Here is a 57671-nt window from a genome sequence, read left to right on the forward strand (position 1 = left end):
CAGGGCTATAATAAGGACAAGGCTGAAGGCACGCGCATCGTGACGCCGACCATGACGTTCGAGGATGAATATGATTTCACGATGGGCGACGTGGAATTCAAGGTGCTGCATCTGGGACCGGCGCATGGGCCGGGGGATACACAGGTTTGGATTCCGCAGTGGAATTTCATGATTGCGGGCGACATTGCGTTCCACGAACGGATGCCCCCGATTTTCGGGGATACCTGCACAAGCTGCTGGATCGAAACATGGGAACAGGGGCTGGAACCGCTGAACCCGACCTATGTGATTCCGGGGCATGGCCACCCGACCAATCTGGCGCAGGTGCGCCGCTATACCCGCGATTATCTGGTCGACCTGCGCGAAAAGATCCGCGCCCACATTGATGATGGCGGCGATCTGGCCGGGGCGTATTACGTGGATCAGTCGCGTTGGGCGCATCTGGATACGTTCGAGGAACTGGCCACCAAGAACGCGGGCCGCGTGTACGAGGAAATGGAGTGGGAATAAATCCTGCCCGTTCGGATGAACAGAATGGCTGCGTGATCGGCGCGGCCATTTTCTGATTGTTTTGCCGGACACCCAGCCGTGCCGCATAATATTAATCTTACAATCAGGTTTTATTGAATGGCACCAAGATGCCGCGTGGAAACCGTAAGGTTACGGTGATAGGGTGCTGATCGGATCGGGTGTTCGGCTGGTGCCGGATGTGCCGGTTTCGCCCTGTAAAGACCAAGGGAATTGTGGTGTCGGAATGTTGAAATGGATTGATATTCCTCCGGTGTGGTTGCTGCTGGCCGCTGTATTGGCGTGGGGGCAGGCACCCTATTACCCGCTTGGGCTGTCGTTCGGCGGGATCTGGGCGGATTTCCTTGGGGGGATTTTGGTGGGCGGCGGGGTGCTGCTGATGTTGCTGGCCGTCTATGAGATGCGCCAGAAACGCACCACCTTTGTGCCACACCGCGATGCCTCGACGATGGTGACATCGGGCATTTTTTCGCGGTCGCGTAATCCGATCTATCTGGGGGATGTGTTGGTTCTGGCGGGGCTGATCCTGCGGTTTGATGCTGTTTTGGCGCTGCCGTTGGTGCCGATATTGCTGTGGGTGCTGGAAAAACGTTTCGTCATCCCAGAAGAGAATCGTCTGAGGATCAAGTTTCGTGCTAATTTTGCCCGGTATTGCGAAAAGACGCGCCGTTGGATTTGACAGCACGTTCGGTTCCGTGCATCTGGGGCGGGATCGACGCGAAATAATATTGCGCGCGCAATGAATAACATACTCCGAAAGTGTCGGAGAAAAGGGGTTAACTGTTCTGAAGGGGGACAAAAAAGTTGAAAATCGGAACTCCTAAGGAAGTATTCGAGGGGGAAAATCGCGTTGCGATGACTCCTGACTCGGCTCTGCAATTGCAGAAGCTGGGCTACGAATGCGCCATCGAGTCCGGGGCGGGTGCCGCTGCCGGCTTCTCGGACGACGCCTATGAAAAGGCTGGGGTCGAGATCATCAAAACCGCTGCTCAGTTGTGGAAGGGTGTGGATATTGTCGCCAAGGTGCGCCAACCCAACGAAACCGAACTGAAGCGGATGACCGAAGGTCAAACCCTGATCAGTTTCTTCAACCCGGCAGGCAATGCCGAAGGTTTGGAACTGGCCAAATCCAAGGGTGCCAACGTCATCGCCATGGAAATGGTGCCGCGTATTTCGCGCGCTCAGAAAATGGACGCGCTGTCCTCGATGGCGAATATCGCGGGCTACCGCGCGGTCATCGAAGCCGGGAACAACTTTGGCCGGTTCTTCACCGGGCAGGTGACGGCAGCCGGTAAAGTGCCGCCCGCCAAGGTGCTGGTTGTGGGTGCCGGTGTGGCCGGTCTGGCCGCCATCGGAACGGCGACGTCGCTGGGTGCGATCACCTATGCGTTCGACGTGCGCCCCGAAGTGGCCGAACAGGTCGAATCCATGGGCGCGGAATTCGTGTTCCTGGATTTCGAGGAAGAACAGCAAGACGGTGCCGCCACGGGTGGCTATGCGGCTGTTTCCAGCCCGGAATTCGCGGCGGCCCAGTTGGCCAAGTTCCGCGAACTGGCCCCGGAAATGGACATCGTGATCACCACCGCGCTGATCCCCAACCGCGAAGCCCCCGAGCTGTGGACCAAGGATATGGTCGACGCGATGAAGCCGGGTTCGGTGATCGTTGACCTTGCGGCGGAAAAGGGCGGCAACTGCAAGCTGACCGTCAAAGACGAAAAAATCGTGACCGACAATGGCGTGACCATCATCGGCTACACCGATTTCCCGTCGCGTATGGCAGCACAGGCATCGACCCTGTATTCGACCAACATCCGTCACATGATGACTGACCTGACCCCTGAAAAGGACGGCCAGATCAATCACAACATGGAAGATGACGTGATCCGTGGCGCGACCGTGACCTTTGACAAGGAAATCACATGGCCGCCGCCACCGCCCAAAGTGCAGGCCATCGCCGCGCAGAAACCCAAGGAAAAAGCCAAAGAGCTGACGCCCGAGGAAAAACGTGCGCAGGAAATCGCTGCATTCAAGGCCCAAACCAAGAATCAGGCGATCCTGCTGGGTGTCGGCACCCTGCTGATGCTGATCGTGGGTGCCTTTGCCCCCGAAAGCTTCATGTCGCACTTCATCGTGTTCGCCTTGGCCTGTTTCGTGGGCTTCCAGGTCATCTGGAACGTGTCGCATTCGCTGCACACGCCGCTGATGGCCGTGACGAACGCAATTTCCGGGATCGTGATCCTTGGCGCCCTGCTTCAGGTCGGCTCGGGTGATTGGCTGGTGGTCGTGCTGTCTGCCATCTCGATCCTTATTGCAACGATCAACATCGTCGGTGGCTTCATGGTCACGCGTCGTATGTTGGCGATGTTCCAGAAATCGTAAGGAAGGGAGCGGATAAATGAGCATCGGAATCGTTTCCGCCGCCTATATCGCGGCAGCTGTTCTCTTCATCCTGAGCTTGGGCGGTCTGTCCGGTCAGGAAAGCGCAAAACGTGCTGTATGGTACGGCATTGTGGGCATGGCGCTGGCCATTGTTGCCACCGTGTTCGGCCCCGGCATGGGCAACCTGCTGATCGTGCTGGTCATGGTTATGGCGGGTGCTTTCATCGGTCAGATGGTGGCGCAGAAGGTCGAAATGACCGAAATGCCCCAGCTGGTCGCGGCACTGCACTCGTTCGTGGGGCTGGCGGCTGTGTTCATCGGCTTTAACGCGCAGTTTGAAATGTCGCGTGTTGCCGAAATTCTGGCAGGTGCGCCCACCACGCTGAACGAAACCGGCCTGCTGGCTTGGTTGCATGATCAGGGTGTAGACGGGTTTGCTGGCAAGGTTGCGCATAAAACCGCGGTCGAGCTGAACATCCTGAAGGTCGAGGTGTTCCTTGGCGTCTTCATCGGTGCCGTGACCTTTACCGGGTCGGTCATCGCGTTCGGCAAACTGGCGGGTAAGGTTGACGGCAAGGCCAAGAAACTGCCCGGCGGTCACTTCCTGAATGCGGGTGCGGCGATCCTGTCGCTGATCCTGCTGGTGGTCTATTTCAACACTGGCGCCCTGTGGCCGCTGCTGGTGATGACTCTGCTGGCGTTCTTCATCGGCTATCACCTGATCATGGGCATCGGCGGCGCTGATATGCCGGTGGTTGTGTCTATGCTGAACTCCTATTCCGGGTGGGCTGCATCGGCGATTGGTTTCAGCCTTGGCAACGACCTGCTGATCGTCACCGGCGCGCTGGTGGGGTCGTCGGGTGCGATCCTGTCCTATATCATGTGTAAGGCGATGAACCGTTCGTTCATCAGCGTGATTTTGGGCGGCTTTGGTGGCACCACTGGTCCCGCGATGGAAGTCGAAGGCGAACAAATCGCCATTGACGCCGATGGCGTGGCGCAGGCGCTGGATGACGCGGACAGCGTTATCATCATTCCGGGCTACGGTATGGCCGTGGCACAGGCACAGCAGAACGTGGCCGAACTGACCCGCCGCCTGCGGGCCAAGGGCAAGACCGTGCGTTTCGCCATTCACCCGGTTGCCGGGCGTCTGCCGGGCCACATGAACGTGTTGCTGGCCGAAGCCAAGGTTCCCTATGACATCGTGCTGGAAATGGACGAGATCAACGACGACTTCCCGGAAACGGATGTGGCAATCGTGATCGGTTCGAACGACATCGTGAACCCTGCTGCACAGGAAGATCCGAACAGCCCCATCGCCGGTATGCCGGTTCTGGAATGCTGGAAGGCCAAGCAAGTGTTCGTGTCCAAGCGCGGTCAGGGCACTGGCTATTCGGGCATCGAAAACCCGCTGTTCTACAAGGAAAACACCCGCATGTTCTATGGCGACGCGAAAAAGTCGCTGGATGATCTGCTGACCAAGATCAGCTAAGGGTTTTCCCTCGGAAACGGAAAAGGCGGCTTCCTTGAAGCCGCCTTTTTTTCGTCACATCGCCCCCGTATCCGTATGGTTAACAAATAAATAACCATAAGGGGCAGGCAGAATGAAACCCAAACAGGCGTTTCGTAAATGCGCGTTTCAGGCGCAGGAGACCGGATTTTACCGCCAGATGACCCGGCATTTCGCGGTATTTGTACCGCGTGGGCGCACGTTGGTGGTGACATTTGACAATATGAAAAGCCGCGAAGCCCCCGCGCCCCGCTACCCGTGGGGGTGGGAGCTGATGGAAAAGCTGGGGCATTCCCATCTGGTGATTTGCATGACGCGCCGCAATGATTGGTTCCGTCATGCCGATCTGTTCGATTTCTTTGATGAATTGCGCGACACCGGATTTTTCGACCAGTTCGAGGATGTGGTGTTCTATGGATCGTCTATGGGGGGCTACGGGGCGTTGGCCTATGCGTCGGCGGCACCGGGGGCGCGGGTGGTGGCATATGTCCCGCAAACGTCGTTGAACCCCAGCCATACACTGTTTGAAACCCGGTATCGCGCCGGATTTCGCCGTGGGGACTGGCAGGACACGCGGTATGCCGACGCGCTGGAAGGGGCGCGGACGGCGCGGGATGTGATCGTATTCTATGATCCCTTTCACGAACTGGACCGCCAGCATGTTGATCGCCTGAAGGATGTTGCGCTGACCCGATTGCGGTGTCCTTTTATGGGACATCGGGTGCCGCGTTTCCTGTTGCAGATGGGGATTTTGCGGGGTGTGGTGACGCGGGCCTTGGACGGGACATTGACAGAACAAAGGTTTGTCCGCGCGATAGAGGCACGGAAATCCAACCGGGGCTTTGTGCGCAGTTTGCTGGCACAAGGGTTGGAACGGGGGCATCCCCAGTTGGCCGCTGCGGCGTTGGAACGGTTTGAACGCAGTCATGGTAAGGCCATGCCGAAATACCGCCGGTTGGTTTCCGAAAAACTGGCAGCCTGAGGGCGATACGTCCGATTTGACAATCCGCAGGTCCGCCGCGCTAATCTGTGCAGGAGGAGCAGCAAAGTCTGAGATGCAGCACCTTGGCTGCTCTGTGCTGGCCATCAACCCTTCTGCGATCTCGTCGGGCCGGAACTCACGCGGTTTGAGCCGCAGCATTTGCTAACACGGGTTCGCGCATGGTAGGGCGGTATACCGATGTATTCCGTCAAGCCATTGAAAATACTTTATCTTTTTTCAGTGTTGTGGCATCAAAGGCGCCAAAGCAACCCGGAAGGCCGCCTAGATGATCCTTGACCACCCGCTACGTTATGATCTGGCGAATGAATTACATGCGCGGCCTTTTCCGTCGCTGACTGCGCCCTGCACTGCGGTGTATCTGGCGATCAAACAGCCCGAAGATGCGGCCAGCCGGGACCGGGGGAAGGATCGCGCGCATTTGATTGCCCTGTTGGACCGCTATGGCGCGCCCCACCCACAGCCGGGGGCGACGCATTATTTTGGCACGCTGGGGCGATACTGGCTGAAGTGGGAACAGCACACTGAATTTGTGACCTATACCGCCTTCACCGAAAACCTGAGCGAACGCCCCTTTGACCCGGCGGATTTTTCCGTGTTTCCCGAAGAGTGGCTAAACGAGGCACCGGGCAAACGTGTGACCTCGGCGTTGATCCGGGTGGAGCCGTGGACGGAAATGCAGGTGGCGGCAGATCGGTTTAACGATTGGTTCGTTCCCGAAAGTCTGGCCGCCAGCCGAGTGCTGGATGACGCGGGGGTGATGGCTGGGGATTTTCGGATCGACCAATCCGGCCAGTTGCGATTTGGCGTGTTTGTTGGCCCGAATACCGGAGAGCGCCGGGTGGGGCGGATCGTGCAACGTCTGTGCGAGATTGAAACCTATAAAAGCCTGTCCATGCTGGGTTTTGCCCGCGCTAAGGAAATCGCCCCCCGGATGGCGGAACTGGATGCGCAACTGACAGGGTTGATGGATCAGATGACCTCGGACGCGCATTCAGCCGAAAGCACCTTGGCGGGATTGCTGGCAACCTCGGCTGAATTGGAACGGATGGTGGCGCGGAATTCGTTCCGCTTTGGGGCAACCGCGGCGTATGAGGCGATTGTGCATGACCGGATCAAGGTGATGCGCGAAGAGCGGTTTAATGGCCGCCAGACCTTCAACGAATTTATGATGCGGCGCTATGATCCGGCGATGCGCACGGTGAAATCCACCGAAAGACGGCTAGCCGCGATGGCGGATCGGGCGATCCGGGCGGGGGAATTGTTGCGCACGCGGGTGGATGTGGAACGGTCTGCCCAAAACCAAAAGCTGCTGGAAAGCATGGACCGCCGCGCTGATCTGCAATTGCGCCTGCAAAAAACGGTCGAGGGGCTAAGTGTGGTTGCGATCAGCTATTACGCCGTATCGCTGGCGGGATATGCCGCCTATCCCCTTGCAAAGGCCCTGAGCCTGAGCAAGGGGGATTTAACGGCGGTGCTTACTCTGCCGGTTGTAGGGGCCGTGTGGTGGATGCTGCGCCGGATTCAGCGGAAGATGCACTAAGCACCCGACCAGCCAGCCAGCCGCCAGCGGCGATGCTGGCGATGGCCAGCAGGGCGGCGATGGACAGGGTTGGAATACCTGACAGGCCCGCGCCCACGGTGCAGCCCCCGGCCAGCACACCGCCCACACCCATCAGGGCTGCGCCGGTCAGATAGCGGCCGGTTTGACGGGCGGTGTCAAAGCTTTGCCATTGGAACTGTCCCCGGATCAGCGCGGCGATAAACGCGCCGACTAACACGCCGCCCAGCAGACCCACGCCAAAGTTGGCGGAAATCGAGGTGCTGGCGATGGTCCAGAACAGGGTGTCAGCGGCGGGCGAGGTGAAGCTAAGGCTTTCCAGCGCGATCGGGTCGAAATCGTCATACAGAACGAACCCCGTACCGACCCATGCCAGCGGCACCAATGCGCCAATCAGCGCGGCCCCGATCAGGGTGCCAAAACGGTTGCCCGAGCGCAGCGCGATCCCCAGCGCCACCACCGCGATCAAAGCGGCCCAGATCAACGGATTGCCGGGCAGGGCTGCATTTTCCAGCGGAACGGTGACGCTGCCAAGGGCGGTGCGCACCGGGGCCAGAACGCCCTTTAGCGTGGCGTGGGCGATCACGGCGAACACGACCAACACCAGCGCGGCGCGCAAGTTGCCCGATCCGGTCAGCACGGTCAGGCGGGACACACAGCCGCGCGTCAGCACCATGCCGATGCCGAACAGCAATCCGCCCACAGCGATGGCCAGAACAGGCAGATCGGCGGCCATGAACCGATGATCGGCAAAGGAAATCAGATCGGCGCTGACTGCGGCCTGTGTTCCCAATACGGCCACGGCCAAAGCGGTCAGCCAGACGCCAGCGGCTTGGCGGCGATCCTCGCCCACGATGGCGCGGCGGAAACAGAAACGGGTGATCTGTGCCAGACCCCCAAAGGCAAGGCCGATCACCAGCGCGAAATAAACAGCCGCCTGCGGGGCGGTCAGGGTTTCGAAGCCGAAGGTTTCAAACATGATGTGTCCTCAGCAAGAGTTGGAATTTTTTCCCAAATGCCTTGGTTTGTTTTATGAATCAAGGGTGGTGCATCGTGGTGAATGACGGGATTTATGGAACAAGTTCCCAAAATGTGTGAATTGGCAAAACATATTGATCCATGCGAATGGATTCACATGAAAACGGCCCGCCACTGATGCGGCGGGCCGTGCTTTGATCCTTTTTTCGCCCTCGGGCCTTAGCGGCCCCGAATACGCGGGTCCAGCGCATCGCGCAGACCATCGCCCAGATAGTTCACACTTAGCACCGTCAGCGAAATGGCGACACCGGGCCAGAACACCCGTTCGGGGTATTGTTGCAGGTAATCGGTGGCGTCAAACAACAGACGGCCCCATGTCGGGAAATCCGGCGGGAAACCAAGGCCCAAAAATGACAGCGCGGATTCCGTGATGATCGCATTGGCAATCCCCAACGTGGCGGATACCATGATGGGCGACAGCACGTTCGGCAGAATATGCCGTGTGATCATCTTGGTGTTGGTCGTGCCGATAGACCGGGCCGCCAGAACGAATTCGCGTTCCTTCAGCGCCAGCACATCGCCCCGCACGATCCGGGCCGTGGGCATCCAGCTTGTGACGCCAATGGCAACCACGATCAGGATGAAAATCCCGGTTTCCGGCCCGAATGCGGCGTTCAGCGGATCGCGGAACAACAGCACCATCACCAGCAGCAGCGGCAGCAGGGGCAGGGCCAGAAACAGGTCTGTCATCCGCATCAGCAACCCGTCCAGCCGTTTGAAAAACCCGGCCAGAACCCCGACAAGGCTGCCAAGGAACAGCGCCAGCAACATCGCGGTGATCCCCACGGATACGCTGGTTTGCCCGCCTGCCATCATCCGGGCCAGCGTATCGCGGCCCAACTGATCCGTGCCCAGCGGATGTGCAAAGCTAGGCCCCTGATTACGTGACCGGATGTCGATATAGGTGGCATCATAGGGCCACAGCAGCGGCCCGACAAAAACCAGCAACACGATCAGAAGGAAAATAATCCCGCCCAGCATTGCGCCTTTGTGGTGTTTGAACTGGTCCCAAACGTCGCGCCACTGGCTGCGCGGCGGGGCGACGGGGATCGGATCTGTCAGGGCGCCCGCCGGGGTGGCCCCGCCAGAACCCGGCGCGATTTTTTGTGTCGGCTCAGTCATAGCGAATCCTCGGGTCCAGAACGCCATACAGGACGTCGGCAATCAGGTTGAACAGCACGATCAGCAGGGCAAAGATAAAGGTCAGGGTTTGCACCATTGGCAGATCGTTCGCTTCGATTGCGCCGATCAAAAGCTGGCCCAGCCCGTTCACCTTGAACACTTGTTCGGTGATAATGGCCCCGCCAAACACATGCGGCACCCCCAGCGCGATCACGGTCACAACCGGGATCATCGAGTTGCGCAGCACATGCACCAGCACCACGACCTTTTCGCCCAGCCCTTTGGCGCGGGCGGTACGGACGTAATCCTGATTCAGGTTATCCAGCATCGACGCCCGCATGAACCGGCTGATTTGCGCCGCGTTATACAGCGCCAGCACGAACACGGGCATCGCCATCTGGCGGAATTGGAACACCAGACTGTCCCAATCAGTCACCTTATGCGTGGTGTCATAGATTGATGGGAACCAACCCAGATTGACCGAAAAGATCACGATCAGCAGCACCCCGGTAAAGAAGGTCGGGACGGAAAAGCCGATCATGGAAATAAATGTGCCGACCTGATCGAAGATCGAATACTGTTTGTAGGCGGAATAAATCCCGATAGGCAGGGCGATCAGAACGCCCAGAATATAGGACATGCCCACAACCCACAGCGTCTGGGGCATACGCTGCACCACGATGTCCATAACCGGGCTGCGGGTCTGCCATGACAGCACGCGCAGTTTGCCTTCGGACAGCGAGGTGCCAAACAGGTTGTCGATCAGAACCTGCGGTTCGATCCAGAAGAATTGTATCAGCCATTTCACAAAGCGAATATGGACGGGTTCCCCCAATCCCAGCGCCTCGCGCATACGTTCTTTGACTTCGGGGGGGACAGTCAGTGGAACCTGTGCCATCGGATCGCCGGGGGCCAGTTCCAGTAACAGGAAAATCACAAGACTGATGAACAACAGCGTCGGGATGGCCAGAACCAATCGACGTATCGTGAATGTCAGCATGGTAGCGCCTTTGCGGCTTGTCGTTAGTGAGGAGAGGGCGAAACTACGGACGCCCTGAAATGCAAAAAGCCCCGGCCGGTGATGGCCGGGGCTGTGCATATCGCAGATTATTTAATGCGATACCAGTCAGCAGCGTTCCACAGTTCCGAATCCCAAGTGTTCAGGACGACACCGCCCAGAGTGTTGGAATGTGCGGACACGCGGCCACGGTCGACCAGCGGCACAACGACATAGCTGTCTTTGGTCAGCATTTCGTTCAGCTTTTTCGCGATCTCACCACGCTTGGACAGCTCGCCGGTGCGGCCCAGTTCTGCAACCATCGCGTCATAGGCGGGGTCACAGAAACGGTTGATGTTTTCACCCTGCCACTGTGCTTCCGGCTTGGGGGCCTTTTCACAGGTGTGCTGTGCCAGATATGCCTCGGGGTCGGTGCCGTCGAAGTTGTTGGCGTACATTTCCACGTCAGCATAGAATTTCTGGAAGGTGTCGGGCGAACCCGGATCGCCACCGAAGAACACCGAACCCGAAATGTTGCGCAGTTCGGTCTGAACGCCGATTTCGCTCCACCACTGTTTGATCAGGGCTTGGAAATCCTGACGCACCGCGTTGGTCGAGGTCTGGTACAGCAGCGACAGTTTTACGCCGTCTTTTTCACGGATACCGCCAGCGCCGACTTTCCAGCCTGCTTCGTCCAGCAGCGCCTTGGCGCCTGCGATGTCTTGCTTGAAGCAATCGGTGTTATCCGAGGCATACATGGCCGGTGCAGGCACCAGATTACAGGTCGGGCGACCTGCCTGACCATAGCCGATTTCCACCAGCAATTCGCGGTCAATCGCCATCGACAGCGCCTTGCGGACGCGGACATCCGACAGCATCGGGTGCGGGTGTTTCGCGGTCGAACGCTCGCCTTCGGGCAGGGACGGCGAAGGATCGGTCATGTTCATTTCGATCCGTTCCACCAGCGAACCAAAGCCGACGACGGTTTTACCTTTGCCGCCTTCCAGCATCTTCGCGATGACATCGGGGGCCAGTTGCAGGTTCCACGCGTAATCAAATTCACCGGTTTCCAGAACCGCGCGCCCGGCTGCGGTTGCATCGCCGCCACCCTTGAAGGTCAGCGTGGCAAAGGCCGGTTTCGCCGGATCACGATAGTTGGGGTTGGCGACCATCGAAATCACGTCGTTCGGCTTGAATTCGGTCACGGCGAACGGGCCGGTGCCGATGGGGCCAAAGTTGGCGCTGGTGCATTCCGGCGCACGCGGGCCGGTGCAGTTTTCAAACTGTGCCTTTTGCAGGATCGGGGATTGCGCGCCCATGAACGGGCCATAGGGGTTTGGCTTCGCCTCCGAGAAGTTCACCTTCACGGTCAACTCGTCAATGACATCAATGCTGCTGACGCCCTGAAACTTGGCCAACTGGGCGCAGCCGCCTTCGGGGTGCATACAGTATTCGGCGGTGAACTTCACATCTTCCGAGGTCAGCGCACTGCCATCAGACCATTTCAGGCCCGGCTTCAGTTTCCAGGTGATCGAGGTCAGATCTGCGGATACGCCACCGTTTTCAACGGTCGGGATGGATTCGGCCAGATAGGGAACCAATGCGCCATTCTGATCGTAGCGACCCAGCGGTTCCAGCACCAGCGAGGACGATTCCAAATCTTTGGTGCCGCTGGACAGATAGGGGTTCAGGATCGAAGGGGCCTGCCAATAAATAATATTAACATGGCCATCTGCGCCTCTTTCTGCGAAGGCGGCAGGGGCCAGACCGGCCATCGCTACCGCGCCAAGCATCAGGGACTTGAGTTTCATATCGCTCTCCTTGTTGGACACTTAATTTGTGTCTTGGTTTTTCCCCGTGGTGCGATCAGGGGTGATTCTGTCCACGGACTGATGAAAGGATGCACCAATATACCCTTATGGCACCATAATTTTTCTGATCGGTGCCGCCGCGAATGATCAAACTCCAAACCAAATGATCAAAAATTGCAAGCACCTGTCGGATTGACCTAGGGATAATGATGTTAGCGGTTTGACTCCGGTTGTCTGCTGTCTGTAGCGTCTGTGTCATAATCAGACTACGAACAGGGAAATGGTGATGCTGGATCAGCCTATCGCCTCGATCGAGAATCTTCGCGTCGAATTTCAAACAAAAGATGGCCCCGTGGTGGGGGTCGAAGATGTGTCCTTCAAGGTGAATGCGGGGGAAACTGTCTGCATTGTGGGCGAATCCGGGTCCGGTAAATCGGTATCCAGCCTGTCCTTGATGCGGTTGGTGGAATTCGGGGGCGGTGAAATTGCAGGCGGTCGCCTGATTTTTGATCGCAAGGATGGCAAGGAACTGGATTTGGCAAAGGCCGATCAATCCTTGATGCGGACCATTCGCGGCAATGAAATCGGCATGATTTTTCAGGAACCGATGACGGCGCTGAATCCGGTGTTCACCGTGGGTCGCCAGTTGACCGAAGGTTTGCGCCTGCACAAAGGCATGTCCAAGACGCAGGCCGAAGAACGTGCCTTGGAATTGTTGCGGCAAGTGCGCATTCCCGAACCCGAACGCCGCCTGAAACAATATCCACATGAATTGTCCGGTGGGATGCGTCAGCGCGTGGTGATTGCGATGGCGCTGGCCTGTGAACCGCGTCTGTTGATTGCGGATGAACCGACAACGGCGCTGGACGTGACCATTCAGGCCGAAATTCTGGCGCTGATGAACCGGCTGAAACGGGAAACCGGCACGGCGGTGATGTTCATCACGCATGACATGGCCGTGGTGGCGCAGATGGCGGACCGGGTTGTGGTCATGTTCCGGGGCAACAAGGTCGAAGAAGGTACGGTCGAACAGATTTTTGAAAATCCCCAACACGACTATACCAAGGCGCTACTGGCAGCGGTTCCCAAACTGGGCGAAATGACCGGCAAGGCATTGCCCGAACCGATGAAGCTGCTGGGGCGCGAACAGGGGCGGATTGAACCCATCGCGGGGACGGATAAGCCGCTGTTGACCGTGCAAAATCTGGTCACGCGTTTCCCGGTGAAGGGCGGATTTTTCCGCCAGACCATCGCCAATGTTCACGCGGTCGAAGACGTGTCCTTTACCCTGAACAAGGGGCGCACGCTGTCCTTGGTCGGGGAATCGGGCTGTGGCAAATCCACGGCGGGACGGTCGATTTTGCGGTTGGTGCAACCGCAATCGGGGCATGTGAATCTGGATGGCGTCGACATCATGGCGCTGGATCAAAAGGGGCTGCGCAAGGCCCGGCTGGATATGCAGATGGTGTTTCAGGACCCGTTCGCCAGCCTGAACCCGCAAATGCAACTGGCCGATCAGGTGGCCGAACCGATGCGCAACTATGGCACCCACAAGGGCAGCGAGTTGATGGACCGCGTCGCCATGTTGTTCGACCGGGTGGAATTGCCGCGCAGTTTCATGCGCCGCTTCCCACATGAAATGTCTGGCGGTCAGCGTCAGCGGATCGCTATTGCCCGCGCCTTGGCCCTGAACCCCAAGCTGATCATCGCGGACGAGGCGGTTTCGGCGTTGGATGTGTCCGTACAGGCGCAGGTGTTGAACCTGATGATGGAGCTTCAGGCGGAACTGGGCCTGTCCTTCCTGTTTATCAGTCACGATATGGCGGTGGTGGAACGGGTCAGCCATGACGTTGGCGTTATGTATCTGGGCCGGATCGTGGAACTGGGGCCGCGTCAGGCGGTGTTTGAAAATCCGCAACACCCCTATACGCAGGCATTGATGAAGGCCGTGCCGATTGCCGACCCGCATAACCGGGCGCTGGAGCGGGATTTGAATTTCAAACCCATCCCATCCCCGATTCATCCGGCGGATTATGTGCCAGCCCCCTCGGAATATACCGAGGTCAGCCCCGGCCATTTCATTTTGACAACTGACAGCGGATATTGAGGATAAAATGCCCGCGCGATTATCGCCTTATGAGATCATGGAAAGGCTTGTGGCCTTTCCGACCGTTAGCCGTGACACCAACCTGCCGCTGGTCGATTGGGTCGAGGACTACCTGAACAGCCACGGCATCACAGCCCATCGTTATTATAACGAAGACAACGACAAAGCCGCGATCTTCGCCCATGTCGGGCCAGAGATTGAGGGCGGTGTCGTGTTGTCCGGCCACACCGATGTGGTGCCGGTAGATGGGCAGCCCTGGGCCTCGGACCCGTTTACGGTGGTGGAACGGGACGGCAAATATTACGGGCGCGGCTGCTGCGACATGAAAGGCTTCGATGCGCTGGCGATCTGGGCCTTGGTCGAAGCGCATCACAAGGGCGTCAGCCGCCCGCTGCAACTGGCGCTGAGCTTTGACGAAGAAATCGGCTGCACCGGCGCGCCGCCCCTGATCGAACGGATGCTGGAAACCGTACCAAAGGCCAGCGCGGTGATCGTGGGTGAACCGTCCATGTTGCAGGCCGTGACCGCACACAAAGGTGGGCGGGCGTTCTGGGTACATATGCACGGGTTCGAGGTGCATAGCTCGATCATGCACACCGGCGTGAATGCCATCATGTACGGGGTGAAGCTGATCGACTGGGCCAATCAGGTGAATGCCGAAAACATGGCATGCACGCCTTCGGATGTGGCGGGCCTGTTTGAACCCCCTTGGACAACCGCGCATGTGGGGCAGATCAGCGGCGGCACCGCCCATAATATCACCGCCAAAGATTGCGAATTTGGCGTTGATTTCCGGGTGGTCCCTGATGAAAACCCCGAAGAATGGCGCAATCGCTTTTTGGCAAAAGTGGCCGAGGTCGAAGCCGAAATGCAGGCTGTCGTTCCGCAAACCCGGATCGAGATCGTCGAAAAATTCGGCTTGCCGGGATTGGCCCCCGAACAAAACGGAGAGGCCGAGGCACTGGCGCGGCAACTGACGGGCGACAATGCCAATCACGTTGTCAGCTATGGCACCGAAGCCGGGCATTTCCAGACTGCGGGGTATTCTGCGGTGGTCTGCGGGCCTGGGGACATCGCGCAGGCGCATCAGCCGGATGAATACATTACGGTCGATCAATTCAACAAAGGCCACGCATTCATGCGCCGCCTTCTGGATATTCTGTAAGGAAAGGAACGGCTTATGCCCATCAAAAACAGCTTTGCAGAGATGCACGAAGAAATCACCGCATGGCGGCATGACTTCCACGAAAACCCCGAAATCCTGTTCGAGGTGCATCGCACCGCTGGCATCGTGGCCGAAAAGCTGCGGGAATTCGGCTGTGATGAAGTGGTCGAAGGGATCGGCATCACGGGCGTGGTGGGCGTGATCAAGGCGGGCAATTCGGACAAGGTGATCGGGCTGCGCGCGGATATGGACGCGCTGCCCATGACGGAAATCACCGGGTTGGATTATGCCAGCAAAATCCCCGGCGCGATGCACGCCTGTGGGCATGATGGTCACACGGCGATGTTGCTGGGCGCCGCGAAATATCTGGCGGAAACCCGTAACTTTGACGGCACCGTGGTTTTGTTGTTCCAACCCGCCGAAGAAGGCGGCGGCGGCGGCCTGAAAATGGTCGAAGACGGCGCAATGGATCGCTGGAACGTGCAAGAGGTCTATGGCCTGCACAACATGCCGGGGCTTCCGGTGGGGGAATTTGCCATTCGCCCCGGCCCGATGATGGCCTCGGCTGATGAATTTGAAATCATCGTTACGGGCAAGGGCGGACATGCCGCACAACCCCATGATGCGATTGATACCACGCTGGTTTCCAGCCATATCGTGATTGCGCTGCAATCGGTGGTGTCGCGGAACGTGGACCCGGTGAAACAGGCGGTGCTAACCGTGGCAACGCTGTTGACCGAAAGCGATACCCAGAATGTCATTCCGCAAACGGCCAAGCTGCGCGGCACCGTGCGCTGTTTTGAACCCGAAGTGCGCGATCTGATTCAGGAACGACTGACCGCCTTGGCGACATTGACCGCCGAAGCCTATGGCGCGACGGCGAAGGTGGATTATCACCGCGGCTATCCGCCCACCGTCAACGCCGAAGAACAGACCCAACACGCGATTGATGCCGCGCAGGCGGTGGCAACGCATGTGGAAACCAACACCCCGCCGATCATGCCTGCCGAGGATTTTTCCTACATGCTGGAGGCGCGACCGGGGGCTTATATCTTCATGGGGAATGGCGACACGCCGATGTGTCACCACCCTGCCTATAATTTCGACGATGCGGCAATCCCGCTGGGGTGCAGCTTTTTTGCCGAACTGATCGAACGACGTATGCCGCGCGGATAACTGAAGGATACTATCATGCCCGTTAAAAACCGATTTGCTGAATTGCAGGACGAAATCACCGCTTGGCGGCGCGATTTCCACGAAAACCCCGAAATCCTGTTTGATACCGTGCGCACCGCTGGGATCGTGGCCGAAAAGCTGCGGGAATTTGGCTGCGATGAAGTGGTCGAAGGGATCGGCCGTACCGGCGTTGTCGGTGTGATCAAGGGAGAGCAGACCGGATCGGGCAAGGTGATCGGGTTGCGGGCCGATATGGACGCGCTGCCCATTCTGGAACAGACCGGGTTGGGCTATGCCTCGAAAACGCCGGGGGCAATGCACGCCTGTGGGCATGATGGGCATACCGCAATGCTGATGGGGGCGGCGAAATATCTGGCCGAAACCCGCAATTTTGACGGCACCGTGGTTGTGATTTTCCAACCCGCCGAAGAAGGCGGCGGCGGTGGCAAGGAAATGTGCGATGACGGCATGATGGATCGCTGGGGCATTCAGGAAGTGTACGGGATGCACAATTGGCCGGGGCTGCCGCTGGGGCACTTCGCCATTCGGCCCGGCGCGTTTTTCGCCGCCACTGATATTTTCGAGATCGAGTTCGAGGGGCGCGGCGGTCACGCAGCCAAACCGCACGAGGTGATTGATACAACGGTGATGGCCTCGCAGGCGGTGTTGTCGATCCAGACCATTGCCAGCCGCAACGCCGACCCGGTGGATCAGGTCGTGGTGTCGGTGACGTCGTTTGAAACCTCGTCCAAGGCGTTCAACGTGATCCCGCAGCGCGTAACCCTGCGCGGCACCGTCCGCACGATGAGCGCAGAAATGCGCGATCTGGCGGAAACCCGCATCAATGAAATTTGCAACGGTGTGGCGGCCACCTTCGGTGGTGTGGCGCGGGTGGATTATACCCGCAACTATCCGGTGATGGTGAACACCCCCGACCAGACCGATTTCGCGGCTGATGTGGCTCGGTCGGTCAGCGGCCAATGCGAAGATGCCCCGCTGGTCATGGGCGGCGAAGATTTCGCCTTCATGCTGGAAGAACGCCCGGGCGCCTATATTCTGGTGGGCAATGGCGATACCGCGATGGTTCACCACCCGGAATATAATTTCAACGACGATGCCATTCCCGCTGGCTGTAGCTGGTGGGCCGAGGTGGTTGAACGCCGGATGCCAGCGCAGTAAACGGGCGGTTAATTTGCCTGTTTCCTGAAAGGAGCATCATGCCTGGCATCTTCAAAGCCATGCGTCAGGCGGCTGCCTTGGCCCGCTACCGCGCCGTGGTGAAACGGTTTGACGATGCCACAGCGGCGTTGCCCTGTGCGTTCTGGTGGGAAAAGGCGCCCTTGCGAATGGAATTGCCAGTGACCGCCCTGCGGATGCAGGGCGGCTTCACCTATGGGGCGGACCACCCATTCGTTCGGGCTTTGACGGATGGCAAAGACGCCTTGGCCGCGTTTTATGCAGGGTTCGCGCCTAGCAATCTGTCGGATATGTATGGCTTGGGGGACGATGCTGGCGGGGCGTTGCCGCCTTATGTTTTGCCGTGGCGCATGGTGCTGAAGGATCGTCCGCCGGGGGGCGAGAAGGGATTGCCAGCCAGTCATGGGGTGGCATTTTACGGTCCCTGTTCCGCGCAGAAAATCGCGTTGGAAACACGACGCCTGTCGCGCGTGGCCGAGGCAATTCGCAAATCTGGATTTAACCCGGACAAGCATGGCGATATCGAAGGGCATTTTATCACGGACGGACAGCGCACCTGTTTTTTCGTGATGGGGGGCAAGCATCGTGCGGCGGTGCTGGCCTATTTGGGGGAAACTCATATCCCGGTGCGTTTGCGTCCGGGGCGCATGGCGATCATGGACACGCGCGAAGTCACCCATTGGCCGCTGGTGGCTGATGGCACCATGACGGCCCAGACCGCCCGCGCCATTGCCGAAGTATACCTGACCGGGCGCGGCATGTCGGATGTTGTGGGATAACGCTGCCTAGCTGTTTTGGCGTTGATGATCCTGCGCCATTGCCGCCAATTCATTGAAAAGATGTTCGGAATCAGCCTGTGCCTTTTGACGAAATGCGCGGATTTTTTCCAGTTCCACAGCGGTAAATTCGGTCGTCTGAGGCAGCGAAGATAGCTGATCGGCACCGATGATCCGATGCGTATCCAAGCCCGCATCCCGTAATAATTGTTCGATTTTCGAGGCGTTGGAGGTCAGGGCCAGAAATGGCGTTTCTGTCAGCATGGACAGACACACCGCATGAAACCGCCCGGTAATATGCAACCGCGCTGCGGCGATTTCAGACAAATAACCCTGTTCGGTCAGCGGCATCAGAAACCGTGGCGCACGAAGCACCCAGACAGCATTGTACAGCCTGAACAGCGCACCCCGCAGGATGCCCCCCAAAAGAGGTAATCGCCAGATTTTGCCGCGCAGGGTTTTGGTTGGGATAAAGCGGCAATCCGGTATCCGACTGGCGGCTTGCGCCAGAACACGGCGTTTTTCCAGTCGCACGCTATCACCGACGATGGTGCCGTGGCGGGGGGCATTCGGCACTTCGGAGGGGTCGGAGAGCGACAGATCAGGCAGCCAGCGCACAGGACCGCCGCTATCTTGGGCCATGCGGGCGGCACTGGCGCTGTCGCGGGCCACCAACAAGGTGAAGTGCCGAAGATACGCGCCCCAGTCTGCAGGGTTTTCCTCGTATAGGGCGTTGATCAGCGCCACCGGGGTTTGCCCCCGCGCGGGATGGGTGGCGACGCGCAACAATGCCTCACCGGCGGGTTTGCCGTGGTGGATTGTGCCTTCGCCATTGATGACAATCAGATCGGCACGCCGCATTGCGTCCAGAAAATCCGCGTCATTTTTCCAATCATGGCGGGCCGGGCTGCGGGCGATGATGTCAATTCCCCTGTCCTCCAGCGCTTGAACCAGCAACCGCATCACCCGCGCGCATCCGTGATGGTAGCGGGTCGAGGTATCGTTCATCACAACGGCGGTGGGGGTGGCGGGCATGGGGGCTGGTCCGGTCTGTTGCGTGCGACCCTAGGCGGGTGGCGTCAGCTGGGCAAGAGGTCAGGGCAGGATTGGGCGCAGATGGTTCAGCACGGCGGGGCGTATCCCGGCCATTTCCGCCATCAGGTGTTGGCCGGTGTCCTGCATTTGGGTCAGGGCGGGGCTGTTCGTCAGTGCGATAACGGCTTGGGCCAGTTCGCCTGCTGTGTTCACCTGTTGCGCTGCGCCATTCTTATCCAGTTTGGCGTAATCGTGTTGAAAGTTGCGCACATGCGGGCCGTGCAGGATTGCGGTTCCCAGTTGTGCCGGTTCAAACGGGTTATGCCCCCCCTGCATGGTAAAGGAAGCCCCCATGAAGGTGATCGGAGCCAGCGTGAACAACAGACCCAGTTCGCCCAGCGTATCGGCCAGATAGACTTGGGTTTGGTCTGTGATGGGCTGGCTTTGGGACCGGATCGCATGGGCAATGGTGCGGGCGGTCAGCATGTGGTCCAGTTCTGCCCCCCGTTCAGGATGACGTGGCGCAAGGATCAGCAGCAGGTCGGGCAGGTGGGCCAGCGCCTGTTTGTGGGCATCCAGAACCTGCTCTTCTTCGCCGGGGTGGGTGGAGGCCGCCAACCAGATTGGGCGGGCTTTGATCTGTTGCTTTAGAATTTGCAGGGCTTCGGGGTCGTGTTCAAGTGGGGCAGTGGCGGCTTTCAGATCGCCGGTGGTGGAAATTCGGTCAGCAGGCAAGCCAAGCGCCAAAAGCTGATCGCGGGTCTGATCATCCTGTGCCGTCAGGCGGGTAAAGCAGGACATCAGATAGCCCATTGTTTTTGGCGCTTTTTCCCGGCTAGAGGACGGGCGCGCATTGATCAGCGCCAAGGGGATGCCGCGCGTGTGTGTTTCCAAAACCAGCCGGGGCCAGATATCGCTTTCGATAAAACAGGCCAGATCGGGGTGCCAGTGATCCAGAAACCCCTGAACGGCGGCGGGTGTGTCGATGGGCATGAATTGATGGATAGCCCCGGCGGGCAGGCGTTTTTCCGCCAGCGCGGCAGAGGTTTGGGTCATCGTGGTGAACAGGAGCGTCGCCCTGGTTTCCGAATGCAGATCGCGGGCCAGATCCAGTGCGGACAGCAGTTCACCAACCGATGCGGCATGCAGCCAGATCAATTTGCCGTTGGGGCGGGGCCGGGTGGCACGACCCAACCGTTCCGCCATCCGTTCCGGGGGACAACCCAACCGGGTGTGCGCCTTGCGGGCGCGGCGGGTCAGTACGCCGGGCAGCAGGCGCGTCAGGCCAAGATACAGTTGCAGGATCATCGGCCTGCGCCAGAAGGCGGGCATGATCAGCCGCCGGTGTGGCTCATGTGGCGGGACATTTTGCCTGCCACTTCCTGCCGCGAATAATCGAAATCATGCCCCTTGGGTTTCAGGCCGATTGCCGCACGAATGGCGGCTTCCAGCGGGGCATTGTCATCGGGGCTGTTGCGCAGGGCGGGGCGCAGGTCTGCCATATCTTCCTGTCCCAGACACATGAACAATTCGCCGGTACAGGTCAGGCGCACACGGTTACAGCTTTCGCAGAAATTGTGGGTCAGCGGTGTGATAAAGCCGACTTTCTGCCCGGTTTCTTCCAACCGGACATACCGCGCGGGGCCACCGCTGCGTTCGGCCAGATCGGTCAGGGTGTATTGCTGCGCCAGCGTTGCCCGCAGATCCTTGAGCGGCCAATATTGATCCAACCGGTTTTCATTGCCGATATCGCCCATCGGCATGACCTCGATAAAGGTCAGGTCCATGTCGCGGGATTTACACCATTCCACCATTCGGAACAGTTCATCCTCGTTAAACCCTTTCAGGGCGACGGCGTTGATTTTCACGCGCATTCCGGCCCGTTGCGCCGCGTCGATCCCGTTCAGAACCTGCGGCAGGCGGCCCCAGCGGGTGATGTCGGCGAATTTTTGTTCGTCCAGCGTATCCAGCGATACGTTCACCCGGCGCACCCCGGCGGCATACAGATCATCGGCAAACCGCGCCAATTGCGATCCGTTGGTGGTCAGCGTCAGTTCCTTCAGCGCGCCCGTGTCCAGATGGCGAGACATGTCCTGAAAAAACGTCATGATCCCGCGCCGGACCAGCGGTTCCCCCCCGGTAATGCGCAGCTTTTCCACGCCCATGCCGATGAAGCTGGTGCAAACGCGATCCAGTTCTTCCAGCGTGAGCAGCTCTTTTTTCGGTAAAAAGGTCATGTTTTCCGACATGCAATAAACACAGCGGAAATCGCACCTGTCGGTGACGGAAACACGCAGATAGGTGATTGCGCGCAGGAAGGGGTCAATCAGGGGTGCTGTCATGCAGGGAAACTATGCGCGGAACCCCGCCACGGCAAGGGCGGATGTCGTTGATTGTGATGTGCTTTGGTCCTAACCTGTCCGTATGAAAACAATTCTGACCGCCGTTATGACCCTGACATTCGTGGCCGGGTGTACCCCGATGGAAAAAATCGGATTGGACTGGCCCGCAAAACGGCCGGATACGCCGGTTCCTGTCGTGCGGGAAAATCCCATTATGCCACTACCAGAGGTGGGGGATAGCCCGCCAGTGCATGACGAGGACGCCGGGCAAGTCCCAACGGGCAAGGGGCTGTTGGGGGTGACGGTGGCATCCTTGGGTGATCCGTCGCGGGGCGGGATATGGATCGAAACACCGCTGGTCAGCACCCCCGCCAAAGGGCGCGTGACCTATGTGAAATCGGGCCGCACCGTGAAGGTGGACTTGATCCCGATCAGTGGCCCAGTGACCGCAGGAAGCCGCTTATCGCTGGCTGCGATGCGGTTTCTGGACGCGCCCCTGACTGGTCTGCCCGAAGTTCAGGTTTACCGCGACTAAACTGGAACGGGGTAGGTCAGGGTTTGGGCAGGTATTTCCCGGCTTCCTTGCGGGCAAAGGGTTTCATCTGGTCACCGTAGCGATCCAGAAACGCGGCACTGCGCGGGGCATCGTGTTTGGATAAGTCCCGCAGCCACCAGGCAATCGCCTTTTGCATGAACCAATCGCGGTCATCCACATAACGGGCGCACCAGCGCAGCACGCGGTCGCGGATTTCAATATCCGTGGGCTTGGGGTTGTTCTGCTTGGTCCACGGCAGGGTGATTACCAGCGCGGCGCGGCGGGTCCACATATGGGTGGAATGGGTCCAGTCCTCGACCTCGGACACGCGGGTGGGGTTGGCCAGCAGACGTTTTTGCCCCGCCATACAGACGTGATCGGCAATCGCCCAACTGTCGAATTGTGGCACCCATGACTGGATCAAAATCCATGTCTGTTCGTCATCCTTGATCCGGGCCTGCGTCAGCAATTTGGCGGCGGCGATGCGGGCCTCGAATATATCCGTGTCCCACAACGCACGCGCCAGATCGACGCGTTCAGGCACCGGCAGGGTATTGCGCCAGCCGGTTGTCAGGTCATTCAGCGCCGGGTTGGGAATGCCCAGCACATCCCTCGTTTGTTTGTGATAGGTCCGCATTGCCTCGGCCCGACCGGGTTCGATATGGGCCTTCAATTCTGTCAGCGCATCGTCCAGCGTCATTCCACTGTCACCGATTTCGCCAGATTGCGGGGTTGGTCCACATCGGTGCCTTTGGCGATGGCGGTGTGATAGGCCAGAAGCTGCGCCGGAACGGCATACAGGATCGGGGCCAGTACCGGATCGACCTGCGGTAGCACGATGGTTTCCCATGTGTCACTCGCCGCCTCGGCTGCGCCAGCGGCATCGGTGATCAGCAGCACCTTGCCGCCACGGGCCAGCACCTCTTGCATGTTCGATACGGTTTTTTCAAACAGCGTATCGCGCGGGGCCATGACGACCACGGGCAGGGCGTTGTCAATCAGGGCAATGGGGCCGTGTTTCAATTCGCCCGATGCGTAAGCCTCGGCATGGATGTAGCTGATTTCCTTGAGTTTCAGCGCGCCTTCCAGTGCCAGAGGATACATCAGGCCGCGCCCCAGAAACAGCACGTCCGAGGCTTCGGCCAGCTTGCGGGCCGCGCGTTCGGTGGCGGCGTTCTGATCCAGCGCATGATTCAGTGTGTTGGGCAATGCGCGCAGATGCGCCAGCAGATCGGCCAGACGATCCGGCGTGATGGTGCCACGCTGTTCGGCGGCTTTCAGCGCCAGCATCAGCAGCACGGTCAACTGACAGGTGAATGCCTTGGTCGAGGCCACGCCGATTTCCGTTCCGGCCAGAATGGGCAGCGCCAGATCGCTTTCCCGCGCGATCGAGCTTTCGGGGACATTGACCACTGAAACGATCTGATCCGCCTTTTCGTGGCAATACCGCAGCGCGGCCAGCGTGTCGGCGGTTTCACCCGACTGGCTGACAAACAGCGCCACGGTGCGGGGGGTAATCGGCGGTTCGCGGTAGCGGAATTCGCTGGCGATATCCACCTCGACCGGCAATTGGGCCAGTTGTTCAAACCAGTATTTCGCGGTCAGGCAGGCATAAAACGCGGTGCCACAGGCGACCATCGTCAGCCGGTCAATCGCGGTGAAATCCAGATCATCTCCGGGCAGGGCGACGCTGTTGCCATCGGCGGACATATAGTGGCGAATGGCTTCGCCGATCACGCTGGGCTGCTCGGCAATTTCCTTTGCCATGAAGTGCTTATGCCCGCCCTTGTCCACACGGGCGCTGTCCACCTCGATCCGGCGCATGTCGCGGTTCACCAGATTTCCGGTGGCATCGCGGATTTCCAGCGAAGTGCGGGTCAGGACGGCCCAATCGCCTTCTTCCAGATAGGTGATACGATCCGTCAGCGGGGCCAGCGCAATGGCATCGGACCCCACGAACATTTCTCCGTCACCGTGACCGATTGCCAGCGGGCTGCCCTTGCGGGCGGCGATCAGCAAATCCTCTTCGCCGTCGAACAGAAACGCCAGCGCAAAGGCACCGTGCAGGCGCCCCAGCGTCAGGCGGGCGGCCTCTACAGGGGTGTTGTCTTCGGCCATGTAGGATTGCACCAGCAAGGCCACGGTTTCAGTGTCGGTTTCGGTGACAAAGTGAAAGCCCTTTGCCGCCAGTTCGGCCCGCAATTCGCGGAAGTTTTCGATGATCCCGTTATGCACCACGGCCACCGGCCCCGCCTGATGTGGGTGGGCATTGACGACCGAGGGCGCGCCATGCGTGGCCCAGCGGGTGTGGCCGATGCCGGATTTGCCCGGCAGCGGATCATGAACCAGCAAGTCCGACAGGTTCACCAGCTTGCCCACCGCGCGGCGGCGATCCAGATGGCCACCGTTTACCGTAGCAATCCCGGCGCTGTCATAGCCGCGATATTCCAGCCGTTTCAGGGCTTCGACCAGAATGGGCGCTGCTTCGTGGTCGCCCAGAACCCCTACAATACCGCACATTATTCAGCTCCTTTTTGGCGCTTTTCTTTCTGTTTCTTTAGAATATCAAACAATTTTGTGGCCAGTCCCGGTTTGTTCACCTGTTTGGCACGGGCCAGGGCCAACGCCTCGTCCGGGATGTCGGTTGTGATGACAGAACCGCTGGCCGTCATGGCGCGGTGGCCGACACGCACCGGGGCCACCAGCATCGTGTTGGACCCGATAAAGGCATTCGCGCCGATTTCCGTATGGTGCTTCATCACCCCGTCATAATTGCAGGTGATCGTCCCCGCGCCGATATTGGTGGCCTTTCCGATCGAGGCATCGCCGATATAGGTCAGGTGGTTGGCCTTCGCCCCTTCGTCCAGATAGGCGTTCTTGATCTCGACAAAGTTGCCGACATGCACATCCTCGGCCAGTTCGGCACCGGGGCGCAGGCGGGCAAAGGGGCCGACAATGGCGCGTTGGCTGACATGGCAGCCTTCCAGATGGGAAAAGGCGCGGATGCGGGCGTTGGATTCCACGGTCACATTGGGGCCGAACACCACGTTCTGTTCGATCACCGTATCGCGCCCCACCACGGTATCGTGGGCAAAGAACACGGTTTCCGGGGCCAGCAGGGTCACGCCGTCCTCCATTGCGATCTGGCGGGCGCGGGATTGCCATGCGGTTTCGGCGGCAGCCAGTTCGGCGCGGGAATTGATGCCCAACGTTTCGGATTCATCGCAGGTGACAGCCGTGGCGGACAGGCCGCGTGTGCGGGCCAGCCCTACGATGTCCGTCAGGTAATATTCCCCGGCGGCGTTATTGTTGTCTACGGCGTCGATCAGGCTGAATAGCGTTTCGCAATCGGCACAGATCACGCCCGAATTACACAGGGTTATGGCGCGTTCCTGATCTGTGGCGTCCTTATATTCCACGATCCGTTCCAGCGCGGTACCGTCCATCACCAGCCGCCCATAGCGGTCCGGATCGGCGGCGGTGAAGCCCAGCACCACCACGTCATGCCGGGCGCGGGCTTGTACCATTGCTTCCAGTGTTTCGGGCTGGATAAAGGGCGTGTCGCCATACAGCACGATGACATCGCCGCTGAACCCTGCCAGTGCTTCGCGGGCTTGGGCGACGGCATGGGCAGTGCCGTTTTGTTCAGCTTGCAGGGCGAATTGGGTGTCTTCGTCCCATTCACGGGCTGCCTGTTCCACCTGTGCCGCGCCGTGGCCGGTGACAATCACCGTGCGTTCGGGGGCAACGGCGGCCCCGGCTTTCATCGCGTGGATCAGCAGGGGCGCACCGGCGATCTGGTGCAGCACCTTGGGCAGGTCGGAATTCATGCGGGTTCCCATGCCTGCGGCAAGGATAATCAGGGCCGTGCTCATGCCATATCTCTTGTTGTTTTTGCGTTGCGCCCGTTTTATCCGCTTGCGGCTGGCACGCAAGGCCACGATGCTTCACTTGTGATTGCGGGATGTGACAAAGCTGCGCGAAAAGGCGCTGAAAAGGGGGCGGCAGGCGATGAAAACGGTAATTTTCGATCTGGACGGGACGCTGGCGGATACAAGCGGCGATTTGATTGCAGCGGCGAATGCCTGTTTCCGGCAGATGGGGGCGGGGGATGTGCTGTGCCCGCAGGGCGATGCCGGTACGGCGTTCCGGGGTGGCAAGGCGATGCTGCGGCTGGGGTTGGAACGGCTGGACCATGCGGATGTCGAAGCGCAGGTCGAACAGTGGTATCCCGCGCTGCTAGAGGCATACGCCGCCGACATCGACCGCCATACCGTGCTGTATCCCGGCGTGATGGAGGCGGTAAATGCGTTGCAGGCTTCCGGCTACAAGGTGGGGATTTGCACCAACAAGCCCGAGGCGCTGGCCGAAACGCTGATGCAGCGGTTGGGCGTGCGGGCGGCCTTTGCGTCGCTGGTGGGGGCTGATACGCTGCCGGTGCGCAAACCCGATCCGCTGCCGCTGCGCGAGGCGGTGCTGCGCGCCGGGGGCGACCCGGAACAATCGGTGCTGATCGGTGATACGGTGACAGATCGTAAAACCGCCGCCGCGATGGGGGTGCCTTGTGTGCTGGTGACATTCGGCCCCGATGGGCGCACGGTCGAGGATTTGTCGCCCGAAGGGTTGCTGGATCACTATGACGATCTGCCCGGCCTTGTGATGTCCCTGATCGGAAAGGCCGCCGCATGACCGAGGTTTTCACCGGCGCTTTTACTCAGCAAGAGCCGATCCCCGAAGAGGGGATCGAGGCGGCGCTGCGTGTGATGCGATCCGGCCGGTTGCATCGCTACAATACCGTGGGTGACGATCCGGGTGAAACCGCGTTGCTGGAACAGGAATTCGCCGCCGCGATGGGGGTGGAGTATGCGCTGGCGGTGGCCTCGGGCGGGTATGCGCTGGCTACGGCGCTGCGGGCGGTTGGCATCAAACCCGGCGACAGGGTGCTGACTAACGCGTTTACGCTGGCCCCGGTGCCGGGGGCGATTGCCGCCGTTGGGGCGGTGCCGGTGTTTGTGGGAGTAACCGAAAATCTGGTGATTGATCTGGATGATCTGGCTGCCAAGGCGGATCAGGCGGATGTTCTGATGCTTAGCCATATGCGCGGGCATCTGTGTGACATGGATCGCCTGCTGAAGATTTGCCGCGCCGCGAATGTGATCGTGATCGAAGATTGCGCTCACACGATGGGCGCACGCTGGAACGGGCGGCTGTCGGGAACCGATGGGGTGATCGGGTGCTATTCGACCCAGACGTATAAACACATGAATTCCGGCGAGGGTGGCTTGCTGATCACAAATGACGCGCAGGTGATGGCGCGGGCGGTGATGCTTTCGGGGTCGTATATGCTGTATGGGCGGCATCTGGCGGCCCCCGATCCGGCGGTATTCGAGGCGGTGAAATACGATACGCCCAACATATCGGGCCGGATGGATAACCTGCGCGCCGCGATCCTGCGCCCGCAACTGCGTGATCTGGCGCAGCAATGCGACCGCTGGAATGCGCGGTATCAGGTGGTCGAAGATGGCCTGCGCAACACCCCCGGCCTGACTGTGATCGACCGGCCCAAGGCGGAATATTATGTGGGGTCGTCGATCCAGTTCCTGCTGCTGGACTGGTCCGAACAGGCGGTGCAACAGGTGTTGAGCCGCTGCGCCGCGCGGGGGGTGGATCTGAAATGGTTCGGCGGCGCGGAACCTACGGGGTTCACCAGCCGCTACGATAGCTGGCGCTATGCCCCGTCCGATGCAATGCCAGCCACGGACCGGGTGCTGAAAGGGATCGTGGACATGCGCCTGCCGCTGACGTTTTCGGAATCCGATTGCGCCCTGATCGCCCGTATCATCCGGGCCGAGGTTGGCGCGGTCTGGCAGGCGGGGTGATCCGCCCGGTCTGGGGGGTAGGCCAAGAAGCTTGACGCGGCGGGGGCGTTTGGCTATCTGCGGGGCAGGCCGCTGACGCCTGCCACCCGCGACATTTGTCTTGGTGAAGTTCGGCAGATCACTGTCTTTGTTTTCCTCCACGCATATCGCGCGGATGGCAACGCGGGTCCCATCCTGAAATTGCGCGATCCGTGCCAGAGGATGACGGGACATGACGGAACCCCCTAATAATTCATTTTTGACGGCCCCCTTGGGGCAAACCTATGCCAAAACGGCGCTGCCGATCATTTTTGTGATGGGCATGAACGGACTGCTGGCTGTGGCCGATGCCTTGTTTCTGGGCCATTATGTCGGGGCGCAGGCCTTGGCGGCGGTGACGCTGATGTTCCCGGTCTACATGCTGATCGTGGCGCTGGCGACGCTGGTTGCCAGTGGCATGTCCAGCCTGTTGGCGCGGCATCTGGGGGGCAACCGCCTGCCGCAGGCGCAGGCGGTTTTCGCCGGGGCGCATGGGTTGGCGCTTCTGATGGGGCTGTTGCTGATTGTGCTGTTCATGCTGTTCGGGCGTCCGATGGTTCTGTTGGCGGCAGCCGGGTCCGGGGAACTGGCGCAGCTTGGCGGGGTATACCTGCGGATCACGGTGCTGTTTTCCCCGGTGCTGTTCGTGTTGTCGGTCAATTCCGACACGCTGCGCAACGAAGGGCGGGTGGGCTTTATGGCCGCGATGAGCCTTCTGGTTTCGCTGGCCAACATTGGTTTTAACTATATCCTGATCGCACATCTGGATATGGGTGTCGCCGGATCGGCCTATGGCACCGTATTGGCGCAGGTCTTGGCCCTGCTGATTATTACAGCCTTCCGGGTGCGGGGCGGGACGCTGCTGCATATCTCGGTTTTGGGACGGCATAGCCTGTTGCATGGTTGGGGGCGGATATTGGCCCTTGGGGCGCCGCAAAGTCTGAGCTTTATTGGGCTTTCGATGGGATCAGCGGGGATTATCGCAGCTTTGCAGATGGTCAGCGCCCCCGGTTATGATGATACGGTATCGGCCTATGGGATTATCACGCGGGTGATGACCTTTGCGTTTCTGCCGCTTTTGGGGGTGTCTCATGCGATGCAGACCATCACCGGCAACAATTACGGGGCGGCGTTGTGGGACCGGTCCAATGGCAGTCTGCGCTTTGCCCTTGGGGCGGCGCTTGTCTATTGCGCATTGGTGCAGGGGACCGTTACCCTGTTCCCGGCGCAGATCGGGGCGGCCTTTGTGAATGACGCCGCTACCATTGCCGAAGTAACCCGCATCTTACCCGTGATGACGCTGTGTTTCACGATCTCTGGCCCGCTGATGATGATTGCCATGCATTTTCAGGCGGTTGGGGATGCCCGGCGGGCTGCTTTGCTGGGGTTGGCCAAACCGTATCTGTTCGCGCTGCCGCTGACTTTTGTTCTGGCGCTGTGGATCGGAGAAGGCGGCATCTGGCTGGCCGGGCCACTGGCTGAACTGTGTCTTCTGATGCTGACGATTGGTGTGCTGACAGGCACCGCGCGCCGGAAATCGTTGCGCTGGGGGATTTTTGAAACCGGAACAGGAGAAACCGCATGAATACGCAATTGCCCCCCCTTTCGCAGGCCAAGGCACAGGCCAAACGCCTGCGGGCGGAACTGGCGGATCAAGGCACCGAAATCAGCCATGCGCAATCGCTTGAACTGGTGGCGCATCAGAACGGGTTCCGCGATTGGAACGCCTTTCACGCGGCCATCGGCAATCGCCCGCCACCTGCATGGACACCGGGCGGGCGGGTCGAAGGCAGCTATCTTTCGCAGCCTTTCAAGGCCACGGTCGTTTCCGTCACCATGCTGCGACCGGGCTGGTTCCGGTTGGCGCTGGAACTGGATGAACCTGTTGACGTGGTGACGTTCGACAGTTTTTCCAACTATCGCAAACGGGTGCATTGCGTGATTGGCCCCTTGGGCATGACGCAAGAAAAGACATCGGACGGAACGCCCCATGTCATTCTGGAGTGCTGATTGCGGGCGATCCTATGATGCCCGGCGCCCGGCTGTGTGCGTATGGCCGGGCGTCCCTCGATAGCGTGGAAAATACTGCGTCATCATTTTTGTTGACGCGACTCGGGTCGGCGTGGCAAATAATGAACAACTGTTCAATAATGCGGTCGGAGGAGTAGGCCATGTTCAACGCGGTGATGAAGTACGATCTGGGCGAGGATGTGAATGCGCTGCGCGAAATGGTGCATCGCTTTGCACAAGAACGTATCAGGCCGATGGCGGCCAAGATCGACCAAGACAACGAGTTCCCGCATGAATTGTGGGAAGAAATGGGCGAACTGGGCCTGTTGGGTATCACCACCCCCGAAGAATACGGCGGCGCGGGCATGTCCTATCTGGCGCATGTGATCGCGGTCGAGGAAATCGCGCGGGCGTCGGCCTCGGTTTCATTGTCCTATGGTGCGCATTCCAACCTGTGTGTGAACCAGATCAAACTGAACGGCACGCACGAGCAGAAGATGAAATATCTGCCCGGCCTGATTTCCGGCAAAAACGTGGGTGCGCTGGCGATGTCAGAACCTTCGGCCGGATCTGACGTGGTGTCGATGAAGCTGAAAGCCGAAAAGCGCAATGGCTACTATGTGCTGAACGGCAATAAATACTGGATCACCAACGGGCCGGATGCCGATACGCTGGTGGTCTATGCCAAGACCGACCCCGAGGGGGGCAGCAAGGGCATCACCGCCTTCATCGTGGAAAAGTCGATGACAGGGTTCAGCACGTCGAAACATTTCGACAAGCTGGGGATGCGTGGCTCGAACACCGCCGAACTGATCTTTGATAACGTCGAAGTGCCGTTTGAAAACGTGCTGGGCGAAGAAGGCAAAGGCGTGCGCGTTCTGATGTCGGGGCTGGATTACGAACGCGTGGTTCTGGCCGGGATCGGCACCGGGATCATGGCCGCCTGTCTGGACGAGGTCATGCCCTATATGGTTGAACGCAAACAGTTCGGTCAGCCGATTGGGAATTTCCAGCTTATGCAGGGCAAGCTGGCCGATATGTACACCAAGATGAACTCGGCCCGCGCCTATGTTTACGAGGTGGCCAAGTCCTGTGATCGGGGCGAAGTGACCCGTCAGGACGCGGCGGCCTGCTGTCTGTATGCGTCAGAAGAAGCGATGGTTGTGGCGCATCAGGCGGTGCAGGCCTTCGGCGGTGCCGGATACCTGAGCGACAACCCGGTTGGCCGGATTTTCCGCGATGCCAAGCTGATGGAAATCGGCGCAGGCACCAGCGAAATCCGCCGGATGCTGGTGGGCCGCGAAATGATGGCGGCAATGGGCTGACCCATGCTGACGCGGGAGGAGGATTATGCGACGCTGGTGCGGGGATTCCGGTGGGATGTCCCGGCGCGGCTGAACATGGCACGGCAGGTCTGCGATGACTGGGCCGTGCGCGCTCCTGACCGGGTGGCGATTATTGATATGACGGGCGGGGCGCGGCAAAAGATCAGCTATGCCGCGCTGCGCCGCATGGCGGACACACTGGCGTTAGACTTGCAGGCCAAGGGCGTGCAGCGCGGCGACCGCGTGGGGGTGTTGCGGTCGCAATCCCCGTGGACGGCGGCGGCACATATTGCCTGCTGGAAGCTGGGCGCGATTTCGATCCCGCTGTTCAAGCTGTTCGGGGTCGAGGCGCTGATTACCCGGTTGGAAGACGCCGGGGTGACGTGGGTCATTTCTGATCCCGAAGGCACGGATGGCCTGCGGCAATGGCTGTCGGATTCCACGGGGCGCGGACAGATCGTTCCCGAAACGCTGGCGCTGGCAGACACCCCGTTCGAGGCTGCCGACACCGGACCAGAAGACCCTGCCGTTCTGATTTATACCAGCGGCACCACCGGCGCACCCAAGGGCGCGTTGCACGGCCATCGGGTGTTGATCGGGCATTTGCCGGGGGTTGAGGTCAGCCATGATTTTCTGGGACGGGGCGGGGATTGCCTGTGGACCCCGGCGGATTGGGCATGGATCGGCGGGCTGTTCGATGTGCTGATGCCGGGGCTGGCGCTGGGGGTGCCTGTCGTGGCCGCCCGGATGGATAAATTTACCGTGAACGAATGTCAGCGCATCGTGGCCGAGGGCGGCGTGCGCAACGTGTTTTTCCCGCCCACAGCGCTGCGGATGCTGAAGGCCGAAGATGCCGCGATTGCCGGTCTGCGATCCGTGGCATCCGGTGGCGAACCGCTGGGCGCGGAAATGCTGGCGTGGGGGCAGGGTGCCTTTGGCGTGGCGATCAACGAATTTTACGGCCAGACCGAATGCAATATGGTTGCGTCCTCTTGCGGGGGGCTGTTCGCGGCGAAACCGGGGTGCATCGGAAAACCTGCGCCGGGCTTTGACATCGCGGTGCTGGATGAAAACGGTCAGCCCACGCAGGCCGAAGGCGATGTGGCGATCCGCACGGGGGCGGCCAGCATGATGCTGGGCTACTGGAACCGCCCCGAGGCCACGGCGGAAAATTTCCGGGGCGACTGGATGCTGACCGGCGACCGGGGCATTTGGGATGGTGATTTCCTGCGCTTTGTCGGGCGCGAGGATGACGTGATCACCAGCGCAGGGTATCGCATCGGCCCGTCCGAGATCGAAGACTGCCTGCTGCGCCACCCTGCGGTGGCAACGGTGGGGGTGATCGGCAAGCCCGATCCGCTGCGCACGGAAATCGTAAAGGCCTATGTGGTGCTGAAACCGGGTTTCGCGCCATCCGAGGCACTGGCCGCGGATTTGCAGACCTTCGTCAAGGATCGTGTCGCAAAGCATTCTTATCCAAGGGAAATCGGATTTCTTGACGCCCTGCCGATGACGGTGACGGGCAAGGTGATCCGCAAGGAACTCAAAGCGCGGGCAACCCGCGAAACGGAGGCATTGAAATGAAACTCTCCTCATCTGCAATTCCGTCTTCCGAGACATTTCAGACCAACCGGAGCGGCCATCTGGAGGCTTTGAAGGTGGTTCAGGAGGCTGCCGAGGCGGCGCGTCTGGGCGGGGGCGAAAAATCCCGTGCGCGGCACGAATCCCGTGGCAAGATGCTGCCGCGCCGTCGTGTGCAGGCGCTGCTGGACGCGGACTCGCCCTTTTTGGAAATTGGCGCGACAGCAGCGCATAACATGTATGACAATGCCGCCCCCAGCGCGGGGGTGATTGCCGGGATCGGGCGCGTGGCAGGGCATGAGTGCATGATCGTGTGTAATGATGCCACCGTGAAGGGCGGCACCTATTATCCGATGACGGTGAAAAAGCACCTGCGCGCGCAGGAAATCGCCGAACAGAACAACCTGCCCTGTATCTATCTGGTGGACAGCGGCGGGGCCAACCTGCCGCAACAGGACGAGGTGTTCCCGGATCGCGACCACTTTGGCCGTATCTTTTTCAATCAGGCGAATATGTCGGCCAAGGGCATTCCGCAAATCGCTGTTGTGATGGGGTCTTGTACGGCGGGGGGGGCCTATGTGCCTGCGATGTCGGACGTGACGATCATCGTCAAGGAACAGGGCACGATCTTTCTGGCCGGTCCGCCGCTGGTCAAGGCCGCAACGGGCGAGGTAGTGACAGCCGAGGATCTGGGCGGCGGCGATGTGCATACCCGCCTGTCCGGTGTGGCCGATTATCTGGCCGAGGATGACGCCCATGCCATCGCGCTGGCCCGCCGGGCGGTCAGCCATCTGAACCGCGCCAAACCCGCCACGGTGCAATGGCAATCCTCCGAGGAACCGCTGTACGACCCCGAGGAAATCCTGGGCGTCGTCCCCGCTGATCTGCGCACACCATACGACATCCGCGAGGTGATCGCCCGCACCGTGGACGGTTCGCGCTTTGATGAATTCAAGCCGCGCTTCGGGGAAACGCTGGTGACGGGGTTCGCCCATGTCAAAGGCTGCCCGGTGGGGATCGTCGCCAACAATGGCGTGCTGTTTTCCGAAGCGGCCCAAAAGGGCGCGCATTTCGTGGAACTGTGCAGCCAGCGCAAAATCCCGCTGGTGTTCTTGCAAAACATCACCGGCTTCATGGTGGGCCGTAAATATGAAAACGAAGGCATCGCGCGTCATGGTGCGAAAATGGTGACGGCGGTGGCCACCACCAAGGTGCCGAAAATCACCATGCTGGTGGGTGGCTCTTTCGGGGCGGGCAACTATGGCATGGCGGGCCGCGCCTATTCCCCGCGCTTCCTGTGGAGCTGGCCCAACAGCCGCATCAGCGTGATGGGGGGCGAACAGGCAGCGGGCGTGCTGGCGACGGTGAAACGCGACGGGATCGAACGCGCGGGCGGCACATGGTCGGCCGAGGATGAGGCTGAATTCAAGCGCCCCACGATCGAGATGTTCGAGGAACAATCCCATCCGCTTTATGCCTCGGCACGGCTTTGGGACGATGGCGTTGTGGACCCGCGCAAAACCCGCGATGTGCTGGCGCTGTCGCTTAGCGCCACGCTGAACGCCCCGATCGAAGACACGCGCTTTGGCGTGTTCCGTATGTAATCCCGGCACTTTCATCTTGCCAAAAATACTCCGGGGGTCCGGGGGCTGGCCCCCGGTTTTCCCCAAAGGAAAGGACCGAACAGATGTTTGACAAGATCCTGATTGCCAACCGGGGCGAAATCGCCTGCCGGGTTGCTGCAACCGCCCGCAAGCTGGGTGTCAAGGTGGTGGCCGTGTATTCCGACGCCGACGCGCAGGCCGCGCATGTGGCCGCTGCGGATCAGGCGGTGCATATCGGCGGGTCGGCCCCGGCGGACAGCTATCTGCGGGGCGAGCGTATCATTCAGGCCGCGCTGGATACCGGCGCGCAGGCGATCCATCCCGGCTATGGCTTCCTGTCGGAAAACCCGGATTTCGTGGATGCGGTGCAGGCGGCGGGGCTGGTGTTCATCGGCCCCTCGGCGGATGCCATCCGCAAGATGGGCCTGAAGGATGCCGCCAAGGTTTTGATGGAACAGGCCGGTGTGCCGGTGGTGCCGGGGTATCACGGGGCCAACCAAGACCCTGAACACCTGTCTGGCGCAGCCGATACCATCGGGTATCCGGTGCTGATCAAGGCCGTGGCAGGCGGTGGCGGCAAGGGGATGCGTCTGGTCGAACGGCCCGAGGATTTCGCCGATGCGCTGGCCAGCGCACAGGGCGAAGCGCGGACCGCATTCGGCAACCCGGATGTGCTGATCGAAAAATACATCCAGCAGCCCCGCCATATCGAAGTGCAGGTTTTTGGCGATGGCGAAACAGCGGTGCATCTGTTCGAACGCGATTGTTCCTTGCAGCGCCGCCACCAGAAAGTGATCGAAGAAGCCCCGGCCCCCGGCATGACCGCGGAAATGCGCGATGCGATGGGTCATGCCGCTGTGCGGGCGGCGCAGGCGATTGGCTATAAGGGCGCGGGAACGATTGAATTTATCGTGGACGGCAGCCGTGGGCTGCGCCCCGATGGGTTCTGGTTCATGGAAATGAACACCCGCCTTCAGGTCGAACATCCCGTGACCGAGGCGATAACGGGCGTCGATCTGGTTGAATGGCAATTGCGTGTGGCATCGGGCGAGGGGCTGCCAAAGGTGCAGGAAGAGCTGACGATCAACGGCCACGCCTTTGAAAGCCGCCTTTATGCCGAGGACGTGCCGAAGGGGTTCCTGCCTGCCACCGGCACGCTGTCGCATCTGTCTTTCCCGTCCTCGTGCCGGGCTGACAGTGGCGTGCGGTCGGGCGATACGATCAGCCCGTTTTATGATCCAATGATTGCCAAGGTCATCACCCACGGCCCGACCCGCGAAATCGCGCTGAAGCAGATGGCGCAGGCGTTGGAAACCACGCAGGTCGCGGGGACGGTGACGAATCTGGCCTTCCTTGGGGCGCTGTGCGCGCACGAAGGTTTCGCTGCGGGCGAGGTGGATACCGGGCTGATTGCCCGCGATCTGGACGCCTTGACTGCGGCACCTGAGATGGCCCCGCAGGTGGTGGCGCAGGCGGCCTTGGCGGCGTTGGGGCTGCTGAACGCCCCCGACTGGGATCAGGGGTTCAGCCTGTGGGGTGCCAGCTGGCGCGAGGTAGCGCTGGAACGCGATGGTGAACCGCTGGAGGTCAGCGTGATGCTGCGCGGGCCGGGGGCGGCGGTGATCCGTGTTGCGGGGCAGGACGTCACCGCATCGCATGGTGCAGATGGCTGGGCCTTTGACGGGGTCAAGGCATCGGATTGGACGCAGGCGGGCGATGTGATCACGCTGTTTGCCGATTACGGTCTGGCCTTCCGGCAGGTTGATCCGCTGGACCGCGCGGCCAGCGCCGGGGCGGCTGGCAATGTGATCGAAGCGCCTATGCCCGGTCTGGTCAAAGCGGTTTTCGCCACGGCGGGGCAGCAGGTGGCGGCGGGTGACCGTCTGGCCATTCTGGAAGCGATGAAGATGGAACATTCCTTGTTGGCGGCCCGTGATGGGATCGTGGCCGAAGTGCTGACCGAAGCGGGCGCACAGGTCGAGGCCGGGGCGGCACTGATCCGTCTGGAAGACGAAGACGGGGAATAATCCCTTCGCCCGGTCGCTATGTGGCCGGGCGGCGGAATTCGAGTATTTGGGGCAAGATGAAGGCAGGGCGCAGATGGCTGAGTATGTAGAGATTTTCGAGGTTGGCCCACGTGACGGGTTGCAGAACGAAAAGCGGATGATCCCCACGTCCGAGAAAGTGGCGCTGGTGGATTGCCTGTCCGGGGCGGGGTTCAAGCGGATTGAAATTGCCAGTTTCGTCAGCCCCAAATGGGTGCCGCAAATGGCTGACAGCGCCGAGGTCTTGGCCGGGATCACCCGTGCGCCGGGGGTGTCCTATGCGGCGCTGACACCGAATATGCAGGGGTTGGAGCGGGCCTTGGCCGCGAAGGCGGACGAGGTGGCGATTTTCGGGTCCGCGTCCGAAGGATTTTCCAAGGCCAATATCAACGCGACGATTGCCGAAAGTCTGAACCGCTTCCGCCCGGTGGCAGAGACTGCCAAGGCGGCGGGCATTCCTGTACGGGGCTATATTTCCTGTGTGACGGACTGCCCTTATGATGGGCCGGTTGATCCGCAGGCGGTGGCACGGGTTGCGGCGGAACTGGATGCGATGGGCTGTTACGAAATCAGCCTTGGCGATTCAATCGGGCAGGGGACGCCCGAAAGCATTGGCGCGATGCTGGACGCGGTGCTGACGGTGGTTCCGGCGCAACGTCTGGCGGGGCATTACCATGACACGGCTGGCCGGGCGCTGGCCAATATCGAGGTATCGCTGGAAAAAGGTCTGCGGGTGTTCGATGCCGCCGTGGGGGGCTTGGGCGGTTGTCCCTTTGCGCCGGGGGCCGAGGGCAATGTCGCGACGGAACTGGTCAACGCGCGGCTGATCGAGCTGGGTTATACCACAGGGCTGAATGCCGAAATTCTGGAAACGGCGGGGGCGATGGCCCTTGCCATGCGGGGGAAATGAGCATGGAAACGGTATCCATTGAACGCGATGGGCGCGGGGTGGCAACCCTGTGGCTGGATCGTGCGGAAAAGCATAACGCGCTGTCGGCGCAGATGATCGCAGAGCTGCACAGGGCCACGGATGAGCTGGGCGCGGATGACAGCGTGCGCGTGGTGGTGCTGGCCGCAAAGGGCAAAAGCTTTTGCGCGGGCGGTGATCTGGGCTGGATGCGTGAACAGTTCGAGGCAGACCCCGCCGTGCGCATGGAAGAAGCGGGCAAGCTGGCGTGGATGCTTCAGGCGCTGAACACGCTGCCCAAACCGTTGATCGGGCGGGTGCAGGGCAATGCGTTTGGCGGTGGTGTCGGCATGGCCAGCGTGTGCGATATCGCCATTGGGTCCGATAGCGTTCTGATGGGGCTGACGGAAACCCGGCTGGGGCTGATCCCGGCCACCATTGGTCCCTATGTCTGCGCCCGTATGGGCGAAGCGAATGCGCGTCGGGTATTCATGTCTGGCCGCCGGTTCGAGGCGGCAGAAGCGGTCAATCTGGGCCTGTTGGCCCGCGCGGTCCCGGCGGATGATCTGAATGCTGCCATCGAGGCCGAAGTCGCCCCCTATCTGGACTGCGCCCCCGGTGCCGTGGCCCGCGCCAAGGCGTTGTTGCGCACCCTTGGCCCGCGCATTGACGAGGACACGATCCGCCACACGATCGGCGAACTGGCGGCCTGTTGGGAAGGGGCAGAAGCCCCTGAGGGCATCGCAGCATTTTTTGGCAAGCGTAAACCAAACTGGCAGGGCTGAGCGCCGTCCCAAAACGAATCTCTACCGCTTTGCGGGAAAAACGGCGCGGGGGATCGCGCCGTTTTTTTATTGGAAAATATGTATGTCGCGCATCACTTTGCCTAGAATCACGTCATGCCCCAGCCAGAAGATTCGCGCAGGCTTTGCGAAACTCTGGGCCAAATGGGCGGATTGCAGCGAAAAAACTTTTGGCGAATTGCCGCAGTGCAACGAGAAACAGTGTTGTGTGCCGTTGTATACCCGCAGAAATCCGCTCATCTTCACATAGTTGAATGTGTCGCGGGTTCGGTTGACCCCGAAGGGGCGCAGGAGTAAACCCGGCCTAGCAAAATCAGCCTACTGACTGCGCCCCTGCGCATGAAAGGAGCCACTCGTGGAAGAGATGTTGAGGGAATACCTTCCCATTCTCGTCTTTCTGGCCATCGCCATTGCTCTTGGCCTTGTTCTTATCCTTGCAGCCGTTGTTCTGGCGGTCCGTAACCCGGACCCGGAAAAGGTGTCTGCCTACGAATGTGGGTTCAACGCATTCGATGACGCGCGGATGAAATTCGATGTCCGGTTCTATCTGGTGTCGATCCTGTTCATCATCTTCGATCTGGAAATCGCGTTCCTGTTCCCGTGGGCCGTCGCCTTCAAGGACATTTCCATGGTGGGCTTCTGGTCGATGATGGTTTTCCTGGGCGTGCTGACCGCTGGCTTTGCCTATGAGTGGAAGAAAGGGGCCTTGGAATGGGAGTGATGACCGGCGCGAATACGGCTGGCTTCGATCGCGAAGTCGCCACGCAGGAATTGAATCGTGAGCTTCAGGACAAGGGTTTCCTGCTAACCACGGTCGATGACATCATCAACTGGGGCCGGACCGGCAGCTTGCACTGGATGACCTTTGGTCTGGCGTGCTGCGCTGTTGAAATGATGCACACCTCTATGCCGCGGTATGACGCTGAACGGTTCGGGATCGCGCCGCGTGCGTCCCCGCGCCAGTCCGATGTGATGATCGTGGCCGGAACGCTGACCAATAAAATGGCCCCGGCGCTGCGCAAGGTTTACGACCAGATGCCCGAACCGCGTTATGTGATCTCGATGGGGTCCTGTGCGAATGGTGGGGGGTATTACCACTACAGCTATTCGGTGGTGCGCGGTTGTGACCGGATCGTACCTGTGGATGTGTATGTTCCCGGCTGTCCCCCGACCGCCGAGGCGCTGCTGTACGGGTTCATGCAGCTGGCCCGCAAGATCCGCCGTACTGGCACGATCGTGCGCTAAGCCACGGCTGGAAGGATAAGACTGATGAGTGACGCGCTGACAGAACTGGCCACCCATATCGAGCTGAAACGCACCGATGACGTGATCGGCTGGGATGTGGCTTTTGGCGAACTGAACATCGACGTGGTTCCCGGCAAAATCGTGGATTTCGTCGAGTTTCTGAAAACCGATCCGACCTGTAAATTTTCGTCCTTGGTGGACATCACAGCCGTGGATTACCCCGACCGCGCCAAGCGGTTCGATGTGGTCTACCACTTCCTGTCGATGTATCAGAACCAGCGCATCCGCCTGCGGGTTTCTGTGCGCGAGGATGAAATGGTGGCCTCGATCACCGATGTGCATCCCAGCGCAAACTGGTTTGAACGCGAAGTGTTCGACATGTTCGGCATCCTGTTCACCGGCCACCCGGACTTGCGGCGTTTGCTGACGGATTACGGGTTCCGCGGCCACCCGCTGCGCAAGGATTTCCCGACCACGGGCTATACCGAGGTTCGCTATGACGAGGCGCAAAAGCGTGTGGTTTATGAACCCGTAAAGCTGGTTCAGGAATATCGTCAGTTTGATTTCATGTCGCCGTGGGAAGGTGCCGAATACATCCTGCCCGGCGATGAAAAGACGGAGGCCAAGTGATGGACGGCTCGAAGTTTGACGACGGCAGCGTGGACGCCCTGAGCGGCGAACAGAAAATCCGTAACTTCAACATCAACTTTGGTCCGCAGCACCCGGCGGCGCACGGTGTGCTGCGTCTGGTGCTGGAACTGGACGGCGAGATCGTGGAACGCTGCGACCCGCATATCGGCCTGCTGCACCGTGGCACCGAAAAGCTGATGGAATCGCGGACCTATCTGCAAAACCTGCCGTATCTGGATCGTCTGGACTATGTGGCCCCGATGAACCAGGAACATGCTTGGTGTCTGGCGATTGAAAAGCTGACTGGCGTTGAAGTTCCGCGCCGGGCCTCGTTGATCCGCGTTCTGTACTCGGAAATCGGCCGGGTGCTGAACCACCTGCTGAACGTGACCACGCAGGCGATGGACGTTGGTGCCCTGACCCCGCCGCTGTGGGGCTTTGAAGAGCGCGAGAAGCTGATGATCTTCTACGAACGCGCTTGTGGGGCGCGTTTGCACGCGGCCTATTTCCGCCCCGGCGGTGTGCATCAGGATCTGCCGGATGATCTGCTGGACGATATCGAAGAATGGGCCATCGAATTCCCCAGTGTTCTGGATGATATTGATGGGCTGCTGAGCGAAAACCGCATTTTCAAACAGCGGAACTGCGATATCGGCGTCGTGACCGAAGAAGACATTCAGAAATATGGCTTCTCGGGCGTTATGGTGCGCGGGTCCGGTCTGGCATGGGATTTGCGCCGCGCGCAGCCCTATGAATGCTATGACGAATTCGATTTCCAGATTCCGGTGGGTAAAAACGGCGACTGTTACGACCGTTACCTGTGCCGCATGGAAGAAATGCGCCAGTCCACCAGCATCATCCGTCAGGCCATTGCCAAGCTGCGCGAAGCCACCGGCGACGTGCTGGCGCGTGGTAAACTGACCCCGCCGAAGCGTGGGGATATGAAGACCTCGATGGAATCGCTGATCCATCACTTCAAACTGTACACCGAAGGGTTCCACGTTCCCGCTGGCGAAGTTTACGCCTCGGTCGAGGCCCCCAAGGGCGAGTTTGGCGTGTATCTGGTGGCAGATGGCAGCAACAAACCCTACCGCGCAAAACTGCGTGCGCCGGGGTATCTGCACCTGCAAGCAATGGATCACGTCGCGGGCGGTCACCAGTTGGCCGATGTGGCCGCCATCATCGGCACGATGGACATCGTGTTCGGGGAGGTGGACCGCTGATGCCGATGCGCCCTGTGCTTCTTTCTGATGAAAATACTCCCGCCGGAGGCGCCCAACGTCGCCCCGCAGCCGAAGGGATCTAAGTCATGCTTCGCCGTCTTCACAAAGACCAACCCGCCAGCTTTGCCTTCACCCCGGCCAACCAGAAATGGGCCGAGGCGCAGATCACCAAATACCCCGAAGGGCGTCAGCAATCGGCGATTATCCCGCTGTTGTGGCGTGCGCAGGAACAAGAAGGCTGGCTGACCCGCCCGGCGATTGAACATGTCGCGGAAATGCTGGGCATGGCCTATATCCGGGCGCTGGAAGTGGCGACGTTCTACTTCATGTTCCAGTTGCAGCCGGTCGGATCGGTGGCCCATATTCAGATTTGCGGCACCACGTCCTGCATGATCTGCGGGGCCGAGGATTTGATCGCGGTCTGCAAGGAAAAAATCGCCCCGACGCCCCATACGCTTTCGGCGGATGGCAAGTTTTCGTGGGAAGAGGTCGAATGTCTCGGCGCATGTACCAATGCGCCTATGGCTCAGATCGGCAAGGACTATTTCGAGGATCTGACCGCTGAAGGCTTCGCGCAAATGCTGGACGATATGGCGGCTGGCAAGGTGCCGGTGCCGGGGCCGCAGAATGGCCGTTTCGCAGCCGAACCGCGGGGCGGTCTGACCGCGCTGAAGGAATTCGACAGCGGCCACACCAAGTATAACGCATCGGCGCAACTGGCGACGGATATTGGCGATTCGATCAAGCGGATCGACGGAACCGAGGTGCCGCTGCTGACCCCGTGGCTGAAAGGTGCAAACAAGGCGACTGCCCCGGCTGAAACCCCGGCAGAAGCGCCCAAACCCGCACCTGTTGCCGAAGCGGCAGAACCCGAGATCGAGGAAGCGCAGCCCGAACTGCTGACCGCTGCCCGCGAGGGTGGGGCGGACGATCTGAAAAAGATCAAGGGCGTTGGCCCGAAGCTGGAAGAAACCCTGAATGAGCTGGGTTTCTATCACTTTGACCAGATCGCTAAATGGACCGAGGCGGAAATCGCTTGGGTTGATAACCGTCTGAAATTCAAGGGCCGTATCACGCGCGATGGCTGGATCGAGCAAGCGACCAAGCTGGCCGCAGGCGAAGAGACAGAGTTTTCCAAGCGCGTCGACGATGGCGACGTGTACTAAGGCTGGATGACGGATGGCTGACCGGGACACAGAACTGGCACGCAAGGGGCGCAAAGTGGCGCTTTTGATTGCGGGGACAGGTGTGTTCTGGGTTTTGGCCACCTTTATCGGCGGACAAATGGGTTTGGATATGCGCACCCGCGCGTTGTTCGACCTGATCGCCTTGGCGGGCTTCGTGCTGGCTATTGCGATGATCTATCAAATCTGGCGCGCGCGCCAAAACGATCAGAGGTAATCGGATGCTGAAGGATCAAGACCGTATCTTTACCAATATCTACGGGATGCACGAGCGGACCCTTGCAGGTGCTCGCGCCCGTGGTCATTGGGATGGCACTGCCGATATTATCAAGAAGGGCCGCGACTGGATCATCGACCAGATGAAAGCCAGCGGTCTGCGGGGCCGGGGCGGTGCGGGCTTTCCCACCGGGCTGAAGTGGTCCTTCATGCCGAAAGAAAGCGACGGTCGCCCGGCTTATCTGGTGATCAACGCGGATGAATCCGAACCCGGCACCTGTAAAGACCGCGAAATCATGCGCCACGATCCGCATACGCTGATCGAAGGGGCATTGATCGCCTCTTTCGCGATGCAGGCACATACCTGCTATATCTATATTCGTGGCGAATATATCCGCGAGCGCGAGGCGCTTCAGGCGGCAATCGACGAAGCTTATGATGCGGGCCTGTTGGGCAAGAATGCCGCGAAATCCGGTTGGGATTTCGACCTGTTCCTGCATCACGGCGCTGGCGCCTATATCTGCGGCGAAGAAACCGCGCTGATTGAATCGCTGGAAGGCAAAAAGGGGATGCCCCGGATGAAGCCGCCGTTCCCGGCTGGCGCGGGTCTGTATGGGTGCCCGACCACTGTGAACAACGTGGAATCCATTGCCGTTGTTCCCACCATTCTGCGCCGTGGGCCGGAATGGTTCGCCGGATTTGGCCGCCCCAACAACGCGGGGACCAAACTGTTCGCCATCAGCGGCCATGTGAACAATCCCTGTGTCGTCGAAGAAGCGATGTCGATCAGCTTTGAAGAACTGATTGAAAAACATTGCGGTGGTATTCGCGGCGGCTGGGATAACCTGCTGGCGGTGATCCCCGGCGGGTCGTCCGTGCCTTGTGTGCGCGGCGAAAAGATGCGCGACGCGATCATGGATTTCGATTACCTGCGCGGCGAGCTTGGCTCGGGTCTGGGGACTGCGGCGGTGATCGTGATGGACAAGCAAACCGACATCGTCAAAGCGATCTGGCGCCTGTCGAAATTCTACAAACACGAAAGCTGCGGTCAGTGTACCCCCTGCCGCGAAGGCACCGGCTGGATGATGCGGGTGATGGAGCGTCTGGTCAAAGGCGAAGCCAACCCCGAAGAAATCGACATGCTGTGGGATGTGACCAAACAGGTTGAAGGCCATACAATTTGTGCGCTTGGCGATGCAGCGGCGTGGCCGATCCAAGGCCTGATCCGCAACTTCCGCGATGTGATCGAAGATCGGATCAAAGCGCAGAAAACCGGCCGCGTCAGCGCGGTTGCGGCGGAGTAAGCGGCGATGCGTGGTCTGGTTCTGAGTGTGGTTTGTCTGGCCGTCTTGGCGGGATGTGGGAAAACGTCGAACAAGGAAAAGCTGTTGTTCGATGGATATACTTTCAAGACCTCGATCAAGGACGTGAAAGAAGACCCGCAGATGTTTGACGTGACGGTGAAAGGTGCAAACCAAAGCCGCACCGGCGCAGAAGATGCAGGCCGCTATGAAGCAACCCGCTATTGCGTGGTGAATTACGGCAATTCCAAGCTGGAATGGCTGGTTGTGAAAGAAACCTCGGACGGCGAGGTAAAGGTGGAACAAGACACCCTGCTGTTGCGGGGCCGGTGCGAAGCATGATGACATCTTTCGTCATATCAGGGGATAACGGCGCTTGTTATTGGATGACAAGCACCTACAGCCCCATCTTTTCCACGGGAAAGCGGGCGCAAAACGCGCGCCGTTGCCCCGTGTCGAAAGGAGATATGACATGCGCATGATGCTGCCCCTGATCGCCGCCATCCTGATGGCAAATGCCAGTTTCGCAACGGCCCTGCCGCCGCTGCGCGAGGTAAAGGAAATTGACGACGGCCTGTTTGCGGTCGCCGTGGCGGATCAAATCCGCAAGGAATGCCCCAGCATTTCCGCCCGCATGTTCCGTGCGTTGAGCTATATCAACGCGTTGGAAAATCGCGCGCGTGATCTGGGATATTCAGAAGAAGAGATAAAGGCCTACGTCGAGTCCAAAGCGGAAAAGGCGCGGATGCGCGCCCGTGGCGAAGCCTACCTGAAAGCCAACGGCGTAAGCTATGCCGCTCCGGAAACCTTTTGCGCCCTTGGCAAGTCCGAGATCGCAAAGGCCACCCGGATCGGCCAACTACTGAGAGCAAAGTGAGACCCCATGTCTGACCTACGCAAGATCATTATCGACGAGACCGAGATCGAAGTGGACGGGGCGATGACCCTGATTCAGGCCTGCGAACAGGCTGGCGTGGAAGTGCCGCGTTTCTGCTATCATGAACGTCTGTCGATTGCGGGCAACTGCCGTATGTGCCTGGTCGAGGTCGTGGGCGGCCCGCCCAAACCCGCAGCATCCTGTGCCATGCAGGTGCGTGACCTGCGTCCGGGGCCGGAAGGCCAGCCGCCGGTTGTGAAAACCAATTCGCCGATGGTCAAAAAGGCCCGCGAAGGCGTGATGGAATTCCTGCTGATCAATCACCCGCTGGACTGCCCGATCTGCGATCAGGGCGGTGAATGCGATCTTCAGGATCAGGCGATGGCCTATGGGGTGGATTTCAGCCGTTACCGCGAACCCAAGCGGGCCTCGGACGATCTGAACCTTGGGCCGCTTGTGGAAACCCACATGACCCGCTGTATTTCCTGCACCCGCTGCGTGCGCTTCACGACCGAAGTCGCAGGCATCACCCAGATGGGTCAGACTGGCCGGGGCGAAGACAGTGAAATCACCAGCTATCTGAACGAAACGCTGGTTTCCAACATGCAGGGCAACATCATTGACCTGTGCCCGGTGGGGGCGCTGGTGTCGAAGCCGTATGCCTTTACCGCGCGTCCGTGGGAACTGACCAAGACCGAAACCATCGACGTGATGGATGCGCTTGGCAGTAACATCCGTGTGGATACCAAAGGCCGCGAAGTGATGCGGATCATGCCCCGCAACCACGATGGCGTGAACGAAGAATGGCTGTCGGATAAATCGCGCTTCATCTGGGACGGCCTGCGCCGTCAGCGTCTGGACGTGCCGTATATCCGTGAAAACGGCAAGCTGCGCAAAGCAAGCTGGGGCGAAGCCCTGAGCGCCGCCGCTGCCGCGATGCAAGGCAAGAAAGTGGCCGCACTGGTGGGCGATCTGGCCCCGGTCGAGGCTGTGTTTGCGCTGAAACAGATCGTTGACGGTCTGGGCGGCACGATTGAAGCCCGCACCGATGGCGCGGTTCTGCCCGCTGGCAACCGCTCGGCCTATGTCGGGACGGCGGCCATCGAAGATATTGATGCGGCCAAGGTGATTTACCTGATCGGCACCAACCCGCGCAATGAAGCCCCGGTTCTGAACGCCCGTATCCGCAAGGTTTGGGCCAAGGGGACGGATGTCCGCGTGATCGGGGCCAAGGCCGATCTGACCTATGGTGTCGACTATCTGGGCGCAGGCCGCGAGGCGCTGATGGACGCCGCGGCAAATGCTGCCGCAACCGAAGGCGCGTTGGTCATCGTGGGGCAGGGTGCCATCACCGAAGGCGACGGCATCAAGGTTCTGGCACAGGCGCAGGCGCTGACCGAAAAGCTGGGCGGCAAAATGCTGGTCCTGCACTCGGCAGCCAGCCGCGTTGGGGCGATGGATCTGGGCGCAGCCACCGAAGGCGGTCTGGAAAAGGCGCTGGACGGGGCCGAAGCGGTGTTCAATCTGGGCGCGGACGAGGTGGACATCGCTGCCGGTCCGGTCGTGATTTATCAGGGCAGCCACGGGGATCGTGGGGCGCACCGCGCCGACATCATCCTGCCGGGGGCCGCCTATACCGAAGAAAACGGCCTGTTCGTGAACACCGAAGGCCGCCCGCAACTGGCCATGCGTGCCGGTTTTGCGCCGGGCGAAGCCAAGGAAAACTGGGCGATCCTGCGGGCGCTGAGCGCGGAACTGGGCGCGGCACTGCCCTTTGATTCACTGGCGCAACTGCGTCAGGCGTTGATCGCAGCGGTTCCGCATCTGGCACGGATTGATCAGGTTGTGGCAAACGAATGGCAGCCGCTGGAACTGGCCCCGCTGAAAGCGGGCGATTTCAAGCTGGCGATTGCTTCGGATGCGCAGCATTACCTGACCAACCCGATTGCCCGCGCGTCGGCGCTGATGGGGGAATTGGCAGCCAATGCCAAGGCACGGGCCGAAACCCCGGTGGCTGCTGAATAATGATGCGCGCTGTGGTCATATCCCTTGGGCTGGCGGTGCCGGTGGCTGGTTGTGTCGAAGCACAGCCTGATGCCGCGCCGTTCCGCCCGGACTATCGGGGGATCGACACGCAGCTTCTGGATGGCGATCTGGTGAATTTTCAGGTTGCCATGACAGGTGCCCGCACGGGCGAGGATGTATCGGATTATGCGGAATGTGCGGCTGCACAATATGCGCTGATCCGGGGATATGGTTTCGCGCGCCATGTGCGCACGAATGTGGATCAACAGGGCGGCCTGTGGCGGGGGGATGCTGTATACACCATCTCGTCTGCGCTGCCACGCGGGTTGAGGACGATTGACGCCGAAGTTGTCGTCGCTCATTGCGCGGAAAACGGAATACCGACGGTGTGAGGACCTAATGGCGGATTTCTTTGCTAACACATATCTGGGTATGGCGCTGGTGATCATCGGACAGGTGTTCCTGATCGTCCTTCCGCTTTTGGTAGCGCTTGCCTTCCTGATGTATGCTGACCGGAAGGTCTGGGCGGCTGTTCAGTTGCGGCGCGGCCCCAACGTTGTGGGTGTCTTTGGTTTGCTCCAAAGTTTCGCCGACTTCCTGAAATATATCGTCAAAGAGGTGGTCTTCCCCGCCGGGGCGGATCGTGTGGTGTTCCTTCTGGCACCGATGATCAGCCTTGTGATGGCGCTGATCGCCTGGGCGGTGATCCCGTTCAACGATGGCTGGGTGCTGTCGGATATCAACGTGGCCATTCTGTATGTCTTCGCGGTGTCTTCGCTGGAAGTATACGGCGTGATCATGGGGGGCTGGGCGTCCAACTCGAAATACCCGTTCCTTGGGTCGCTGCGGTCGGCGGCACAGATGATTTCCTACGAGGTCAGCATTGGCCTGATCATCATCGGCGTGATCATTTCGACCGGCTCGATGAACTTTGGTGACATCGTGCGTGCGCAGGACGGTTCCTATGGCCTGTTTAGCTGGTACTGGGTGCCACATTTCCCGATGCTGTTCCTGTTCTTCATCTCGGCGCTGGCTGAAACCAACCGCCCCCCGTTCGACCTGCCCGAGGCGGAATCGGAACTGGTGGCCGGGTATCAGGTTGAATACAGCTCGACCCCGTTCCTGCTGTTCATGATCGGCGAACTGGTGGCTGTCGTTCTGATGTGTGCGCTGACCACGCTGCTGTTCTTTGGGGGCTGGCTGTCGCCCATTCCGGGGCTGCCCGATGGTATCCTGTGGATGATCGGCAAGATGCTGTTCGTGTTCTTCATCTTCGCGATGGTAAAGGCGATCACCCCCCGCTACCGCTATGACCAACTGATGCGGATCGGTTGGAAAGTGTTCCTGCCGATGTCGCTGGTTTGGGTCGTCATCGTGGCATTCCTTGCAAAATTCGAAGCCTTCGGCGGTGCCTATGCCCGCTGGGCGATTGGAGGCTGATCAATGGCATCTATCGACTATGGACGCGCGGCCAAATATTTCCTGCTGGCCGACTTCATCAAAGGGTTCCAACTGGGGATGAAGTATTTCTTCAAACCCAAGGCAACGCTGAACTACCCGCATGAAAAGGGGCCGCTGTCGCCCCGTTTCCGCGGAGAACACGCGCTGCGCCGCTACCCGAATGGCGAAGAACGCTGCATCGCCTGTAAACTGTGCGAAGCGATTTGCCCGGCGCAGGCGATCACCATCGACGCGGAACCCCGCGACGACGGTTCGCGCCGCACCACGCGCTATGACATCGACATGACGAAATGTATCTACTGCGGTTTCTGTCAGGAAGCCTGCCCGGTGGACGCAATCGTTGAAGGGCCGAATTTTGAATTCGCCACCGAAACCCGCGAAGAGCTGTTCTATGACAAGGATAAGCTGCTGGCGAACGGGGCACGTTGGGAAGCTGAAATCGCCCGCAACCTTGAACTGGATGCACCGTACAGATGAGCGATCAGTCCAACCCGTTTGAAATGCTGATGCAGCAGGCGCAGGCCATGGCGAAAGCCATGAACCCCGCCTTGGAATCCTTTTCTCCGAAAGGGTTTGAATCGCTGTGGCCGACCATGCCGAAGGATGTCATGGAAATGGCCTTTGGTAAGGGGATCAGCAAAGACGGGCTGGACGCCAAGACGCGGCTTTTGCTGACGCTGGCCGGTTTGACGATGCAGGGAGCCCAGAATGAAACGGGCTTTCGGATGACGGTACGCCACGCCCTGGAGGCGGGTGCCACCAAAGATGAAATCGCCGAGACGATCGCCCAAATGGCGATGTTCGCCGGCATACCCGCCATGACCAAGGGGATGCAGCTTGCCCGTGATGTCATGGACGACAAAGAGGACAAAACGAAATGACGATTGCAGCGCTGGCATTCTATCTGTTCGCGATCTGCGCCATCATCGGGGGGCTGTTCACCGTGATCAGCCGTAACCCGGTGCATTCGGTGCTGTGGCTGATCCTTGCATTCCTCAGCTCGGCCGGGCTGTTCGTTCTGCTGGGGGCGGAATTCGTCGCCATGCTTCTGGTGATCGTCTATGTGGGCGCGGTGATGGTGCTGTTCCTGTTCGTTGTGATGATGCTGGACGTGGATTTTGCCGAACTGAAGGCCGAAATGGCGAAATACATGCCGCTGGCATTGCTGATCGGCGTGGTGATCCTGATGCAACTGGGCATGGCCTATGGCGCATGGGAAACGTCTGCGACCGCCGAAGCGGCCCGCACTGCGGTAACGCCGGAAGGCGTGGAAAACACCGTCGCGCTGGGTGTGCTGCTGTATGACAAATACTTCCTGCTGTTCCAACTGGCCGGTCTGATCCTGCTGGTTGCAATGATCGGGGCAATCCTGCTGACCCTGCGCCACCGCAAGGACATCAAACGCCAGGACGTTCTGGCGCAGATGTACCGCGATCCGGCCAAGGCTATGGAACTGAAAGACGTGAAACCGGGGCAGGGCCTGTAAGGCCCGCCACTGGAAGAATAAGGACCGAGGGAAAAATGATTGGGATAGAACACTACCTGACAGTGGCGTCCGCGCTGTTTGTCATAGGTATCTTTGGCCTCTTCCTGAACCGGAAGAACGTGATCATCCTCTTGATGTCGATCGAATTGATGCTGCTGTCGGTGAATATCAATCTGGTCGCCTTCTCCTCTTTCATGGGGGATTTGGTGGGGCAGGTTTTCACGCTGTTCGTGCTGACCGTTGCCGCCGCAGAAGCGGCCATCGGTCTGGCCATTCTGGTGGTCTTCTTCCGCAACCGCGGCACGATTGACGTTGAAGACGTCAACGTCATGAAAGGGTAAAGAGTAATGGAAACGATCATCCTCTTTGGCCCGCTGGTTGGGGCGTTGATTGCCGGGTTCGGCTGGCGTCTGATTGGTGAAAAGGGCGCGCAGCTTGTGACCACAGGGCTGCTGTTTCTGGCCTGTATCCTGTCTTGGATTACGTTTCTGGGGCTGGACGCGGAACATGTGAAACACATTCATATTCTGGACTACATCCAGTCCGGCAGCCTGAGCACCGAATGGTCGATCCGGCTGGATCGTCTGACCGCGATCATGCTGATCGTTGTCACATCGGTGTCGGCTTTGGTTCACCTGTATTCGTTCGGCTATATGGCGCACGACGATAACTGGGGCCATCACGAACACTACAAGGCCCGGTTCTTTGCCTACCTGTCGTTCTTTACCTTCGCCATGCTGATGCTGGTGACGTCTGACAACTTGGTTCAGATGTTCTTTGGCTGGGAAGGCGTGGGTGTGGCCTCGTATCTGCTGATTGGCTTCTACTATAAAAAGCCGTCGGCCAACGCTGCTGCGATCAAGGCATTCGTGGTCAACCGGGTGGGGGACTTCGGGTTCGCGCTGGGGATCTTCGGCCTGTTCTTCCTGACCGATAGCATCCGGTTCGACGATATCTTTGCCGCCGCGCCGCAGATCGCGGAAACGCAGATCAGCTTCTTGTGGACGGAATGGAACGCGGCGAACCTGCTAGCCTTCCTGCTGTTCGTGGGCGCGATGGGTAAATCGGCACAACTGTTCCTGCACACTTGGTTGCCGGACGCTATGGAAGGCCCGACCCCTGTTTCGGCCCTGATCCACGCGGCCACCATGGTGACGGCGGGTGTGTTCCTTGTCTGCCGCATGTCGCCGCTGATGGAATACGCACCCGAGGCAACTGCCTTTATCACTTTCCTTGGCGCGACCACTGCGTTTGTGGCTGCCACCATCGGTCTGGTACAAAACGACATCAAACGCGTGATCGCCTATTCGACCATGTCGCAGCTTGGCTACATGTTCGTGGCTGCTGGCGTGGGTGTTTATTCGGTCGCGATGTTCCACCTGTTCACGCACGCGTTCTTCAAGGCGATGCTGTTCCTTGGGGCGGGGTCCGTGATCCACGGTATGCACCATGAACAGGATATGCGGAACTATGGCGGTCTGCGTAAAAAGCTGCCCTATACTTTCTGGGCGATGCTGCTGGGGACGCTGGCCATCACCGGCGTTGGTATCCCGCTGACCCATATCGGTTTCGCTGGCTTCCTGTCCAAGGATGCTGTGATCGAAAGCGCATGGGCCGGTACGCAGGGCGGTTATGCCTTCTGGATGCTGGTTGTCGCGGCTTTGTTCACATCGTTCTATTCGTGGCGCCTGATGTTCCTGACCTTCTGGGGCAAACCGCGCGGCGATAAACACACCCATGATCACGCGCATGAAAGCCCGATGATCATGCTGGTGCCGCTGGGTGTTCTGGCGCTTGGGGCGGTGTTCTCGGGGATGATCTGGTATAACAGCTTCTTTGGCGACCATAATGCCGTGAATAAATTCTTTGGCATCCCGGTTCACGCCGAGGCCGCAGCCGAAGGACATGGCGAAACCACTGCAACGCATGGCGAAGCCAAAGCCGAAGATGGGCATGGTGCCGCATCGGGCATGGCCCCGCAGGGCGCGATCTTTATGCACCCTGACAATCATGTGATGGATGAAGCCCACCACGCCCCGACATGGGTGAAAATCAGCCCGTTCATCGCGATGGTGCTGGGTCTGTTGGTGGCGTTCTGGTTCTATATCGTGAACCCGGAAATGCCCAAACGTCTGGCCGAGGTTCAGCGCCCGCTGTACCTGTTCCTGCTGAACAAGTGGTATTTCGACGAGATTTACGACTTCCTCTTTGTGCAACCGGCCAAAGCCATCGGTCGCTTCCTGTGGAAACGTGGTGACGGTGACGTCATCGACGGGTCGATCAACGGTGTGGCGATGGGGATCGTTCCCTTCTTCACCCGCCTCGCTGGGCGCGCGCAGTCCGGTTACATCTTTACCTATGCCTTTGCCATGGTGATCGGCATCGCTGTCCTGATCACTTGGATGACGCTCACCGGAGGGGCGGAATAATGGATAACCTTCTTTCCATCGTCACCTTCATTCCCGCGCTGGCGGCGGCCATTTTGGCGGTCTTCCTGCGGGGCGAGGATGCCGCAGCCCAACGCAACGCCAAATGGTCGGCGATGGTGGCAACCACCATCACCTTTCTGGTGTCGCTGTTCATTCTGGCGGAATTCGACCCCTCGAATACCGGCTTCCAATATGTCGAGGAGCAGGAATGGCTTCTGGGCATGAAATATAAAATGGGTGTGGATGGTATCTCGGTTCTGTTCGTGATGCTGACCACATTCATGATGCCGCTGGTGATCTGGGCCAGCTGGGGCGTTGAAAAGCGCGTGAAGGAATATATGATTGCCTTCCTGCTGCTGGAAACGCTGATGCTGGGCGTGTTCATGGCGCTGGATCTGGTGCTGTTCTACCTGTTCTTCGAAGCAGGGCTGATCCCCATGTTCCTGATCATCGGGATCTGGGGCGGCGCGAACCGGATTTATGCCTCGTTCAAGTTCTTCCTCTACACCTTCCTTGGTTCGGTGCTGATGCTGGTGGCGATGGTTGCAATGTATGCAGATGCAGGCACCACCGACATTCCGACGCTGATGAACCACACCTTTGCGTCTGACAGCTTCTCGGTTCTGGGGATTCACGTCGTCGGCGGGATGCAAACCCTGATGTTCTTGGCGTTCTTCGCATCTTTCGCGGTGAAAATGCCGATGTGGCCGGTTCACACCTGGTTGCCGGACGCACACGTTCAGGCACCGACCGCGGGTTCGGTCGTGCTGGCGGCGATCCTGCTGAAAATGGGCGGCTACGGTTTCTTGCGGTTCAGCCTGCCGATGTTCCCCATCGGGGCGGACGTGATGACGCCGCTGGTTCTGTGGATGTCGGTGATTGCGATTGTCTACACTTCGCTGGTGGCGCTGGTGCAGGAAGACATGAAAAAGCTGATCGCTTATTCGTCGGTGGCTCACATGGGCTATGTGACGATGGGGATTTTCGCGGCCAATCAGCAGGGTATCGACGGCGCGATTTTCCAGATGATCAGCCACGGCTTTATCTCTGGCGCGTTGTTCCTGTGCGTTGGCGTGATCTATGACCGGATGCACACCCGTGACATCGACGCTTACGGCGGTCTGGTGAACCGGATGCCAGCCTATGCGCTGATCTTCATGTTCTTCACGATGGCCAACGTCGGCCTACCGGGGACTTCGGGCTTCATCGGGGAATTCCTGACGCTGATGGGTATTTTCCAGGCGAATACTTGGGTGGCGGCTGTGGCAACGTCGGGTGTGATCCTGTCGGCAGCCTATGCGCTGTGGCTGTATCGCCGGGTCGTGTTTGGCGATCTGATCAAGGAAAGCCTGAAAACCATCACGGATATGACTGCCCGCGAAAAAGCAATCTTTGCGCCGCTGGTGTTCATGACCCTGTTGCTGGGGATTTACCCGGCGCTGGTCACCGATATCATTGGCCCCTCGGTCGAGGCGCTGGTCCACAACTATGACATGGCTCTTGCGGACGGTCACACCGCCACGCAAGTCGCCGCATCGCACTGAAACGGGAGCCTTTGAGAGATGATCCAGGCTGATCTGAATATTATCCTGCCGGAAATCCTTCTGTCGGTATACGCGATGCTGGCGCTGTTGCTGGCTGTTTACACCGGCAAGGACCGTCTGGCGGCTATGCTGACATGGGTTACGGCGCTGGTGCTGGTCCTGATTGCGGCGTGGATCGGGCTAAGCGGGGCAGGGGACAATCTGGCCTTTGACGGCATGTATCACGACGATGCCTTTGCCCGGTTTGCCAAGGTTGTGATCCTGCTGGGCGGCGCGGCTGTATTGGTCATGAGCCAAGACTACCTGAGCCGTCGCGGTTTGCTGCGGTTTGAATATCCGGTGCTGGTGGTGCTGGCGACCGTTGGTATGATGGTCATGGTATCCGCTGCGGACCTGATGACCCTGTATATGGGGCTGGAACTGCAATCCCTGTCGCTTTATGTTGTTGCCGCCCTGCGCCGTGACAGTGTGAAATCGACCGAAGCGGGCATGAAATACTTCGTCCTTGGTGCGCTGTCCTCGGGGCTGCTGCTGTATGGGGCGTCGTTGGTCTATGGCTTTGCCGGAACCACCCAATTCACGGGCATCATTCAGGCGGCCAGCGATGGGCACGCGTCCTTGGGGCTGCTGTTCGGTCTGGTTTTCGTGATTTCCGGTCTGTCCTTCAAAATCTCGGCTGTGCCGTTCCACATGTGGACGCCGGACGTTTACGAAGGTTCGCCCACCCCGGTCACGGCATTCTTTGCCACAGCGCCGAAAATGGCGGCGATGGGCCTGTTTGCCCGTGTGCTGCATGATGCCTTTGGCGGCGTTACCGCCGATTGGCAGCAGATCATTTCGCTGCTGGCGGTGCTGTCGATGTTCGTCGGGGCTGTGGCTGCGATCGGGCAGACCAATATCAAACGGCTGATGGCCTATTCGTCGATTGCCCACATGGGCTATGCGATGATGGGCTTGGCGGCTGGCACTGCCTTTGGTGTGCAGGCGTTGCTGATCTACATGGCGATTTATGTCACCATGAATGTCGGCACCTTCGCCTTTATCATGTCGATGGAAAAAGACGGCCAGCCCGTGACCGACATCAAGGCGCTGAACATGTACGCCAAACGCGAACCCGGCAAGGCGCTGGCCGTGCTGGTGCTGATGTTCAGCCTGGCGGGTGTGCCGCCGATGGTGGGCTTCTTCGGGAAATTCTATGTCCTGAAAGCCGCGTATGAGGCCGGACTGATCTGGCTGGCCGTGCTGGGTGTGGTCGCCTCGGTCATCGGTGCCTTCTACTATATTCGCATCGTGTACTACATGTATTTCGGCGAAGAAGGCGAAGCACTGGATAAAAACCGTTCGCCGATCCTGTGGGGGTTCCTGATGGCATCGGCTGCGGCGATGTTGGTCGGTGTGGTCAATCTGTTCGGCATCGAAAGCGTGGCGGCTGCGGCAGCGGCGACGCTGGTCAACTGATTGGACCTTTCGTTGAAAATCAAAAGTGACGCGCCCTTGGTGCGTCACTTTGTTTTTGGGACAAGCGGAGCGGCGCAATGAACAACTGGCCCGAAGGTTATGGCCGCCGCGTGCTGGATCAGGTGGACAGCACCAACGCCGAAGCCGCGCGGATTGCGCCGGGGCTGACGGGGCCGGAATGGATTTTGGCCCTGCGTCAAACGGCGGGCCGGGGGCGCCGGGGGCGTCCGTGGGCTGATCCGGTGGGCAATTTCGCGGCCACGCTGGTGATGCGCCCTGCGGAAACCCCGGACCGGATCGCGCTGCGGTCCTTTGTGGCGTCGCTGGCGCTGTATGATGCTGTGGCGGCGGCAACCGGACGGGATGATCTGCTAAGCCTGAAATGGCCCAATGATGTGTTGCTGAACGGTGGCAAGCTGGCGGGTATCCTGCTGGAAAGCACCGGCATGGCAGGGCAGGGGATCAGCCATATTGCCATCGGCATCGGCGTTAATCTGGCCAGCGCCCCTGACATGGCGCAGGTTGAACCGGGGGCCACGCGTCCCGTGTCGCTGTTTTCGGAAACGGGTATTCGCATTGCGCCGCAGGATTTTCTGAACCTGCTGGCCCCGGCCTTTGCCCGGTACGAGGAACAGTTCCGCACCTATGGTTTTGCCCCTATCCGCGAATTGTGGTTGTCCCGCGCGGCCCGTCTGGGGCAGGTGATTACCGCCAGAACCATGCGTAACGAAACCACCGGCACATTCGAGACAGTGGACGAAACAGGCAATATTGTCCTATCCACCCCCAAGGGCCGCGAGGTGATCCCGGCTGCTGAAATTTTCTTTTGAGGAGGCGTGCGATGCTTCTGGCCATCGACTGCGGCAACACGAATACGGTTTTTTCGATCTGGGACGGCGTGCAAATCCGTTGCACCCTGCGCACGGCCACGGATCATCAACGGACGGCGGATCAATATTTCGTCTGGCTGGACCGGCTGTTGCAGCACCACAAGATCGACATGGACATCAATGCTGTGATCATCAGTTCGACCGTGCCGCGCGTGGTGTTTAACCTGCGGGTTCTGGCGGATCGGTATTTCAATTGTCGTCCGCTGGTGGTGGGGAAGCCCGATTGCCTGCTGCCCAGCGACCCGCGCGTGGACGAAGGCACTCAGGTTGGCCCCGACCGACTGGTGAATACGGCGGGGGCGTTTGATCGCTACGGCGGCAATCTGATCGTGGTGGATTTCGGCACTGCGACCACCTTTGACGTTGTGGCGCAGGATGGGGCCTATGTGGGGGGCGTGATTGCGCCCGGTGTGAACCTGTCACTGCAAGCCCTGCATGAAATGGCTGCCGCCCTGCCGCATGTGGACGTGACCAAACCGCAGCGGGTGATTGGCACCAACACCGTGGCCTGTATGCAAAGCGGTATTTTCTGGGGTTATGTTGGTCTTGTGCGTGGGATATGCGATCATATCAAGGGCGAATACGATCAACCCATGCGCGTGATTTCCACAGGGGGGCTTGCCCCGCTATTTGGTCAGGGCGAAACGTTGTTCGACGTGTTTGACGAATTCCTGACAATTCATGGCCTGACGGTCATCCATCAATACAATAAGGACCAGGGCAACATATGAGCAGCGAACGTTTAATCTATCTCCCGCTTGGTGGCGCGGGGGAGATCGGGATGAATTGTTACGTCTATGGATACGGCGCACCGGATCAGGAACGGCTGATTCTGGTCGATATGGGCGTGACTTTCCCGGATATGGACGGCTCGCCGGGCGTGGACCTGATCATGCCCGATATCCGTTGGCTGGAAGAACGCAAAAACCGGCTGGAGGCGATTTTCATCACTCATGCCCACGAAGATCACGTTGGCGCGGTGGGGCATCTGTATGAAAAGCTGGGCGCGCCGATCTATGCGCGGGCCTTTACCGCCAATATCGCACGCGGTAAGCTGGCGGAATACGGCCTGTCGGATCGCGCCGTGACCACCACGGCGGCATGGCCGGAAACCGTGAAAAAGGGGCCGTTTTCGGTGGGCTTCCTGCCGATTTCCCACTCGATCCCCGAAAGCAGCGCGCTGGTGATCGACACCCCCGAAGGCCGCGTCGTCCATACGGGCGATTTCAAACTGGACCCCACCCCGATTGT

54 protein-coding genes (2 of these 54 running past the window's edge) are annotated in these 57671 nt (G+C 59.7%); 44 read left to right on the forward strand and 10 right to left on the reverse strand.

What is annotated here, in order from left to right; all coding sequences use genetic code 11:
• The 6 genes from FN828_RS03060 to FN828_RS03085 all read left to right on the forward strand — a co-directional run.
• A protein-coding gene (locus tag FN828_RS03060) for an MBL fold metallo-hydrolase (protein ID WP_142491917.1) crosses the window boundary here: on the forward strand, positions 1-510 show its 3' portion. Its footprint begins 441 nt before the window's first position; only the last 510 of its 951 coding nucleotides appear in the window; the start codon falls outside the window, past its left edge; its stop codon occupies positions 508-510.
• Positions 511-757: 247 nt separating this feature from the next.
• A complete protein-coding gene (locus FN828_RS03065) occupies positions 758-1207 on the forward strand; it encodes a methyltransferase family protein (protein WP_142492049.1) in 450 nt (149 codons plus the stop codon).
• 125 nt (positions 1208-1332) lie between these two features.
• Entirely contained in the window at positions 1333-2907 is a 1575-nt protein-coding gene (locus FN828_RS03070; protein ID WP_142491918.1) for a Re/Si-specific NAD(P)(+) transhydrogenase subunit alpha, read from the forward strand.
• Between the two features lie 16 nt (positions 2908-2923).
• Positions 2924-4399 carry an NAD(P)(+) transhydrogenase (Re/Si-specific) subunit beta gene (locus FN828_RS03075; protein ID WP_142491919.1) on the forward strand — a complete coding sequence of 492 codons (1476 nt, stop codon included), beginning with the start codon at positions 2924-2926 and terminating at the stop codon, positions 4397-4399.
• Between the two features lie 112 nt (positions 4400-4511).
• The gene (locus FN828_RS03080; protein ID WP_142491920.1) at positions 4512-5399 is read left to right on the forward strand and encodes an alpha/beta hydrolase; all 888 of its coding nucleotides are present in this window, start codon (positions 4512-4514) and stop codon (positions 5397-5399) included.
• A gap of 286 nt (positions 5400-5685) precedes the next feature.
• Positions 5686-6960: a DUF3422 family protein gene (locus FN828_RS03085; protein ID WP_142491921.1), complete on the forward strand. Its 1275-nt coding sequence runs from the start codon at positions 5686-5688 to the stop codon at positions 6958-6960.
• On the opposite strand, the gene FN828_RS03090 is transcribed toward FN828_RS03085, so the two are convergent.
• The 4 genes from FN828_RS03090 to FN828_RS03105 form a co-directional block, all read right to left on the reverse strand.
• Positions 6896-7957: a YeeE/YedE family protein gene (locus FN828_RS03090; RefSeq protein ID WP_142491922.1), complete on the reverse strand. Its 1062-nt coding sequence runs from the start codon at positions 7955-7957 to the stop codon at positions 6896-6898. The genes FN828_RS03085 and FN828_RS03090 overlap by 65 nt on opposite strands.
• Positions 7958-8175: 218 nt before the next feature.
• The gene (locus FN828_RS03095; protein WP_142491923.1) at positions 8176-9138 is read right to left on the reverse strand and encodes an ABC transporter permease; all 963 of its coding nucleotides are present in this window, start codon (positions 9136-9138) and stop codon (positions 8176-8178) included.
• Positions 9131-10138: an ABC transporter permease gene (locus FN828_RS03100; protein WP_142491924.1), complete on the reverse strand. Its 1008-nt coding sequence runs from the start codon at positions 10136-10138 to the stop codon at positions 9131-9133. Before FN828_RS03100 ends, FN828_RS03095 begins: the two co-directional genes overlap by 8 nt.
• Before the next feature lie 107 nt (positions 10139-10245).
• Positions 10246-11946 carry a peptide ABC transporter substrate-binding protein gene (locus tag FN828_RS03105; protein ID WP_142491925.1) on the reverse strand — a complete coding sequence of 567 codons (1701 nt, stop codon included), beginning with the start codon at positions 11944-11946 and terminating at the stop codon, positions 10246-10248.
• Between the two features lie 280 nt (positions 11947-12226).
• Between FN828_RS03105 and FN828_RS03110 the strand changes: the two genes are divergently transcribed.
• From FN828_RS03110 to FN828_RS03130, 5 genes are read left to right on the forward strand one after another with little or no spacing between them, the layout of a single operon-like run.
• The gene (locus FN828_RS03110; RefSeq protein ID WP_268987194.1) at positions 12227-14053 is read left to right on the forward strand and encodes an ABC transporter ATP-binding protein; all 1827 of its coding nucleotides are present in this window, start codon (positions 12227-12229) and stop codon (positions 14051-14053) included.
• Positions 14054-14060: 7 nt separating this feature from the next.
• A complete protein-coding gene (argE, locus tag FN828_RS03115; protein ID WP_142491927.1) occupies positions 14061-15218 on the forward strand; it encodes an acetylornithine deacetylase in 1158 nt (385 codons plus the stop codon).
• A gap of 15 nt (positions 15219-15233) precedes the next feature.
• The gene (locus FN828_RS03120; protein WP_142491928.1) at positions 15234-16394 is read left to right on the forward strand and encodes a M20 aminoacylase family protein; all 1161 of its coding nucleotides are present in this window, start codon (positions 15234-15236) and stop codon (positions 16392-16394) included.
• A 15-nt stretch (positions 16395-16409) separates the two neighbouring features.
• Positions 16410-17573, forward strand: coding sequence for a M20 aminoacylase family protein (locus FN828_RS03125; protein WP_142491929.1), 1164 nt, complete (start codon positions 16410-16412; stop codon positions 17571-17573).
• A 38-nt stretch (positions 17574-17611) separates the two neighbouring features.
• Positions 17612-18370 (forward strand): hypothetical protein, encoded by a 759-nt coding sequence (locus tag FN828_RS03130; RefSeq protein WP_142491930.1) that lies wholly within the window; start codon positions 17612-17614, stop codon positions 18368-18370.
• Between the two features lie 6 nt (positions 18371-18376).
• On the opposite strand, the gene FN828_RS03135 is transcribed toward FN828_RS03130, so the two are convergent.
• From FN828_RS03135 to moaA, 3 genes are read right to left on the reverse strand one after another with little or no spacing between them, the layout of a single operon-like run.
• Positions 18377-19402 carry a polysaccharide pyruvyl transferase family protein gene (locus FN828_RS03135; RefSeq protein ID WP_142491931.1) on the reverse strand — a complete coding sequence of 342 codons (1026 nt, stop codon included), beginning with the start codon at positions 19400-19402 and terminating at the stop codon, positions 18377-18379.
• A gap of 60 nt (positions 19403-19462) precedes the next feature.
• The gene (locus FN828_RS03140) at positions 19463-20734 is read right to left on the reverse strand and encodes a 3-deoxy-D-manno-octulosonic acid transferase (protein ID WP_142491932.1); all 1272 of its coding nucleotides are present in this window, start codon (positions 20732-20734) and stop codon (positions 19463-19465) included.
• 2 nt (positions 20735-20736) lie between these two features.
• Positions 20737-21744, reverse strand: coding sequence for a GTP 3',8-cyclase MoaA (gene moaA / locus FN828_RS03145; protein WP_142491933.1), 1008 nt, complete (start codon positions 21742-21744; stop codon positions 20737-20739).
• A gap of 82 nt (positions 21745-21826) precedes the next feature.
• Here moaA and FN828_RS03150 point away from each other — a divergent pair, with 82 nt between their 5' ends.
• On the forward strand, positions 21827-22279 hold the full coding sequence (locus FN828_RS03150; RefSeq protein WP_142491934.1) for a hypothetical protein: 453 nt from the start codon (positions 21827-21829) through the stop codon (positions 22277-22279).
• Between the two features lie 16 nt (positions 22280-22295).
• Here the strand turns inward: FN828_RS03150 and FN828_RS03155 are convergent, their stop codons facing one another.
• From FN828_RS03155 to glmU, 3 genes are read right to left on the reverse strand one after another with little or no spacing between them, the layout of a single operon-like run.
• Positions 22296-22979, reverse strand: a complete 684-nt coding sequence (locus FN828_RS03155) for a DNA alkylation repair protein (RefSeq protein WP_142491935.1) — start codon at positions 22977-22979, stop codon at positions 22296-22298.
• Positions 22976-24799 (reverse strand): glutamine--fructose-6-phosphate transaminase (isomerizing), encoded by a 1824-nt coding sequence (glmS, locus tag FN828_RS03160; RefSeq protein WP_142491936.1) that lies wholly within the window; start codon positions 24797-24799, stop codon positions 22976-22978. Before glmS ends, FN828_RS03155 begins: the two co-directional genes overlap by 4 nt.
• Positions 24799-26154, reverse strand: a complete 1356-nt coding sequence (gene glmU / locus FN828_RS03165; RefSeq protein ID WP_142491937.1) for a bifunctional UDP-N-acetylglucosamine diphosphorylase/glucosamine-1-phosphate N-acetyltransferase GlmU — start codon at positions 26152-26154, stop codon at positions 24799-24801. The genes glmS and glmU overlap by 1 nt, the downstream gene beginning before the upstream one ends.
• A 136-nt stretch (positions 26155-26290) precedes the next feature.
• Here glmU and FN828_RS03170 point away from each other — a divergent pair, with 136 nt between their 5' ends.
• The 32 genes from FN828_RS03170 to FN828_RS03325 all read left to right on the forward strand — a co-directional run.
• A complete protein-coding gene (locus FN828_RS03170) occupies positions 26291-26968 on the forward strand; it encodes an HAD-IA family hydrolase (protein WP_142491938.1) in 678 nt (225 codons plus the stop codon).
• Positions 26965-28158 carry a DegT/DnrJ/EryC1/StrS family aminotransferase gene (locus FN828_RS03175; RefSeq protein ID WP_142491939.1) on the forward strand — a complete coding sequence of 398 codons (1194 nt, stop codon included), beginning with the start codon at positions 26965-26967 and terminating at the stop codon, positions 28156-28158. The genes FN828_RS03170 and FN828_RS03175 overlap by 4 nt, the downstream gene beginning before the upstream one ends.
• Positions 28159-28369: 211 nt before the next feature.
• On the forward strand, positions 28370-29761 hold the full coding sequence (locus FN828_RS03180; RefSeq protein ID WP_142491940.1) for an MATE family efflux transporter: 1392 nt from the start codon (positions 28370-28372) through the stop codon (positions 29759-29761).
• The gene (locus FN828_RS03185; RefSeq protein WP_142491941.1) at positions 29758-30186 is read left to right on the forward strand and encodes a glyoxalase superfamily protein; all 429 of its coding nucleotides are present in this window, start codon (positions 29758-29760) and stop codon (positions 30184-30186) included. The genes FN828_RS03180 and FN828_RS03185 overlap by 4 nt, the downstream gene beginning before the upstream one ends.
• A gap of 161 nt (positions 30187-30347) precedes the next feature.
• Positions 30348-31511: an isovaleryl-CoA dehydrogenase gene (locus tag FN828_RS03190; RefSeq protein ID WP_142491942.1), complete on the forward strand. Its 1164-nt coding sequence runs from the start codon at positions 30348-30350 to the stop codon at positions 31509-31511.
• A 3-nt stretch (positions 31512-31514) separates the two neighbouring features.
• On the forward strand, positions 31515-33095 hold the full coding sequence (locus tag FN828_RS03195) for an AMP-binding protein (RefSeq protein WP_142491943.1): 1581 nt from the start codon (positions 31515-31517) through the stop codon (positions 33093-33095).
• Entirely contained in the window at positions 33092-34696 is a 1605-nt protein-coding gene (locus FN828_RS03200; protein WP_142491944.1) for a carboxyl transferase domain-containing protein, read from the forward strand. Before FN828_RS03195 ends, FN828_RS03200 begins: the two co-directional genes overlap by 4 nt.
• Before the next feature lie 83 nt (positions 34697-34779).
• Positions 34780-36723: an ATP-binding protein gene (locus FN828_RS03205; RefSeq protein WP_142491945.1), complete on the forward strand. Its 1944-nt coding sequence runs from the start codon at positions 34780-34782 to the stop codon at positions 36721-36723.
• A 73-nt stretch (positions 36724-36796) separates the two neighbouring features.
• Positions 36797-37651 carry a hydroxymethylglutaryl-CoA lyase gene (locus FN828_RS03210; protein WP_142491946.1) on the forward strand — a complete coding sequence of 285 codons (855 nt, stop codon included), beginning with the start codon at positions 36797-36799 and terminating at the stop codon, positions 37649-37651.
• 2 nt (positions 37652-37653) lie between these two features.
• A complete protein-coding gene (locus FN828_RS03215) occupies positions 37654-38433 on the forward strand; it encodes a crotonase/enoyl-CoA hydratase family protein (protein ID WP_408033792.1) in 780 nt (259 codons plus the stop codon).
• A gap of 373 nt (positions 38434-38806) precedes the next feature.
• Entirely contained in the window at positions 38807-39172 is a 366-nt protein-coding gene (locus FN828_RS03220; protein WP_142491948.1) for an NADH-quinone oxidoreductase subunit A, read from the forward strand.
• Entirely contained in the window at positions 39163-39696 is a 534-nt protein-coding gene (locus FN828_RS03225) for a NuoB/complex I 20 kDa subunit family protein (protein ID WP_235891383.1), read from the forward strand. Before FN828_RS03220 ends, FN828_RS03225 begins: the two co-directional genes overlap by 10 nt.
• 24 nt (positions 39697-39720) lie before the next feature.
• A complete protein-coding gene (locus FN828_RS03230) occupies positions 39721-40326 on the forward strand; it encodes an NADH-quinone oxidoreductase subunit C (protein WP_142491949.1) in 606 nt (201 codons plus the stop codon).
• The gene (locus FN828_RS03235; RefSeq protein ID WP_185958917.1) at positions 40326-41549 is read left to right on the forward strand and encodes an NADH-quinone oxidoreductase subunit D; all 1224 of its coding nucleotides are present in this window, start codon (positions 40326-40328) and stop codon (positions 41547-41549) included. Before FN828_RS03230 ends, FN828_RS03235 begins: the two co-directional genes overlap by 1 nt.
• Before the next feature lie 86 nt (positions 41550-41635).
• Complete coding sequence (gene nuoE, locus FN828_RS03240) at positions 41636-42715, forward strand: NADH-quinone oxidoreductase subunit NuoE (RefSeq protein WP_142491951.1); 1080 nt, start codon at positions 41636-41638, stop codon at positions 42713-42715.
• Between the two features lie 13 nt (positions 42716-42728).
• A complete protein-coding gene (locus FN828_RS03245) occupies positions 42729-42950 on the forward strand; it encodes a DUF5337 domain-containing protein (protein ID WP_142491952.1) in 222 nt (73 codons plus the stop codon).
• 4 nt (positions 42951-42954) lie between these two features.
• Positions 42955-44253 (forward strand): NADH-quinone oxidoreductase subunit NuoF, encoded by a 1299-nt coding sequence (gene nuoF / locus FN828_RS03250; protein ID WP_142491953.1) that lies wholly within the window; start codon positions 42955-42957, stop codon positions 44251-44253.
• A 6-nt stretch (positions 44254-44259) separates the two neighbouring features.
• Positions 44260-44592 carry a hypothetical protein gene (locus FN828_RS03255; protein WP_142491954.1) on the forward strand — a complete coding sequence of 111 codons (333 nt, stop codon included), beginning with the start codon at positions 44260-44262 and terminating at the stop codon, positions 44590-44592.
• Between the two features lie 130 nt (positions 44593-44722).
• On the forward strand, positions 44723-45127 hold the full coding sequence (locus FN828_RS03260; RefSeq protein WP_142491955.1) for a DUF5333 domain-containing protein: 405 nt from the start codon (positions 44723-44725) through the stop codon (positions 45125-45127).
• A 6-nt stretch (positions 45128-45133) separates the two neighbouring features.
• Complete coding sequence (gene nuoG, locus FN828_RS03265) at positions 45134-47152, forward strand: NADH-quinone oxidoreductase subunit NuoG (RefSeq protein ID WP_142491956.1); 2019 nt, start codon at positions 45134-45136, stop codon at positions 47150-47152.
• Between the two features lie 2 nt (positions 47153-47154).
• Entirely contained in the window at positions 47155-47544 is a 390-nt protein-coding gene (locus tag FN828_RS03270) for a hypothetical protein (protein ID WP_408033793.1), read from the forward strand.
• Between the two features lie 7 nt (positions 47545-47551).
• Positions 47552-48592: an NADH-quinone oxidoreductase subunit NuoH gene (gene nuoH, locus FN828_RS03275; protein ID WP_142491958.1), complete on the forward strand. Its 1041-nt coding sequence runs from the start codon at positions 47552-47554 to the stop codon at positions 48590-48592.
• 3 nt (positions 48593-48595) lie between these two features.
• Positions 48596-49090: an NADH-quinone oxidoreductase subunit NuoI gene (gene nuoI, locus FN828_RS03280; RefSeq protein ID WP_142491959.1), complete on the forward strand. Its 495-nt coding sequence runs from the start codon at positions 48596-48598 to the stop codon at positions 49088-49090.
• Entirely contained in the window at positions 49087-49494 is a 408-nt protein-coding gene (locus FN828_RS03285) for a carboxymuconolactone decarboxylase family protein (RefSeq protein ID WP_142491960.1), read from the forward strand. The genes nuoI and FN828_RS03285 overlap by 4 nt, the downstream gene beginning before the upstream one ends.
• The gene (locus tag FN828_RS03290) at positions 49491-50099 is read left to right on the forward strand and encodes an NADH-quinone oxidoreductase subunit J (RefSeq protein WP_142491961.1); all 609 of its coding nucleotides are present in this window, start codon (positions 49491-49493) and stop codon (positions 50097-50099) included. Before FN828_RS03285 ends, FN828_RS03290 begins: the two co-directional genes overlap by 4 nt.
• A gap of 35 nt (positions 50100-50134) precedes the next feature.
• A complete protein-coding gene (gene nuoK, locus FN828_RS03295) occupies positions 50135-50440 on the forward strand; it encodes an NADH-quinone oxidoreductase subunit NuoK (protein ID WP_142491962.1) in 306 nt (101 codons plus the stop codon).
• A 6-nt stretch (positions 50441-50446) separates the two neighbouring features.
• Positions 50447-52528, forward strand: a complete 2082-nt coding sequence (gene nuoL / locus FN828_RS03300; protein WP_142491963.1) for an NADH-quinone oxidoreductase subunit L — start codon at positions 50447-50449, stop codon at positions 52526-52528.
• Entirely contained in the window at positions 52528-54072 is a 1545-nt protein-coding gene (locus FN828_RS03305; protein WP_142491964.1) for an NADH-quinone oxidoreductase subunit M, read from the forward strand. The genes nuoL and FN828_RS03305 overlap by 1 nt, the downstream gene beginning before the upstream one ends.
• An 18-nt stretch (positions 54073-54090) precedes the next feature.
• The gene (gene nuoN, locus FN828_RS03310) at positions 54091-55530 is read left to right on the forward strand and encodes an NADH-quinone oxidoreductase subunit NuoN (protein WP_142491965.1); all 1440 of its coding nucleotides are present in this window, start codon (positions 54091-54093) and stop codon (positions 55528-55530) included.
• A 77-nt stretch (positions 55531-55607) separates the two neighbouring features.
• Complete coding sequence (locus FN828_RS03315; RefSeq protein ID WP_142491966.1) at positions 55608-56360, forward strand: biotin--[acetyl-CoA-carboxylase] ligase; 753 nt, start codon at positions 55608-55610, stop codon at positions 56358-56360.
• Positions 56361-56371: 11 nt separating this feature from the next.
• Complete coding sequence (locus tag FN828_RS03320) at positions 56372-57151, forward strand: type III pantothenate kinase (RefSeq protein WP_142491967.1); 780 nt, start codon at positions 56372-56374, stop codon at positions 57149-57151.
• A protein-coding gene (locus tag FN828_RS03325) for a ribonuclease J (protein WP_142491968.1) crosses the window boundary here: on the forward strand, positions 57148-57671 show its 5' portion. 1144 nt of this gene lie beyond the right edge of the window; 524 of the gene's 1668 nt are visible here — the first part of the coding sequence; the start codon lies at positions 57148-57150; its stop codon lies off the right edge, out of view. The genes FN828_RS03320 and FN828_RS03325 overlap by 4 nt, the downstream gene beginning before the upstream one ends.

Source organism: Thalassovita litoralis (assembly GCF_900182725.1).
Classification (GTDB): Bacteria; Pseudomonadota; Alphaproteobacteria; order Rhodobacterales; family Rhodobacteraceae; genus Thalassobius; species Thalassobius litoralis.

Excerpts from the sequence above, each read along its gene's own strand:
- nuoL (WP_142491963.1), top strand. The coding sequence starts at position 50,447 with ATGGAAACGATCATCCTCTTTGGCCCGCTGGTTGGGGCGTTGATTGCC.
- FN828_RS03130 (WP_142491930.1), top strand. The coding sequence starts at position 17,612 with ATGCCTGGCATCTTCAAAGCCATGCGTCAGGCGGCTGCCTTGGCCCGC.
- FN828_RS03105 (WP_142491925.1), bottom strand. The coding sequence starts at position 11,946 with ATGAAACTCAAGTCCCTGATGCTTGGCGCGGTAGCGATGGCCGGTCTG.
- nuoE (WP_142491951.1), top strand. The coding sequence starts at position 41,636 with ATGCTTCGCCGTCTTCACAAAGACCAACCCGCCAGCTTTGCCTTCACC.
- FN828_RS03125 (WP_142491929.1), top strand. The coding sequence starts at position 16,410 with ATGCCCGTTAAAAACCGATTTGCTGAATTGCAGGACGAAATCACCGCT.
- nuoG (WP_142491956.1), top strand. The coding sequence starts at position 45,134 with ATGTCTGACCTACGCAAGATCATTATCGACGAGACCGAGATCGAAGTG.
- nuoH (WP_142491958.1), top strand. The coding sequence starts at position 47,552 with ATGGCGGATTTCTTTGCTAACACATATCTGGGTATGGCGCTGGTGATC.
- FN828_RS03270 (WP_408033793.1), top strand. The coding sequence starts at position 47,155 with ATGCGCGCTGTGGTCATATCCCTTGGGCTGGCGGTGCCGGTGGCTGGT.
- FN828_RS03185 (WP_142491941.1), top strand. The coding sequence starts at position 29,758 with ATGAATACGCAATTGCCCCCCCTTTCGCAGGCCAAGGCACAGGCCAAA.
- nuoN (WP_142491965.1), top strand. The coding sequence starts at position 54,091 with ATGATCCAGGCTGATCTGAATATTATCCTGCCGGAAATCCTTCTGTCG.
- nuoF (WP_142491953.1), top strand. The coding sequence starts at position 42,955 with ATGCTGAAGGATCAAGACCGTATCTTTACCAATATCTACGGGATGCAC.
- FN828_RS03170 (WP_142491938.1), top strand. The coding sequence starts at position 26,291 with ATGAAAACGGTAATTTTCGATCTGGACGGGACGCTGGCGGATACAAGC.
- FN828_RS03230 (WP_142491949.1), top strand. The coding sequence starts at position 39,721 with ATGAGTGACGCGCTGACAGAACTGGCCACCCATATCGAGCTGAAACGC.
- FN828_RS03155 (WP_142491935.1), bottom strand. The coding sequence starts at position 22,979 with ATGACGCTGGACGATGCGCTGACAGAATTGAAGGCCCATATCGAACCC.
- FN828_RS03195 (WP_142491943.1), top strand. The coding sequence starts at position 31,515 with ATGCTGACGCGGGAGGAGGATTATGCGACGCTGGTGCGGGGATTCCGG.
- nuoI (WP_142491959.1), top strand. The coding sequence starts at position 48,596 with ATGGCATCTATCGACTATGGACGCGCGGCCAAATATTTCCTGCTGGCC.
- FN828_RS03210 (WP_142491946.1), top strand. The coding sequence starts at position 36,797 with ATGGCTGAGTATGTAGAGATTTTCGAGGTTGGCCCACGTGACGGGTTG.
- argE (WP_142491927.1), top strand. The coding sequence starts at position 14,061 with ATGCCCGCGCGATTATCGCCTTATGAGATCATGGAAAGGCTTGTGGCC.
- FN828_RS03150 (WP_142491934.1), top strand. The coding sequence starts at position 21,827 with ATGAAAACAATTCTGACCGCCGTTATGACCCTGACATTCGTGGCCGGG.
- FN828_RS03255 (WP_142491954.1), top strand. The coding sequence starts at position 44,260 with ATGCGTGGTCTGGTTCTGAGTGTGGTTTGTCTGGCCGTCTTGGCGGGA.
- FN828_RS03100 (WP_142491924.1), bottom strand. The coding sequence starts at position 10,138 with ATGCTGACATTCACGATACGTCGATTGGTTCTGGCCATCCCGACGCTG.
- moaA (WP_142491933.1), bottom strand. The coding sequence starts at position 21,744 with ATGACAGCACCCCTGATTGACCCCTTCCTGCGCGCAATCACCTATCTG.
- FN828_RS03140 (WP_142491932.1), bottom strand. The coding sequence starts at position 20,734 with ATGCCCGCCTTCTGGCGCAGGCCGATGATCCTGCAACTGTATCTTGGC.
- FN828_RS03075 (WP_142491919.1), top strand. The coding sequence starts at position 2,924 with ATGAGCATCGGAATCGTTTCCGCCGCCTATATCGCGGCAGCTGTTCTC.
- FN828_RS03315 (WP_142491966.1), top strand. The coding sequence starts at position 55,608 with ATGAACAACTGGCCCGAAGGTTATGGCCGCCGCGTGCTGGATCAGGTG.
- FN828_RS03190 (WP_142491942.1), top strand. The coding sequence starts at position 30,348 with ATGTTCAACGCGGTGATGAAGTACGATCTGGGCGAGGATGTGAATGCG.
- FN828_RS03180 (WP_142491940.1), top strand. The coding sequence starts at position 28,370 with ATGACGGAACCCCCTAATAATTCATTTTTGACGGCCCCCTTGGGGCAA.
- FN828_RS03305 (WP_142491964.1), top strand. The coding sequence starts at position 52,528 with ATGGATAACCTTCTTTCCATCGTCACCTTCATTCCCGCGCTGGCGGCG.
- FN828_RS03245 (WP_142491952.1), top strand. The coding sequence starts at position 42,729 with ATGGCTGACCGGGACACAGAACTGGCACGCAAGGGGCGCAAAGTGGCG.
- FN828_RS03120 (WP_142491928.1), top strand. The coding sequence starts at position 15,234 with ATGCCCATCAAAAACAGCTTTGCAGAGATGCACGAAGAAATCACCGCA.
- FN828_RS03175 (WP_142491939.1), top strand. The coding sequence starts at position 26,965 with ATGACCGAGGTTTTCACCGGCGCTTTTACTCAGCAAGAGCCGATCCCC.
- glmS (WP_142491936.1), bottom strand. The coding sequence starts at position 24,799 with ATGTGCGGTATTGTAGGGGTTCTGGGCGACCACGAAGCAGCGCCCATT.
- nuoK (WP_142491962.1), top strand. The coding sequence starts at position 50,135 with ATGATTGGGATAGAACACTACCTGACAGTGGCGTCCGCGCTGTTTGTC.
- FN828_RS03290 (WP_142491961.1), top strand. The coding sequence starts at position 49,491 with ATGACGATTGCAGCGCTGGCATTCTATCTGTTCGCGATCTGCGCCATC.
- FN828_RS03080 (WP_142491920.1), top strand. The coding sequence starts at position 4,512 with ATGAAACCCAAACAGGCGTTTCGTAAATGCGCGTTTCAGGCGCAGGAG.
- FN828_RS03090 (WP_142491922.1), bottom strand. The coding sequence starts at position 7,957 with ATGTTTGAAACCTTCGGCTTCGAAACCCTGACCGCCCCGCAGGCGGCT.
- FN828_RS03260 (WP_142491955.1), top strand. The coding sequence starts at position 44,723 with ATGCGCATGATGCTGCCCCTGATCGCCGCCATCCTGATGGCAAATGCC.
- FN828_RS03205 (WP_142491945.1), top strand. The coding sequence starts at position 34,780 with ATGTTTGACAAGATCCTGATTGCCAACCGGGGCGAAATCGCCTGCCGG.
- FN828_RS03110 (WP_268987194.1), top strand. The coding sequence starts at position 12,227 with ATGGTGATGCTGGATCAGCCTATCGCCTCGATCGAGAATCTTCGCGTC.
- FN828_RS03225 (WP_235891383.1), top strand. The coding sequence starts at position 39,163 with ATGGGAGTGATGACCGGCGCGAATACGGCTGGCTTCGATCGCGAAGTC.
- glmU (WP_142491937.1), bottom strand. The coding sequence starts at position 26,154 with ATGAGCACGGCCCTGATTATCCTTGCCGCAGGCATGGGAACCCGCATG.
- FN828_RS03095 (WP_142491923.1), bottom strand. The coding sequence starts at position 9,138 with ATGACTGAGCCGACACAAAAAATCGCGCCGGGTTCTGGCGGGGCCACC.
- FN828_RS03235 (WP_185958917.1), top strand. The coding sequence starts at position 40,326 with ATGGACGGCTCGAAGTTTGACGACGGCAGCGTGGACGCCCTGAGCGGC.
- FN828_RS03320 (WP_142491967.1), top strand. The coding sequence starts at position 56,372 with ATGCTTCTGGCCATCGACTGCGGCAACACGAATACGGTTTTTTCGATC.
- FN828_RS03135 (WP_142491931.1), bottom strand. The coding sequence starts at position 19,402 with ATGCCCGCCACCCCCACCGCCGTTGTGATGAACGATACCTCGACCCGC.
- FN828_RS03085 (WP_142491921.1), top strand. The coding sequence starts at position 5,686 with ATGATCCTTGACCACCCGCTACGTTATGATCTGGCGAATGAATTACAT.
- FN828_RS03285 (WP_142491960.1), top strand. The coding sequence starts at position 49,087 with ATGAGCGATCAGTCCAACCCGTTTGAAATGCTGATGCAGCAGGCGCAG.
- FN828_RS03200 (WP_142491944.1), top strand. The coding sequence starts at position 33,092 with ATGAAACTCTCCTCATCTGCAATTCCGTCTTCCGAGACATTTCAGACC.
- FN828_RS03215 (WP_408033792.1), top strand. The coding sequence starts at position 37,654 with ATGGAAACGGTATCCATTGAACGCGATGGGCGCGGGGTGGCAACCCTG.